The following is a 56,537-nucleotide window of genomic DNA, read 5'->3' as shown; positions in this document are numbered from 1 at the left end:
CACGATCGCCACCGCGATGCGCTTTGCCCAGATGATCGGCAAAGTGCCGGTTCTGGCGGGGAATTGTCCCGGCTTCATCGGCAATCGCATCCTGCGCGTCTATCGCGCCGAGTGCGACCGAATGCTGGAAGAAGGCGCTACGCCTTGGCAGATCGACGCAGCCCTGAAGGCTTTCGGCTTTCCGATGGGGATTTACCTGATGCTGGATCTGGGAGGACTGGATGTGGTGTTTCAGTCGCGCCAGGGCATGATCCGCTCTGGCATGGTCGACCCGACCTCGCCAGACTACACGCCACTGCTTGATCGCCTCTTCGAGGCCGGGCGCTTTGGCCAGAAGGTCGGCAAGGGCTACTATACCTACGTCGGCCGAGAGGGCGCGCCTGATCCGGCCATCGATCAGCTGCTGGGCGAGATTGCCAAGGCCAAGGCGATTGCCAGACGCCCCTTCAGCGACGCGGAAATCATCGACCGGGTGGTTCTCGCGATCGTCAACGAGGCTTGCTGGATCATCGAACAGGGCTTTGCCCAGCGCCCATCGGATATCGATGTCGTCTATGTGGCCGGATATGGGTTTCCCGCTTATCGTGGTGGACCAATGTTCTGGGCGGCCCAACAAGGGTGGGACCCGATTTTGGCCCGCATCGAGGCGTTTCACGCAGAGCTGGGCAAACGCTGGCGGCCAGCACCCTTTCTTGAGCATCAGGCGAGGGAGGCCACTCGCCCTGAATCCTCACAGAACTGAAAAAGCTAAATCCCTGTATCATATATCTGGATTAGTCGGAACGCGCCGCCGCCGCGCACGGCCATTGGCATATCAAAGGAGTGGGAACTGTGAACTTATCGGCTTTGACGATGCTTGATCGCGATCCGGTCTTCGACTTTGACTATATGGAAGACGCGGCTTTTGCCCAAGATGTCCATGAGGGATACCGCAAGATCAAGGAGAGCGCCCCACCGGTGTTCTGGACCCCTTTGAACAGTGGCCATTGGGTGGCCAACAGTCGCGAAGCGGTCAACAAGGTGCTACGCACCCCATCGGTTTTTTCCAGTCGCTATGTCACGTTTCCCCGCAGCGATTTCTCGCCCAGGATGATCCCGCTGACGCTCGATCCTCCGGAACATCTGCCCTATCGCAAACTGCTCCAACCCTTTTTCGACGATCAAGCCGTGCGCGCCATGGCGCCCAAAGTGCTGAAATGGGCGCATCGCCTGATTGATCGAGTTATCGAGGACAAACACTGCGAATTCGTCGATGCCATGGCCTCACGCTTGCCCATATCGGTGTTCATGCAACTGATGGGCATGCCGCTCGACGAGTTCGAGCGATTTCGGGCGATTGCGGTCACCTATTTCGGCTCGCTGACCGACATCGCCGCCAGAACCCGGCTGGCCGAGGAGATCCACGAGATCAATCGCGATTTGTTCGCCCAACGCCGTGCCGCGCCGCAGGATGACCTGCTCTCGCGGTTGCTCGAACTCGAACTCGACGGGCGCAAGCTTGACGACGAGGAACTCAAGTCGATCACCTTCGTAATGTTTGTCGGCGGGCTCGATACGGTGGTCAACGCCATGAGCTTTGGCATGCGACACCTAGCCCTCGATCGCCCGTTGCAAGAAGCGATCATCGCTGATCCTGCGCGGATCCCCGCTCTGGTCGAGGAATTGTTGCGACGCTATTCCTTTGTACAGACGCGGCGCCTGATTTTGCAGGATATTGAACTGGAGGGCGCGCAATTGCGGGCGGGCGACGCCATCTTCGTGCCGCTGATGATGGTCGGCTGGGACGAGGAACGGGTGACCTGTCCCTTCGACGTCTCGCTCGATCGGAAAAACGCGGTGCACGCCGCTTTCGGGGGCAGCAATCACACCTGCCTTGGCATGCATTTGGCCAAACTTGAACTGGCCACGCTGTATCGCGTCTGGTTTGAACGTATCGGCCATTTCCGGCTGGCAGTGCCGCAGGACGCGATCAGGGTGCGTGCCGGGCTCGTGATGGCCATCGAGGCTTTGCCGCTCGCCTGGGATTGATCCGGGAACCCTGATCGTTCAGGCAAATATCTCCGTAAAAATCTGGCGCAGCGGGGCAATTGCCGCTGGCCGAGCGATGCACACGATGCGTGTGCTAGGCGGCGTTTGGGCGTCTGGCCAGGCAGGCAAGACGGTTGGTGCGTGGATCAATTGCTGCACGCCATGGATCACCACCGGCCCTGGCTGTCCGGCCACAAATACCAGCCCCTTTACGCGCAGCAGATCTTCGCTCGCCAGCAGATTGAGCCGTGACAGCAGTGTGGCGAATGCCGTCCACGGCAGCGCCTCGGCGTGCCGATAGACGAATGTTTCAATGCCGTGCAGATGATCGGCATGGTCATGCTGCTCCGCATCAGGAGCAAGGCTTGGCGGCATCAGGCCGGACCCAACAGTGGACTGGAAACGGTCAGACAGCAGGGCCTCGATCGTGTCATCGTCTCGCGCCTCGGCTACCTGCGCCAAGGGGTTCATCCGGATCAGTGTGCCACGTAACGCTGCCACGGCCTGCGGATCGGCCAGATCCGTCTTGGTCAGCAGCAGCAGGTCTGCCCGCGCGACTTGTCGGACAGCCTGGGGATGGGCGGCCAGCGTGGTTGCCGCGTTCACCGAATCGATGGTCGTCGCGACCAGACAGATGGCATAGCGCCCCGCGACCTTGGGCTCGGTTGCCAGCAGGCGCAGGATCGGGCCGGGATCCGCAAGGCCGGTGGTTTCAAGCACGACCCTGTCGAACATCGGGATCGTACCTGCCCGGCGGCTTTCAAACAACTCGTCCAGTGTGACCGCCAGACTGTCGCGCACGCTGCAACAGACACAGCCGGAATTCAGCACCATCGTGTTGCCGTCGCGCCGCTCGATCAACGCGTCATCGATGGAAATCTCGCCGAATTCATTGATAATCACCGCCGTGGCGCTGGCCACCGGGTGCTTGAGCAACCGGTTAAGCAGGGTCGTCTTGCCGCTTCCCAGAAAGCCGGTCAGCAGCAGGAGAGGCAGGCGAATGGGCCCGGTGGTCATGCGCGCGTCGTTCCTTGTCAATCGTCAAGCCATCCGAGCTGGCTACAGTTGCCCATCCTGTACACCATCCAAAAAGGATCACTCGTATCATTTTTATTGACGATCGGATAAGTCCTCACCTACAGAAGTCAACCATGGATAAGAGGCTGGCGGTGCGCGTTCATCTGGCTGGCTGGTTGACCGGAGCGACGCGGCTGTGCCCTTGAACAATCCCAGCGACATCTACACGGGTTTTGCCCGAGCGGTTCGACGCAGCGGGGAGCGCGAGGCGCTGTATTTTCAGGGCCGTAGCTGGACTTATGCGCAGCTCGATGAATCCGTGCGCATTGCCGCCGCATGGATCGGGGAAGCGGCGCTCGCGCCGGGGTCCCGTGTCGCGTTTCTTGCTCGCAACAGCGCCAGCTATGTGATCGGCTGGCTGGCGACGCAGGCATTGGGGCTGGTCCATGTGCCGGTCAATTTCATGCTCGGTGCGCGCGAGATCGCTTACATACTGGAACATTCCGGGGCGTCGTTGCTGTATATCGATGATGCGTTTCAATCGGTCGCCGAAGAAGCCATGCGCGGGCTTAATGGATTGGTGCTGCGACACATTCACGAGCTTGCTCACAGCGCCGGCGTGGATGAAGCGGCGCGGGCTTTGTCTTGCGCCGCTGATGCTGCAGCCCCGCCACGCCAGTCTTCGCCGATGATTGCGCAATTGGCCTATACCAGCGGCACCGAGGCGGCCCCAAAGGGGGCGCTCATGTCCGACTCGGCGCTGGTTCATGAGTATATGAGCTGCATCGAGGCAGGCGACTATGCGGCGAGTGATGTCGTGGTGCATGCTCTGCCGCTGTTTCATTGCGCACAGATTCACTGTTTCTTGACACCCCAACTGTTCCTTGGCGGCCACAACGTAATTTTGGACCACGCCGACCCGGCAGCGATCATAGCAGCGATCCACCGCTTCGGTGCCACCTCCTTTTTCGCTCCACCCACGGTCTGGATCGGCATTTTGGGCCACGAAAGCTTTCGGCCAGAGCTGCTACGCACGCTGGAAAAGGGATATTATGGCGCCTCGATCATGCCTGAGGAGGTCTTGCGTGGCATCCGCTCGGCGTTGCCGTGGGTGCGGTTGTGGAACTATTATGGCCAGACCGAGATTGGCCCGCTAGCCGCCGTTCTGCGGCCGGAAGAACATGATGCGCGTCCGCGCTCGGCCGGGCGGCCGGTGTTGTTTGTTGAAAGCCGGGTGGTCGATGAGGCCATGCGCGATGTGCCGCGCGGATGCGTTGGAGAGCTGGTTCATCGCTCTCCCCAGCTGCTGGATGGTTATTACCGTGACGAGGCGCGCACCGCCGCCGCGTTCGAGGGTGGCTGGTTTCATAGCGGTGACCTCGCGGTCATGGATGAGCAGGGCTACCTCGAAATTGTTGATCGCAAGAAAGACATGATCAAGACCGGCGGCGAGAATGTCGCCTCGCGCGAAGTCGAAGAATTTCTTTATGCGCATCCGGCCATCCAGGAGGTGGCCGTAATCGGCCTGCCGGATCCCAAATGGGTCGAACGGGTGTGCGCCGTCGTGGTGGTTCAAAAGGGGATGGCGGTCTCCGAGGAAGATATCATCACCTGGAGCGCCAAAGATCTTGCCGCGTTCAAGCGTCCGAAGCAGATTTTCTTTGTTGATGCGCTGCCGAAGAATCCTTCCGGCAAGATTTTGAAAAAGGAATTGCGTCAGCAACTGGCGCGATAGGCCGATTATCACCCGTTTGGGAGTTGATTAAATGAATGATCTCAGAGTGTTGCCTTTTCGCCGGGATCCACTGGCTTTTGCGGCAGCGGGCGAAGGGGCTGGCAGCAGATTCCAGTATTTCGATGTCGATACGGTATCGCGCTGGTTCGACACGCTGGCCATCGGGGAATTGCCTGCCCATGGCAGCGATGACGTTCGCCAGTTCCCGGCCGCAGACGGCAAGGGTAGCGCCGAGACCTGGTATTTCATCACCAGCGGCACGGCAGAATTCGTGCAGCCCGATGGCCGGGTGGACCTTGTATCGCCCTATGACGGCATTTATCTGGGCGCCGGCACCGGAGGACAATTGCGCGCGGGCAGCCAGGGTCTGCAATGGCTGGTACTGGGCAGCGATGGCGGCCAGCCCAGCCTGTTCAGCGCCGCTCAAGGTCGCGGCCGCTCCACGCTGAACCCCGCGGGTGCCGCCCAGCCTGCGGAAGTGTTCCGCCGCGCCCTGCTGGCGCCACGGCAATGGCCAAGCAACACCGTCGGAGCGTCAGCAAAGCCTTACTGGTTTTACACCGTCGATGATCATTCGAAATGGTTTCACTCGGCCTGCATCAGCTGCATCGCGCCGGGTGGCGCGACGGCACTGCATTCACATATCGAGGCCTATGAAGGGCCCTATGAATCTTGGTATGTCGTATTGAGCGGAACCGGTCTGCTGCGCAATGAATACGAGGATTTCCTGTTCGAGGGCGGCCCCGGCGGGGCGTTTGTCCCTGCCAACACCTCGCACCAGTTGATCAATAACGGCACGGATTTCCTGTGGTATCTGACGATTTCATCGCGTGGTACCGAGCCTTTGCGGGTTGACACTTACAGCATGCCAGCAGGTGCGGAACGCCCTGGCTATCTGGAGGAATATAACCGCATTCTCGCGGCGCGTGCCGATCGCGGTTTGCCCGTACCATGACGGAGGCGGACCCGAACTGACACAAAACTCGATAACCGCAACACATCTCACGACATGATGTTGCCTCGTTTGAATATTGGAGAGTGCCATGAGCGAACGGATAAAGACCAATCGGGTGGCGTCTGAAATGGCGACGACCAATTCCCCATTGCTGTACAATCATTGGTACATGGCGGGATGGAACAGCGAATTCGGCGAAGGTTTGCATGAACGCACGTTCCTTAGCCGCTCGCTGGTGATTTTCCGCAAGCAGGATGGGGAACTGGTCGCTTTGCAAAACCGCTGCGCGCATCGGTCATTCCCGCTGGCCTCCGGGATTTTGGAGGGCGACGCGGTTCGCTGCGGCTATCACGGTGTCAAATTCAATGCCAATGGCTTGATGGTCGAAGCACCGCCGGGACAGGACCAGTGCCCCCGCCTGTCGATCCGCAAGTATCCCATGCGCACCAAGGGCCCGATCGCCTGGATCTGGATGGGTGAGCCTGAACGTGCCGCAACCACGCCGCTGCCGTCTCTGCCCTGGCTGGAAGATACAAGCTGGACCACTATCAGCGGATTGTTGCCGGTGGCCGGAAACTGGCTGCTGCTGGCCGAAAACCTGATGGACTTGACGCATATACCCTATGTGCATGGCGCTACCTTCAACTATTCGAAGGAATATGCCGCAACGCCGATGCAGGTCATGCAGGAGGGCGAGACGATCTATCATGAGCGCCACAACGCCCCGGGCTATCATCGCAATGTCTATGTCCCGACGCCCATTGGTGACAGAATGGAAGCGGCAGGCGTCAATACCGTCAGTCGTATCCGCTTTGTGTCGCCTGCCTTGACAATCGGTTCGGGCGAACTGAACGTCGTGCGGACTGAAATGATGGATCAGGGCTATTATAGTTGGCAGATATGCAATTTAATGACTCCCATTGATGAAAAAAATACAAATTACTGGTGGGCTATTTCGCGCAACTATGAGCATGATAATGAAGAACTGACCATTAAGATGCGCGATCTCAACTTAATAGGGTTGGCGGAAGACAAGGTTGCGGCTGAGCTTGTTCAGAAACTGGTCGATAGTGACCGCACGCCGTTTGAGGAGGTCCACTTCAAGACCGACAAGGCCGGCGTACTGATGCGCCGTATCGTTCAGAAACTGGTGCAGAGGGAAGAAATGGCCTGTTGAGATGCAGCTTATGGCGGTTCTCCAACACCGCCACTGCATTTTTCCTCGGTATGCAGCAAGGCCTAACTTGAACAGTGCTTTTGAAAAGGCATGTTTATTCAATGATATGCCCGCACGGGTGCAATTGTCACCACTACATTTTGGGGTCGGGTTGAGCCTGCAGAGGCTCAGGTTTGCGGTGGCAGCTCGCTGATATTGGCCGGCAGCGCGATGCCGGTTGCTTTGAAGACATTCCCCACCTGGCCCGAGACGTGGGTGCGGGTGGTAATGACCTTGCCGTCCTTTTCGATGGTGGCTACCTGAAGGCGATCGAGATCGTTGAGGAGCGGCTGCCATTCGGGCTGTAAGCCCTTTTCCTGACACAAGCGGGTGAGTTCCTTGGCCAGCGTCAGAGCGAGGAACGAGACAAAGACATGGCCGCAGATGGCGGCATCGGACTGATGGAAGATGGGACGGGTATCGACGCTCGCCTTGGCGACGCGGAACAGGGCCTCGACCTGAAGCAGGTCACGGCAGCGGATGACGGCCTGCAACAGTGTGATCCGGGCATTGGTGCGTAGCACGCTGATACCATCGTAGCGGGCCTCGTCGGCAAGCTTGCCCATGTCGATCTCGAAAGTCTTGCCGCTGGCCTTGAGATAGCGGCGATAGGCTGAGTTACCGACCAGGGCCTTCGCCCTTCTTCAGCTGGGTCTGGAGGCCATCGATGATCGCTTGCCGGTCGGCCTTGTCCCTCTTTGCCTCCGCTTCGTTGAGCGTGACGACGTAGCGCTGGGCATCGGCGCCTTTGCCGACGCGCACTTCCTTGACCCACAGCTGAGTCCTCACTGCCATCAATGGCGTAGCTCTCCATCCAGTCCATGCAGGCTCGGTCCGAGCCGGAGACGAACAGGCGAGTGCAGTGTGGCGACGAATACGGCGCGCTCCACGGCAAAGCCGAACTGGCGGCCTTCCAGCACCTCTTCCAGTACCGCATCGACACCAAGCTGCTGCCACAGGCGCCCGAACAGCAACGGGTCGCCAATCCTGCGAGGTGCGATCCGGCCTGCATCGATATCGGACAGAATGACGCTGCGTTCGGCGTGCGGGGCAATCGAGGCGGCCAGCCTGTCGAGTTCACCACTGGCGGCCAGCACACCCTTGCGGCCCAGCGCTTTGATCGTGCGCTGGCGGACGGTTTTGCCCTCGCGCACGCTCTCGACCAGGTAAAGATAGCGGTGCCGGCGCGCGACTCGTTCGACGACATACATGGAAAGGTTGTTACTGCCTGTACCCGTAAAGATAAACCAAACCGCCAGTCATAGATAAAATGTTGCTAACACACACGGTTTTGCCGCCAAATCCACCCATAGTAAAATCAGATATTTACGATCCTGTGCTCACTCCTTGTTCCGCCAGCGCTGTTCAACTTGGGCATGGCCGATCATCTCGGGCATAGGCCCATAGCTGGCCAGTCTTCGTTCTGCCGCGCCCTGGGTCAAGCACCGGCGCAGTTGTCTCGTCAGCGAACACCCGCTCCGAGCGCCGCAGCTCTTCCAAGCGTGGGGTCGCGCAATGGTCGCAGATACCAGGCTGCTTGGCCCTCTTCCTTGGTGGACACATCCTTCACACCGCGTCACTAACCGAACAGGTGCGCGGAATTTCGCGCTTAAGCTTCCTCGGGCTGGCTGAGCCAATGCCTCTCCACTTTTCCGAAGCAAGTCCATTTCGCGCCTGTGCGCAAAATCAATTGGGATTGCGCCCGTTGTGCAAATGATCACGGCTCATTATGACAGCGAAGTGGGCGCATCCGCGCCAAGCGACCAGCACGGAAAGTACCGCTGCTCCGCCGCCCACGATCGAAAGTGCGCGACCGATTCCGCCTGGATTACCAGCAAAAAACAAATCCCCGACCCCACCGACTAACGCCGTGCCGCCAGCCAGGCCGCCAATGGTCAACAACATCAACAAAAGTGCCGAATTGGACCCTCGAAGCTCGTTAGGGGTCATCATTTGCATGGCTGCGACATTGCTGCCGAAATGGCCGCTGAAGCCAAACATAGCAACAAACCACATCACTACTGCAGCTTGCCAACTGGGCATGAGCGGCGCGGTCATCCCCACCACAACAATACAGGAGATTACCATGATCGTGCGTAAGTGGGCGTCCGAGCGTCCTTTGCGGATGAAATATCCAGTCAACGCGGCACCGGCGAGGGTTCCCGCAATACTGCCAATCAGCTGAATGGCCCCCAGCCATGCGCCAACCTGAGCCACATTCAGGCCAAACTGGCGGATCAGATGGGTCGGAAACCACGCCAGGGCGCCATAGTTGGCAACCCCCAACAGCATCACAGTGAGGTAGAATGGCGCGTAATCGCGACGACGATACCACAGATAATTTAGCGTCTGGAAAATGCTTTTGGCAGCAACGCGCTCGCCCCGGCGCGGTGGTTCGGGGAGCAGCAACAGGATCGGCACTAGCAAGAGGCTGGGAATGCTGACGACGATAAAGGCCAATTGCCACGGCTCAAGTTCACCGATGGCCAGTGGGGGCGGGTTCGAACTGAGGAAATTGATCAGATATCCGCCGACGAAGAATGCGATGCCGCCTCCCAAAAGGCCACCCATGACAAAGATACCGGTTGCCCTGACCAGCTTTCGCTCATTGAAACTATCAGCCAGCAATGAAAATCCTGCCGGGGCCAGGGCCGCTTCGCCGATACCCAAACCCATGCGCGCCGCGAAAAGCATCGTGAAACTGCTGGCGAAGCCGCAAGCGATCGTCATGAGACTCCACAGCAACATCCCAGCCGCGATAATCCAGGTGCGGCGCAACCGGTCAGCCAGCCAACCAAGGGGCAGTCCTGCAAACGCGAAGAACAGCGCGAAGGCAAAGCCCTGCAGCAAGCTTATTTGGAAATCGGAAATATGGAGTGCGTTGCGTACCGGCCCGACCATCATGGCTAGTATCTGCCGGTCGAGATAGGAACAGATATAGGCCATCAACAGCACGGCCAATAACAAGTTTGCGCGAGCGCGCGAAGGAAATGCTTCTGGATCCTTGATCATGAAGTAATGTCTCACCTTTGCGCGGAAAATAGATCATGCGCCATGCTTCGCGAGATTCAAGGCTGTTTAATGCGATCCCCGGGCACTGTGGAAGTTGTGCTCAGCGGGAAGCAGAAAATTAGGTATAATATGTGGTTACCGTAAAAAGGCATCCGCGAAGTATCGTCTCGGATTCTCAACCAGGATGTGATCAACTTCGTCTTTCCTCATTCCCATTTTCTTGAGTTCTGGTAGGATATTTTCAAATAAATGGGTCATCTTCCAATTTGGCAGCGCATTGTGCAACTCGATTGGATCAGCCCCGCGGATCCAGCCAAGCCAACAGCTCACGGCATCGTGCGACACGACCACGCGGTCTTTATGGCCTATATCGACCATTGCCTTCAGGTTGTGCATCCGCACGGCATCGGGCACTTCCGTTTCGATGCCAAAGCGGTCGAAACCAACGAAGGCGCCTCGGTCAGCGAGTGATTTCTGATAGTCGAGGTCGCGCGTTCCGCAACTGTGCCCGACGATCAAGCTGGACGCGCGAACACCTTGGCCGGTCACGATATCGATCTGATCATGCCCGCAGGTACAGTTCTGTGTGTGCGAGATCAATGGCACGCCAACGGCCTTGGCTGCCATGGCCGCAGCGGTCAGCATCTTTCGTTCATAATCCGTCACCTTGCCATCGCCGGTCGCTATCTTGATGACGCCGCAACGGATGCCCGTTTCGGCAACACCGATTTCGATTTCTTTGATGAAACATTCTGCGACCATTTCGACCGATAGAGCGTTCAAAGTGTAGGGAATGCCCATGGATTCAACGTAGGCACCCGTCGCACAGACCAAGTTGATGCCGCTTTTTTGTGAGACCTCTGCATAGAATTCTACATCGCGGCCAAGATCCATCGGGCATGGGTCGATTACGGTGCGGACGTCATAGCTATGTAGTTGCTGGAACGCATCAACAACGCGTTCGATCGCTTCCTTGCGCTTGAACGCAGGCGCGCAGGCATTCATAAACCATCCCGGCATCCCTATGAGCACATGTTCGTGGACCAGGGTCCGACCCAATTGCGAAGCAGGGATCGGACCAGTCACTGTGTTTACAATGGCATCCATTATTGTTCTCCGTTAATTTTGGCTCGCTGCGCAGATTGGACTCAGGATCGATCTTCGTCTGAAATGATCGCCAAAAGACAAGGCGGGCAATGCCCAGCGAGTGGCACACTGTAGCGGACTTAATGCACAGGCAACCCAGAAATGACCTCGCAATAGACCGTCAAGAGGAGTCTCTGCCGTAGACAGGTGCGGAATATTGCCATGCAGGGCCTTGCCTCGCTCCATACTCCTAATAGCCGCCAGTTAAAAAGTAGTCCGCGCTATATTTTGAAAATTGGGAGCGTCGTCAAGATGGAATTTTTTTGGTCGTGATTCCCGCGCTCCTGTCTCGCTGAGCGGTCACCGGGACGCCGTCACTCCACCCGTCATGAGGTCTACATTGCCCCCTATTTGCGGATAGCGTCCAAGGGTTTTGGCGGGCGGCTGGAATAACTGCATAATAGTAAGACGGCGGCTTCAATTCAGTCCTCATCGGGGAGAAATGTCCGAGGGCTTGCCCTCGCCAACTGGCCCCTGCCAGCTATAGGGCGGGTGATGGCGAGCGCCAGGCCCGGCCCCAGTTGGGGCTGTCGCGTCAATCGATACAATTAGCCTCTTGCCAGCCTCCTCAAATATAATATACGTGCTACATTGTTTTCCTACAGATCAATGAGGCCGCACCCGGAGCACACGGGTGGTTTACCTTGGAGGGGTTTAATGAAAATCACTGTTAAGTCGCCTGTCCGTTCCAGAATGGTGCCATCACTGCTGCTTAGTGCAGGCGTGCTGTTTTTGATCGAACCTGCTTGCGCACAAACCGCCGCGACTACCGGTCAGGCACCCTCTGCGGGTGGAGATGCTTCGTCGGCAGGAAGCGGCAACGAGGGCGATATCATCGTGACCGCTCGCAAGCGCGAAGAGTCGCTCATTCAGACACCAGTGGCGGTGTCGGCGCTGAATGCAGAAGGCCTCGCCCGCTATGCCGCAACGGACTTGAATCGCATCGCGGACAATATGCCTTCATTACAGATCACCCGGGCAGCTACGGGCACTGGCGCCTTGCTTGCCATTCGCGGGGTTTATACGCAGCAAGCCAATCCTGGCTTCGAATCCTCCGTTAGTGTCGCCATCGACGGCGTCCAGCTCAGCCGTGGCTATCTCGTCCAGACCGCGTTCTTTGACCAGCAACAGGTTGAAGTTCTCAAGGGGCCGCAGGCTCTCTTTTTCGGCAAGAACAGCCCGGCAGGTGTAATTTCGCTAAAGAGCAAAGGCCCTACCAGTACATGGGAAGGGTCTGCCAAGCTGGGGTATGAGTTCAACGCCAAAGAGCGCTATCTGGAAGCCGCGGTGGGTGGCCCCATTACGCCAGAACTCGGCATCCGCGTAGCGTTGCGAGCTTCTCAAATGGATGGCTGGCTGCAAAATACCTCCATTCCAATGGCCATTAACCCCATTGATGCCGCGAACTCTCCGTTGCCCGGTGCGACTAATAACGCGACCACCCCGGCCGCTAGGGCAATCGCTGGGCGCGTGACGTTGCAGTACGAGCCGAGCAGCGATTTCACCGCGACGCTAAAGGTTATGTATAGTAACTATCATGACAACGAAATCAGCGGTCTAAATCAGGCTGTCAGTTGCAATGGTCGCGACCATCCGACCAGTTCTGGCTTTCAGGACCCGAACGCGGATTGCATCCCCGACAATAGGCGCTCTTCCGGCACTTACAACTCTGCCATTTTGCAAAACTTTCCGATCGTAGATGAAAAACGATTCTACATGCAGAATAACAATCTGCTTGCTTCATTAAATTTGAATTGGAAAATAGGGGATAATTTAAATCTTTCCGCTACAAGCGGCGGATATAACTTGGATATGTCCGGGTTTGGAACTTATGATGCCACTACATACAACATATTTGGATCCGCAAATTTTGAAAAAACCAACATTTTTTCTCAAGAACTGCGCCTGACCTCCAGTTTTGATGCGCCGGTGAACTTGATGTTTGGCGCTTACTATGAACACATGAAGATGGAAACCGGAACCATCTCGCGTGGTGGCTTCGGCTTCCCGGTTCCGGTCGACCCCTCATTCGGCAATGCGTCCGTCGCCTCCGTGGCCGACAATTTTACCCGTGGCCAAACGGTTTCCGCTTTTGGCCAAGTGCTTTGGGACATCACCCATGACCTCCAATTTTCCGGCGGCGTTCGCTACACAAAGGAAAATAGAGATGCCGACCTGGGATTCACTTACATCAACACTTTGATGGCAGGCACTGCTTCTTTGCTCCCGGTCGGCCAGCGTCTCAAGTTCCCGTTCCGCGATTCCAACTTCTCTCCCGAAGCGACGCTGACCTGGCACCCAACGCCTGAACAGACTCTCTATGTCTCGTACAAGACGGGCTATAAATCGGGCGGTTTCTCGACAACATCGGTCATTCTCCAGTCCGATACACAATCCACACTCGGGTTCGGATCGGAATCGGCCAAGGGTGGAGAAATTGGCTATAAAGCACAGTTGTTCGATCGCCGTTTAACTTTCACGAGCGCGTTGTATAATTACAAGTTCAGCAACTTACAGCGCTCTTCGTTCGATGTGATAAATAATAAGTTCTTGGTGCGAAATGCTGCGGCATCTCGGTCAAGAGGTGCCGAATTCGAGGCTTCTTTCCGTGCCACCGATTCTCTCACGCTTCGTGGGTCCGCTGCATTCAACAAGTCATATTACCTCAACTATGCCACGGCCACCTGCTATGCTGGCCAAACCTTGGCAGAGGGTTGCTTTGTCGTTCCTGGTTCCACTGCAAAAGCGCAGGATCTGACCGGACGGGTGATAGCACTTGCGCCTCGGTTTAACGGCACGGCTGGCTTCTTATATGACATGCCGCTAACGTCTGGTCTTGGTTTGGCCATTACGGGCGACATGCGGTACGTATCTTCGTATCGCACCCAAGACGACGGTGTGCCTGGCTCGCAGCAGGCCGGTTATGCCAAATTCAACGCGAGCATTCGTCTTCATGAAGCCGATGACAAATGGAGCTTCTCGGTAATTGGCCTCAACCTCGCCAACAAGTATGCGATCCTTTACACCACATCGAAGCCTGGTGGAGACGCGGGTGATCTGTATGGGCCTGTCGAACGTGGTCGCGAAGTACGCATTGAGGCATCATATAGGTTCTAATGCGTATTCGATTTGATTGGATCAGCTTTAGCGCCCTAAGCTATTGGTCGGGCGCATTTTCCGAGTTGTCAGGTGTCTCCGTCTGACCGGAAAATGCGCCAGCGGCCCGTCGATCCCGCGTGCCAAGTCTGGCGGGAGGGATCGACGGGCGCTCTTGCGGCATGCCTTACGTTACTGACTTTCGATGCGGTGCTGGACGAATCGTCAGCACCTGCTACCTTAGGCAAAATCGGGGTTGCTGATCAGCATCTCGTTCGGCGAGGCAGTTTGGCAGGTGAGTAAAATTTTGGAAGCTCAAGAAAACTCTTTGGACGCTCACCCGGACAAACCAAGGGTTTACGCCAGTCCTTCAATACTCGAACGCCGGCGGCGGATACTTAAGGAGACGCGATTGATGGTCGCGGAGGACGGATACGAATTTTTCAGCGTCCGCAAACTCTGCCAACGTGCCGAAGTGGCGCAGCGTACGCTGTATAATTCCTTTCAGAACAAGGACCGATTGATCGCGATTGCGCTGCGCGAAGCTATCAAGGACTTGCATCGTAAAGAAAAATATAACACCGAGCGCAATTCAGTAGCCGGCATCCTTGATCGGGCCATAACTGCACACCGTCACAATTTCCGTGTCCCCAATTACGCGAAGGCGGTTACTTCCATCTATTTCGGCTCAAATACGCCCACTGACGTGCGGGATTCCCTCCGCGATATCTCGATCCAACGAACCCGAGAGTGGCTGGCTCACATGAATGCGAACGGACATGTTGAGCCTTGGGTTGATGAAGCCAAGTTTGCCGATATCGTCGCTGATGCGCAATATGCCGTCATCAATGATTGGGCGCAGGGGCGCGTGAGCAATGAAGGCTATATTTTTTGCCTGGTCGAAACGATGGTGCTGCTCATCAGCGGCGCGACTCGCGGACCCGTGCGAGAAGAAGCGGCGCAAATCATGACAGAAATGCGTGCAACCGGGATGTTGCCGAAATTCAGCTGAGGCGAGCCGCAGTCGTTCGCTAGAGCAGAGACCGATCCGATTGCATCGGTTCGGCTGCTCCAGGCTTTGCGCAACGCTCGTCATAAGCCTGGAGCACAACCCGCCGAAAAATGCGATCGCGATCGACTCTGGAGACAAGCCGTTCCGTTCGCACGCGTTCCTGCTCGATGAGAAATGGCATGATGGCTCCCTCAGACGGGACCGCCAGATCACCGACACGCGGTAGCAGCGGCCTCTGATCCTCATGACGTGAGGTGGTGGAAGACCTCCGCACCAGCGTAGCTGTGCGATGATGTTGTCGTTGTAGGTCCATGTGTGGACGACCTCCGCGGCGCAAGAGCTTTTCGGCAGTGACGACTTTGGTGGGGTGCATCCATGTGTTCGGCCTGTTCGCGCAGCACCACATGGTTGCTGGCCCTGATGAAGCCTGCAGGCTGGCTCCTAATCACGTCATCGCGCTCGAAGCGCTGTGACCCGCTGGGTTTCACCAACCCCCGGTCTGACCGGTTCGTCATCACTACTAAGCTGCTCCAACGCATCCCATCACGCGCGATTATCGAGCGATCGGGACCTATTTATGCGGCAACGGCGTAGACCTCCTTCCGCGTCATCACGGCCCAGGCAATTCGAGCTGTTTTGTTGGCGAGCGCCACTGTCGCGATCTTCGTAAGCGGTAAAAATCCCCCACATTTTCAGATGCTCCGAGGTTGGTAGTTTCGCCGCAATAAATGGCGAGGTTACCAGTGAGAGATGAAACTGATTTCGAAACATGTTTCGAAACGAACGCCCCGGGTCAGGTGCAGCGGCTTGACGTGATCGAAAGCCCGCGGGGCAAGCGGCACTGGACGCCCGAGGCGCGGGCGCAGATCATCGCGGAAAGTCTGGAGCCGGGCGCCAATGTGTCAGCGGTGGCGCGCCGCCACGGGATGTTTCCGCAGCAGTTGTACACATGGCGACGCGGATTGCGGGAGCGCGCAGAGGCGATGACCTTTGTGCCTGCGATGGTCGAGCGCGGAAAGGTTGACGAGTTGTCCAGCGCGGCAGTGCCACCAGTGAGCGGCCAGATCATCGTCGAGGCAAGCGGGCTGTTGATCCGCATTCCGCCCGACGTGAGCGCGGATCACATCGAGCGGGTGTTGTTGGCCGCGCGGGTGAGCGCGTGATCATCCCGCCTGGCCCCCTGAAGGTGCTGGTCGCAACGCAGCCCGTGGACTTCAGGAAAGGGATGGTGGGCCTTGCCTCGCTGGTCGAGCGTGAGCTCAGACTCGATCCCTTCTCAGGCATGCTGTTTATCTTCCGGGCGCGCAGGGCGGACCGGATCAAACTTCTGGTTTGGGACGGCACCGGGCTGGTGCTGGTGACCAAACGCCTGCACGATGGGAAGTTCCGTTGGCCACGCCCGGGCGACGGGGTGATGAAGCTGTCGGCGGCGCAAGCCTCGGCGCTGATCGAGGGGTTGGACTGGTCGCGCGTGCACGTGCCGCGCGTGCCCAAACCGCTTCATGCGCAGTAGGCCGCAAGCCTGATTCTGCTTGGCGCAAGGCTGTTCCTCGCGAGGCAAAATCCGCTAGAATGCAGGCGTGGCGGCGCATCCAGAACTCACTGCAGCGACCGGGCCTGAAGCCGGATACGACGAGCTTCCCGACGACGTCGAGCAGCTCAAGGCGATGCTGCTGGCCGAGCGCGCCCGCGCAGCGCGGCTCGAGCATATCCTCAAGCTGATCAACCGCACGACCTTCGGCAAGCGTTCGGAGAAGCTTCCTGCCGATCAGCTCGCACTGGCGCTGGAAGACCAGGCCGTGGCCCTTGGCGAAGCCCAGGGCCTGCAGGCTAAGACAAACGAAGAAACCGAGCGTCATGGCCTCGTGCCTCGCAAACGCCGGCCCGCCGATACACAGCGCGCATCGCTGCCGGCGCATCTGCCGCGCTTCGAGGTGGTGATCGAACCCGACAGCCTGGAATGCGCCTGTGGCGGCGCGCTGCACAAGATCGGCGAGGACCGTGCGGAACGGCTCGACATCATCCCGGCGCAGCACCGCGTCATGGTCACGATCCGGCCGCGCTATGCATGCCGGTGCTGTACCGATGGCGTACACCAGGCCCCAGCACCGGCGCGCGTAGTGCCGGGCGGCTTGCCGACCGAAGCGCTGATCGCCGATGTTCTCATCAACAAATACTGCGACCACCTTCCACTTTACCGCCAGTCGAAGATCTTCGCGCGGCAAGGCATCGAGGTCAGCCGCGCCACGCTGGCCAACTGGGTTGGCCGGGGCATTGCGGCGCTGCTGCCGATCGTCGACCGGATGCGCGTGGATGCACTTGCACGATCACGGCTGTCCGTAGACGAAACCACCGTCAAGGTGCTCGCACCGGGGACCGGCAAGACCAAAACCGGCTACATGTGGGTCATCGTCTGTGACGACCGGCCCCATGGCGGTGCCGATCCGCCGCTGGCGCTCTACACCTATATGCCCGGCCGCGGGGCCATGTGGGCCAGACAGCTGTTGGGAGCCTACCAGGGCATCCTGCAGGTCGATGCCTGGCAAGCCTACGACCAGTTCGGCAAGGATGACCGCGCCAATGCTGGCGTCTGGAAATCCTACTGCTGGGCGCACCTGCGACGTAAGTTTGTCGACGCGGGCAGTGATGCTCCGATCGCGCAGGATGCGTTGCAGCGCATCGCCAGGATCTACGGCATCGAAAAGGACATCCGTGGTCGCCCGCCCGAGGAACGCCTCGCTGTACGGCAGGAACGGAGCCGTCCGCTGGTCGAGCAGCTCCACGCCTGGTTCACCGCCATCAGCCCCCGCGTCATGGCTGGCTCGGCGACAAGCGACGCGATGAAATATGCGCTGAAACGTTGGGCCGGCTTCAGTCGGTTCCTCGACGACGGGCGGATCGAGCTCGACAACAACTCCGCCGAACGTGCCATCAGGCCAGTGACTCTTCAGAGGAAAAATGCGCTCTTCGCTGGCCACCAGCTCGGAGCCGAAAACTGGGCTGCGATCGCCTCGTTGGTCGAAACCTGCAAGATGCTGGACCTCGAGCCCTACGCCTACCTCTCCGATGTGCTCGCCCGGATCATCAGCCGCTCCGACACCGATCCAATCGACGACCTGCTCCCATACAACTGGGTCAATACAAACGCCGGGCAAACCATGTTCGAAATGAGCAACATCGCCACCGCTGCTTGATCACCGAAATTACATCGCCAAACCTGCCGTGGCGGCTCCACCGCCACGTGGGGGATTTTTACCGCTTACCGATCTTCGTGGGCTTGCGCTCGAGCAGGCCCGCCATCCAAGGTTGGCGAGCCGGATTCTTGCGCGTCCTACGCATGACAGCGGTCGAACCGACGACCACCCGCATCGGTTTGCCCGCGATCTCGACGTCCTCGTGGCTCCAGTCGAACTGGTAAGCCTCGCTTGGCCTGTACATCAACGGGATGAACACCTTCCCCATATCGCCGGCGTCGGCGCGACGCTCACGCTTCCAGCGCGCGGCATAGCGCCGCACAGCGTCATAGGAGCCGCCGAACCCTTCGCGCTGAAGCAGATCATGGATCCGCGTCATGCGAAGGCGGTCACGCCGGGGCAGCCCTTCATTCTGCTCGAGCAATTCTTCGAGACGAGCACTGAAAGGTCCGGTCTGCGGCCGGTGCTGCTCCTTACGCTCGTAACTGGCGTCCGCGTCCGGTGCCCGGACCGCCTTGCGCACCGTGTTGCGCGACAGCCGCAAATCCCGGGCTATCGCCTTGATAGGCTTCCCGTCCCGGTGCTCGCGACGGATCCTCGTAATCGTCTCCACAACCAACATCCCTGTACCCGCCGTCCGGAACCCAAACGGCGGCGCTTCTCATGATGAGATGAAGGGGGTCAATTTTAGACGCCGATCACCCCGCTAAGGGGGTCAATTTTGCACGCCGCTCCACAACACAGTGGAAGCTGGGGATGTGGAGCGCTGGTTCGCAGCGATCACCGCCACAAACCCGGTCCTGCGAAGGGAGGTGAGGGCCGCCGGCGTCCCGATCGCGACCAGGCCATACTCGCTTGCAGCCGCTATACGCTTGGCCGCCTGACCTCCCTGCTCGAGCAGCTAAACGTGCCGCTTCTTTATCCGACGATCTGTTCGAGCGCGGCGAGATCCGGGACCTGCTGTCGTTGGTCGCCCTCGACGCCGAGTTCGGCGGGCTTGGTCTGGTCCGGGTGGGCCAGTTTCCGGCGCATGGCGCGACGGAGCAGGACGATTTCAAGGTAAAAGTTGGGCCCGCGAGCCGAAACTGCCGGTGATAACCGCTCTCACGCGTCGCCGAAATTGAAGGTTTTTCAGACGTAGGTTGCTCCGGCCTCGCCCGGCTCGCCGGCGAGCCAGCCTTCGTTGGCGCCATGACGACGCTTTGGAGTGCATCGCATCGACGCCGAGCGCGACTACGTGCGGCTTCATGTGGGCGCGCAGAGCTACCTGCTGCTCCAGACCATCACGATGCTGACGGGGTGGCTAGGCGTTTCTCCAAGGCCGCTCATCGCCGGTGAAGCTTTGCGGCTAGTGGATTGATCGGGACAAAGGAGTCCGACTGAAGGATTCCAAGGGGACCGCGCACCTGTCAGATTGGGGCATGCGAACCGGTATCGAGATCAAGGTCACTTCAGAGGACACCCAGCGGCTTGAAGCGATTGTTGCTGCGCGTGGTTCACCGCAAAAGCATGTGTGGCGAGCCCGGATCATTCTGCTGACCGCTCAGTGCGAAGGCACTCAGGCGATCATGGCCGCGACAGGCAAATCCAAGACCTGTGTGTGGCGCTGGCAGGAGCGGTTCATGAAGGAAGGTGTGGACGGCTTGCTGCACGACAAGACCCGCCCGCCCGGCATTGCGCCTCTGGAGCCCACGCTGGTAGAGAAGGTCGTGGCGCTGACGCTTGAGCCACCGGCGCACGAGGCCACGCACTGGACGGTGCGCGCGATGGCCAAGGCGGTGGGCATTGCGGCCTCCTCGGTGGTGAAGATCTGGCACGAACACGGCCTGGCTCCGCACAGATGGCGCAGTTTCAAGCTGTCCAATGACAAGGCCTTTGCCGAGAAGCTGCATGAAGTCGTTGGGCTTTATGTCTCGCCGCCCGCCCATGCGATCGTGCTGTCGGTCGACGAGAAGAGCCAGATCCAGGCACTTGACCGCACCCAACCGGGCTTGCCGCTTAAGCGCGGGCGCGGCGTCACCATGACGCACGACTATAAACGTAATGGCACAACCACGTTGTTCGCCGCGCTCAATGTGTTGGATGGATCGGTGATAGGGCGCAACATGCAGCGCCACCGGCATCAGGAATTCATCCGTTTCCTCAACACCATCGAGGCCCAGATGCCCGCCGACAAGGCAATCCATGTCATCCTCGACACAAGCAGCCCAAGGTCCGCGCCTGGCTGGCCAAGCACCCGCGCTGGACCTTCCATTTCGTGCCCACGTCCTGCTCATGGCTCAATGCCGTCGAAGGTTTCTTTGCAAGACTCACCCGGCGGCGCCTGCAAAACGGCGTGTTCCACTCCGTCGTCGATCTGCAGGCTGCCATCAACCGTTTCATCAAAGAGCATAATCAGGAACCGCGTCCCTTCATCTGGAAGGCAGATCCCGACGAAATTATCGCCGCCGTCAGGCGCGGGCACCAAACCTTGGAAACAATCCACTAGTGGTTGCCCGGCTATGTAATGCCGCTCCGCTGCGGACTCTTTCTAGGACCGCAAACGGGTTTAGGTATATCGCCATGTTCCACTTGCTTGGCCGGTTCCTGCAATGCATTAACGGCTTTGTGGATGTTGCGCATGAAGGCCTTGAGGCGCAGAAGCCCGAAAAAATCGAGCATGAGCGGTAGTGCTCCTTGAAGCATCGTCGCAGCGTTCTCTTCATTGATCCGCCCGGCGCTTGCTTTGAGAAAGACCTCCGCTTCGCGCGCGGCCACCTCTTCCGCCGCCTGGAGATAGAAGGCGATGTTCTCCGGAGGGAACCCGGCTTCCTCCACGAACCCCAGTTCCCGGATCTGCGACCAGATCTCGACGAGCCTCGCGTCCGTCAAGCTAAGGCGGGGCTCGTCCTCGCTTTCGACGAGGTCGACCATTCCCATTCGCTCGAAAGTCCTGGCATCGCTCGCGGCCATCGCGTTGCGTCGGGCTATGACGGACAGGCCCACCAGGCGCGGTTCGTTCAGGCCGAAGCGGATTGCGAGCAGCTCTTCAAGATGTTGGTAAGTAACCGCCCCGGCGCCGCCATCGACGCTTCGCCCGTCGAGCAGTTCCTTGATCTGATCGAGCGTGAGGCGGCTGCCCTTCTGAAGTTCGCGGACTACCGTGATCGCCCGAACGTGCGATTCGTCATATTGGGCTTGGTTGCGCGCGAGGCGGTTGGGCTCGGGCAGCAGGCCCTTGCGCAGCAAGATGCGAATGACCTCGCGGTCGACGCCAGTCTTTTCCTCGAGTTCGCGCATTCGCATGGCGACGCAATAATCCCATCCATCCCGTTTCGACAACCCGATCGGCGGCCGCGCATAAAGTTTCCCGCCGACCTTCGCACGCTCTTGCCGGGCGAACATAACGCGTGTATCTGACACGCATAACGCGTGCTCTTAACACGCATAGATGATAATCCATACCACTGCAGGAGAGAAAAGCGTGGCCACCGACCTGGAAGAATCGCTCCGTGCCAAGGCGGTGCGCCCGGCGCACGTCCCTGCCGAGCGCGTGTACGACATCGACATGTACGCGCTCGACGGCATCGAGGAGGGCTATCACGAAGCGTGGAAGAAGGTGCAGCGACCCGGCATGCCGGATCTGGTCTGGACCCCGTTCACCGGCGGCCACTGGATCGCCACGAACGGCGAGACGGTGCGGGAAATCTACAGCGATCCCACGCGCTTTTCGAGCGAGGTGATCTTCCTGCCCAAGGAAGCGGGCAAGAAGTACCAGATGGTCCCGACCCGTATGGACCCGCCCGAGCACACTCCGTACCGAAAAACCCTCGACAAGGGCCTTAACCTGGGCCGTATCCGCAAAGTCGAGGCCAAAGTGCGCGAGGTCGCCGCCGATCTGATCGACGCCTTCGCCACCAAAGGTGCGTGCGACTTCGCGGCCGACTATGCCGGGATCTTTCCGGTTCACGTGTTCATGGCGCTGGCCGACCTGCCACTGGAGGATGTGCCGCTGCTCAGCGTGTTCGCGCGGCAGATGACGCGGCCGCAAGGCAATACTCCCGAGGAAATGGCCGCCGATCTCGAAGCCGGCAACAAAGGGTTCTACGCCTATGTCGATCCGATCATCCGCGCGCGCATGGGCGGCAACGGCGAGGACCTGATTACGCAGATGGTCAATACCGAGATCAACGGCAGGCCGATCGATCACGAGAAGGCGCAGGGACTTATCTCGCTGCTACTGCTGGGTGGCCTCGACACGGTCGTGAATTTCCTCAGCTTCTTCATGATCCACTTGGCCAGGCATCCCGAATTGGTCGCGCAACTGCGTAGCGATCCACTGGTGCTGATGCGCGGCGTGGAGGAGATGTTCCGGCGTTTCCCGGTCGTCTCCGAGGCGCGAATGGTCGCCAGGGATCTCGAATACGGTGGCGTCATGCTGAAGCGAGGCGACATGATCCTGCTGCCGACCGCGCTACACGGCCTGGACGAAACGCTAAATCCCGAGCCGTGGAAGCTGGACCTGGGCCGGCGCGGGATTTCGCACAGCACCTTCGGCGGCGGCCCGCACCGGTGCGCCGGCATGCATCTGGCACGCATGGAGGTCATCGTCACGCTGGAGGAATGGCTCAAGCGAATCCCGGAATTTAGCCTCAAGCCCGGCGCCCGGCCGTCATACTTCTCGGGGATCGTCGCGGCGGTGGAGAATGTCCCGCTCGTCTGGCCGGCAAGCCACTGACCGTTTCCCACTCTCCTTCAATTCATGAGGTCTATTCTTGACGACAATCACTGTAATTTCGCGGACGGGTGAGCGGTCCCAGATCGAAGCCGTCGCCGGCGCCAGCGTCATGGAGGCGCTGAGGGATTCGGGCGTCGACGAATTGCTGGCGTTGTGTGGGGGCTGCTGTTCGTGCGCGACCTGCCACGTGCACATCAACCCGGCGTTCCTCGACAAGCTTCCCGTCATGTCGGAGGATGAGAACGATCTGCTCGACAGTTCGGAGCATCGCACGCCGCAATCGCGCCTGTCCTGCCAAATACCCGTGACCGAAGACTTGGCCGGTCTCGTCGTCGAGATCGCACCAGAAGATTGAAGCGAAAACAAAAACGAGAGGATTTGAAGATGTTGGGACGCGCATCCGTTCTGGTCAAGCCGAACCAGCTGGAAACCTGGGACGTGAAGATCGCCGATCCCGAACCGGGTGGTGCGCTCGTCGCGATCGTTCTGGGGGGTGTGTGCGGCAGCGACGTCCACCTGCTTACCGGCGAGGCCGGCGAAATGCCCTTTCCCATCATACTGGGCCACGAGGGCATCGGCCGCATAGAAAAACTCGGTCCCGGCGTGGCGACGGACTACGCCGGCGAGGAGATCAGGGCGGGGGACCTCGTCTACTGGTCGCCGATCGCCCTGTGTCATCGCTGCTATTCGTGCAACGTCCTCGACGAAACGCCCTGCGACAGCACCCAGTTCTTCGAGGATGCCTCGAAACCGAACTGGGGCAGCTATGCCGACTTCGCATGGTTACCAAACGGGATGCCGTTCTACCGGTTGCCTTATCACGCCCAGCCCGAAGCGGTGGCCGCGCTCGGTTGCGCGCTGCCGACGGCGCTGCGCGGTTTCGACCGCTGCGGGCCCGTGCGGCTCGGCGAAACGGTGGTGGTACAGGGCGCGGGGCCGGTCGGCCTGTCCGCCGTCCTGATCGCGGCACAGGCGGGAGCGCGCGAAATCGTCATGATCGACGGTTCGCCGGGACGCCTGGAAGCGGCCCGGTCGCTCGGCGCGACGGCCACGATCGGGCTGGACGTGGCGGCGGACGAGCGCCGCCGCATGATCTACGACCGGGTGGGGCGTAACGGCCCCAGCGTAGTCGTCGAGGCGGCTGGCGTGCTGCCGGCGTTTCCCGAAGGCGTCGATCTCACCGGCAATCACGGACGCTATATCGTGCTGGGGCTGTGGGGCGCGATCGGCACGCAGCCGATCAGCCCGCGCGATCTGACGATCAAGAACATCAATATCGGCGGGGCGACGTTCCCCAAGCCCAAGCATTACTACCAAGCCCTGCACCTTGCCGTATCGCTCCAGGAGCGCGTGCCGCTCGGCGCACTCGTCAGCCATCGTTTCGGCGTGTCCCAGGCGGCCGAGGCCCTGAGCCTCACCAAGAGCGGTGGCACCATCAAGGCGGTGATCGACCCGACGATCTCCTGACCGGCATTCGCGGTTGAAGGCAAGACCTCCGCTGCCCGGCAGCGGGGGTCTTGTGCTGTCAGCCTCTTGCTATCAGACGGACGCGAGCGGCTTGCTGGCGGGCTCCGCATCGCTCACGAGCGGTACGCGGCTGACCACCGAGAGACCGAAACCCTCCAGGGCGGCCAGCTTGCCCTCGCTGGAGGACAGCAGGATCATCTCCTGCACCCCGAGATCGCGCAGGATCTGGGCACCGATCCCGTAATCGCGATAGCCCTGCGTATCGGCGTAGATCTTGCGGTTCCCCTTGACCCGTTCGGACGTCGACGCCGGGTTCGGATCGCGAACGAAGACGGCGACGGCGGGGCCGTCGTGCGCGGCCAGCATTCGCAGCGCTGCGGGCACGTAATCGCGATGCGCCGCGCGCCAGCCCAGCACGTCGGCCGTGAGGTCGAGTTGATGCACGCGCACGAGAGTGGGAACGCCCTTCCCGGGATTGCCTCGCACCAGTGCGACGTGCTCGCTCGCGTCGAGGACGTTGCGGTATACGCAGATGCGAAAATCGCCATGCCAGCTTTCGAACGGCGCTTCCACGACGCGCTCCACCAGGGTTTCGGAGCGGCGGCGATATTCGATGAGGTCGGCGATCGTGCCGATCTTCATGCCATGCTCGCGCGCGAATTCGATCAATTCGGGCAGCCGCGCCATCGAGCCGTCCGCGTTCATCACCTCGCAGATCACGCCTGCCGGCGTCAGCCCCGCCAGGCGCGAGATGTCGACGGCTGCCTCCGTGTGGCCGGCCCGTACCAGCACGCCGCCGTCCTTCGCGACGAGGGGGAAGACGTGACCGGGCGATACGACGTCATGCCGGCCCTTCGAAGGATCGACCGCAACCGCGATCGTATGGGCACGGTCATAAGCGGAAATGCCGGTGGTGACGCCCTCGCGCGCCTCGATCGAGATAGTGAACGCGGTGCCATGCCCCGATTCGTTACGCTTCGCCATAGGTGCGAGTTCGAGCCTGCCGGCGCGCTCGGCGGTCATTGCCAGGCAGATCAGGCCGCGGGCGTGAGTGGCCATGAAATTGATCGCCAGCGGCGTCGCGAACTGGGCCGGAATGATGACGTCGCCCTCGTTTTCGCGATCCGGCGCATCGACGAGGATGTAGGGGCGGCCGTTGCGAGCATCCTCAATGATCGCTTCGATCGGGGAAATATTAGTCATGACCCGGGATTCTTCAGGCGTCGGGCGACGTGCGGCGGAGGCGTTTCCTCCTCCACACCATCGGTGAAATCGCGGACATAGCCGAGCGAGCCCATGCCGCCGAGCCGCCGATCATGGGAATACGCCCAGCACATGCCGGCCATGCCCGCCGCGTTGGCCAGGGGCATGGGCGGTGCCCGGTCCACGACATGCTGCCGGCCACGGGCGACGAACAGCCCGCGCTGGAGCATCGTGGCCGCAAGCAGCGCGTCGCCCTGAAAAGCATCGCTCGCCCAGCGCATGAAGCCGGACATCAAGGGCCTTCCCGCAAACCGCGCTGGCGCGGTTATGCGACAGGCGGCCACGTGCCAGCGATGGACTATCGTGCCGTCGCGCGTGATCGATATCCATACCGGAGCCTCCGCCTGGTCCGGGATTTCCACATCCCACACGGCCGACCTGTCGATTTGCGCCATCGACCACAGCGCAAGATCGGCAAGATGCGTGCAATTCGCCGTCTGCGGAAGCCTTGCCATCAGAGCGGCCGCGCCCGTGTCCAGCGAATTGCCGACGAGGGACTGGAGGCCTGCCACCGAGCCTGGGCACATGTCGGTCGGAGCGCGATTGAAGCCGGCCTCTATAGCGGCGATGCGGGCGCGGTCGTGCTCGATCACCAGCCAGTAGGAATGATGGGTATCGTCGACTTGCGCCGTGACCGACCGCGCGTCTGCGACGAAGCGCAGTCGGCGGCGATATGTGCCGCGCCCGTAGGCGGGGTCAATTTCGAAGTGCGCCAGCTGGGGGATCATGTCGCCGTCGCTCCGGGTCTGCGCAGCGGTGCCGCACCGAACATCAACTTACTCGTTGACGAAACGCGTCGGCGATCTGCATGACGATGGCGCGAATGCATTTGCACAATGGCACCTGAGGGAAGTTTTGGATGAGCAAGGTCAGCAACTATTCTCGCCGCCGCGAGTCGGCGCAGAGCGAGGGCGGTGCCGATTATGCAGCCAAGCGGGAGGAGCTTATCCGGATCGCCGCGCGGCTCTTCAAGCAGCAGGGCTACCAGGCGACCAAGCTGGCCGACATTGCGCGCGAGGCCGGCATGGATCGCGCGACGGTGTATTACTACGTCGGCAGCAAAGAAGAGTTCTTCCGGGCGACGGTGGAAGGCGTACTCGACGCGAACATGGCCGAAGCGCAGAAGCTGCTCGACGACGATAGCCTCAGCTGGCTGGAGCGGCTCCATGCCATCTACATCCGCCTGATGGTTTCCTACGAAGAAAACTACCCCGCGACCTTCGTGTATATCCAGGAGCAGATGCACCAGGTGGGCGCCGACGAAACGCCCTGGGCGCAGGAAATCATGAAGAAGACGCGGGCCTTCGACAAGACGCTCCTCAGCTTCATCCGCGAATCGATCGCCTCGGGCGACTTGCGCGCGACCATCCCGCCGCGCCTCGTCGAGAATGCGTTGTTTGGTATGTTGAACTGGACACACCGCTGGTTCACGCCGGGCGGGCCGATGACCGGGCTCGAAGTGGCGGAGGCGTTCTGGTCGATCTTTATCGACGGGATGCGCGCGCCGCGAGAGGCGTGAAGAGGTCACAACCGCGCGCGCAAGGCGCGCTTGTCGATCTTGGTCGCCGACATCGGCCACTCGGTGGCGGTCAGGAAGTGGATCGCGCGCGGGACCTTGTAGCTCGCGATACGCCCGCGGCAGTGCGCGATCAGCGCCTCTTCCCCAAGCTCGTGGCCCTCGTAAAGTTCGACGAAGGCGACGGGCACTTCATCGAGCCGGGGGTCGGGCCGGCCAACGACTTCGGCCGTCTTGACTGCCGGATGCGTACATAAGAACGCTTCGACTTCGATCGCCGCCACGTTCTCCCCGCCGACTTTAAGCATGTCCTTGCAGCGGCCGCCGAACACAAGGCTGCCGCTTTCGAGGCGTGTGTAGAGGTCCCCGGTCCGCAGCCAGCCGTCGGGGTCCAGGGCCTCGCGCGTCTTTTCCGGCGCATCCCAATAGCGATCCATGACGTTGTAGCCGCGGACCAGAATCTCGCCCATGGTCCCGTCGGCCAGATCGACTCCGGTTTCGGGGTCGACGATGCGGACCTCGACGCCTGGGCTCGCCTTGCCCTGCGTCGTCGCGCGCGACTGGCGCGTTTCGTCCGCGTCACAGAGCGCGAACACGCCCGCCGTCTCGGTCATGCCGCAGGCCTGGATGATCTCGGCACCGGGAAACAGGTCCTGCACCCGCGCGACTAGCGTCGGCGGCGCGATGAGGAAAAGGTAGCCAAGGCTTGCGAATTTCGCGGGATCGAAGTCCGGATGGTCGATGATTCCCTGCACGATCGCCGGAAACCAAGGCCATGCCAAGGTGACGCCATATTCGGCCATCAGCGCGATCGCACGTCCGGGTTCGAACCAGCTGTCGGCCAGGAAAGTGCCGGCTGCACCGATCGACCCGATGAACGGCGCGAGACTGCCGATGTGGAACAAAGGCCCGCCCGCCCAGGTGACATCGAGCCCGCCGGAGGAAACCCGGTAGCGCGCCCGTTCGACAGGGCCCCGCGTCACGGCTTCATGCGGAAGCACGCACCCCTTCGGATTGGCGGTCGTGCCGGAGGTGTAGATTATCAACGCCGGATCGCGAACCCGAACGCATTGGCGCACACGATCGACGGTTGGCGTATCAATTTCGTCAGCGAAGGCGAGAAAAGCCTCGCGGCCAAGGATGTCGCCCACGCCTTGTCCTCGTATCAACACCACGTGACGGAGATCTGGGGCGCTTTGCGGGGTGGGCAGCGCCTCCGCGACGATTTGCAAGAAATCGACAGGATCGCTGTCGTGGCGGCTTGTGAGCAGCACCGAGGCCCGCGCGTTCGCGATGATGTACCCTATTTCCGCCGCGCGATGGCGGGCGTTCAACGGAACCGCAACGCAGCCCGCCAGCATGGTCCCGAAGAAGGCTTCGGCGAACTCGATGCTGTTGGGGATGAGCAGGGCCACGTGTTCGCCGCGTCGCACGCCCAGCCCGTGGAGCGCCCGGGCGACGCGAATGGCGCCATCCCGAAGCTGCGCATACGATGCCTTCGCATTGGGCAGGGCCAGCGCGACGCGTTCTGGATGCGCGTCCGCGGCGTGCAAGAGGAGGTCGCCTACGGTCGCGACCTCGGTTGTCAGAAGTGCCGGCATCGTCCTCTCCATCGCGTCCGTTGATCGGCGTCGATGCTCTTATGGAAAAAACAATGGCCATCCGTCAACACAGGAGTTGACAGCGCGGCTTTTTGTGGTCGATATCGCAGTCAACACCTGTATTGACAACGATCCGCTCCGACTCCCTCCATGGGCGAGCAATGCGGACAAAAAGGCTGGAGTGGGATGAAATATCACCTGATGCAAACTGGCGTCGTAGGGCGCCGGAAAGAAATCGAACAAGGGATGGCCGGGCAGCGGCCAGAGTTGTACCAGCGCTTCCTTGAAGAAGTGCGCGGCTACGTCCAGCTAGCCGACGAACTGGGGTTCTACGGCTATTGCCAGCCCGAGCACCATCTGCAGATCGAAGGGTTCGAGGCGAACAACCATCCCGGCATGTTCAGCCTGTTCGTCGGCCAGAACAGCAAGCGGCTGAAGGCAGGCATCATGGGCTACACCATGACCACGCACAATCCCGTGCGCGTCGCCGAGGAGATAGCGACGCTCGACCACATGCTGCAGGGTCGGCTCTACTGCGGCTTCACGCGCGGCTACCACGCCCGTTGGGTCGACGCCTACGGCATCAAGGAAGGCGTGAGCGCGACCACGCCGGACAACGTCAAGGCGCGCGACAGCCAGGACGCGCGCAATCGTTCGCTGTTCGAGGAAGGCGTCCGTGTGGTCAAGAAGGCCTGGACCAACGACGTCTTCAGCCACAAGGGCGAAAACTGGCAGTTCCCGCCCGAAGGAGGCTCGTCCGGACATCCCGCCTACGCCAAATACGGCAAGGGCCAGGACGAGCACGGTATCGTACGCGAAATCGGGATCGCCCCGCGCTGCTACCAGGATCCGCACCCCCCGATCTACGGCGGTTTCGCGGCATCGGGCCGCACCATCGACTTCTGGGCGGAAGAAGGTGGCAAGCTGATAGTGCTGTCGGACAACCTCGACTTCTGCGAGAACCTCAACAACCGCTACATCGCCACCGCCGCCAAGAATGGCCGTGAAGTCACCAAGACCGATGCGTCCGCCTGGGGCGGGTTCCTGATGCTGACCGACGACAAGGATCATGCGGCGAAGCTCATGGAAGAACATATGTGGTTCTGGGACGAATGGTTCATCCCGATGGGCCAGCGGCCGCCGAACGTCCTGATCGGATCGGCCGACGAAATCGCGGACCGGATCGGCCGTGCCCACGATCGGCTCGGTTTCGACGAACTCTTCCTCATGTTCGGCCAGGGCCATCTGGAGCCGGAAGCGAACAAGGAGGAACTTGAGAAGTTCATCAGCAAGGTTGCGCCGCGCTTCTCCACTAAGGCGGACGACGGCACGTTCGTCTGAGCACATCAGAGAACACTATTCGAGGAGAGGTTATCATGGCAATGCAGTGCGGGATCTTCATGACCCCCTACAATCCGCCCCATCGCACGCCCCGGCAAGTCTTCGACTGGGCGCTCGACATCGCCCGGATCGCGGACGAGGCGGGCTACGTCGACTTCATGATCGGTGAACACTACACCCTGGGCTGGGAAAACATCCCGATGCCCGAAGCGATCATCGCAGCCTGTGCGCAGACCACCAAGAGCATCCATTTTGCACCGATGGCGCACCTTTTGCCGTATCACGATCCGGCGACGCTCGCGATCCGCATCGGGTGGCTCAGCCAAGTCATGGAGGGTCGCTATTTCCTGGGCGTGGCGCCCGGTGGGCATCATACCGACGCCATTCTCCACGGCTTCGAAAACCTTTCCGAACTGCCCCCACGGCAACTGGAAGCGCTGCATCTGATGGAGCGGGTCTGGGAAGGAAAACCGTTCCTCGAAAAGGGCAAGTTCTACCAGGCCGGTTTCCCTGGGCCCGAAACGATGCCGGAATATGACGTCATCATCGCCGACAACGGACCCTACGGCGGGCGAGACAAGCTCGAGATCGCCGTGACTGGCCTGTCGCAGAACTCGTCCTCGATGCGGTTCGCGGGCGAGCGCGACTATTCACCGATCTCGTTCTTCGGCGGCACGCCGCAGATGAAGGCGCACTGGGATACCTGGGCTGCGGCAATGGAAGCCAAGGGTCGCAAAGCTGACCGCAAGCGCTACCGAGTATGCCGCGACGTCTTCATCGCCGATACCGATGCCGAGGCCAAGCGGCTGTTCCTCAAGAGCGGCTTGGCCGAAACCTGGTCGAAGTACCTCAAGGAAATCTACGTCAAGTTCGGTCTGTTCAACGGGATCATCGCCGATTCCGGTAAGGACGTGACGCCCGATACCATCGACGAGGATTTCCTCGCCGAGCACGTCGTGCTGTGTGGCTCGCCGGAGACGGCGATCGAGAAGCTCGAGACCCTCGCCGACAAGGTCGGGGGCTGGGGGCAACTCGTCTACAACCAGCACGACAGCATCGACGATCCCAAGCCCTGGGAGGAATCGCTGCGTCGCCTCGCGACCGAAGTCTGCCCCAAGGTTCGTAATCCGGTGTGAATCCACCCGATCGGCTCCGCGCGATCGAAGGGCGCCGATCGATAACCTCGGGACGGGGTGGCCACATGGCCATCCCGTTTTTTAGGAGTTACCGCAAATGGGTAATCGTCTCGACGGCAAGGTATGCGTTGTCACCGGAGCGGGCAGTGGCATGGGCCGGGCCTGCGCGCAGGAGATGGCCACGCAAGGCGGCCGGGTCGTCGTGACCGACGTCAACGAGGACGCCGGTCGCGCCACGACCGCTACCATAATCGAAGCCGGCCATGACGCCGCGTTCTTCCACTGTAACCTTCGCGATGCGCAACAGATACGCGAACTGATGGACTTCGCTGCAAGCCGATACGGCGGTATCGACGTTCTCCACAATAATGCCGCCGTACACGAGACCGATCTTACGGCGAACACGTCAATCGAGGAACTGCCGGACGAGGTCTGGGACACCGTCTACGAGATCAATCTCAAGGCGCTGTGGCTCGCCATCAAGTATGCTGTGCCCTATCTGAAGCATTCGACCTGCGGCGCTGCGATCGTCAACGTCGCATCCACCGGTTCATTCGTCTCTTACCCCCAAGCCGGTGCGTATTGTGCCACCAAGGGCGGCGTTCTGATGCTCACCAAGGCGGCTGCCGTCGACCTGGCAAAGTACAACATCCGCTGCAATTGCTATTGCCCCGGAGCCATCGATACGCCGATGGTCCAGAAATACTATGAAGCCGCTCCCGACAAGGACGCGATCATGTCGGTGCTCACGGGAGCGCACCTGATTCCTCGTCTGGGTCGACCGGACGAGATCGCCAAGCTGGCATGCTTCCTGGCTTCGGAGGACAGCAGTTTCATCAACGGGTCCGCTTACGTGATTGACGGTGGAACGCTGGCCTGGCGCGGCGTCAACGCCTAGTTCTGTGGAACCGGTCGCGACCGCCCGACGTTCGACGAAGGCTACGAAGCCCGAACGGGGTGGTCCGGCCGGACTTCACTCGCCGATTGGGATGGGCTGGTAGCACTATCTGCCACAATCAGGCTGTGCCGCTGTGCGGGGGAGCATCTGATGCGATCGCCATGACCTGTTCGAGGGCGATCCGGCCTGCCCCCAACGCTACGGCATTCGCCAGATGCAGGCGAAAACCGGGAAGAAAGCGATGCGTCGGCGTGGCATCGCAGGCCATCGCGGTCAGTTCCTTTATCTTCGCGCGAACCTGCCCGCTTTTCCACGGCACTGCGCAATAGGCGAAGAAGGCCTTGAACTGCTCGGTTGAAAGCAGGAGCATCGATCTCAGAAAGCCGGGCAATTCGCGCTCGAAACCGATCCAGAAGGGGTCGTTTCCGACATACTTGTCCCACAACTGCTGCTGCTCGCCCGTCAGCGTATCGTCGAGCGCGAATCCTGCGGCTCGCGCCTGCACGAGCACCGGTGCAGATGCGACCATGAGAGTGTGCACACCCAAGCCGGACACGAGCGAGAGGATTTCCTGGACCTGCGCGGGGGTTGCTCCGGCCTCGAACGCCCGCCCGATAGCCGTTTCGACAGCCGCTCGATCCAGGGACGTGACTGAAACGCGTACGCCGAGCGTAATGAGTTGAAGGTCGGCGGTACTCAAGCTTTCGCCGGGTTCGCGTGCTGCTGCCTCAGCCAACGCACGAAGGTCACTCACAGACACCATTTGCCTCTCCTACACCTTGACCCAAACGCATGAGATAAATTTTCCAGTTCTGTCAACTTTACCGTTGACTGACGAAATTGATCCGGTCAACATTAGTGTTGAAGGCGGACAAGGAAGCCGCTTCGTAAATCGATTGGGGATGAAGATGCGACTTCTGAAAATTTCGCTGCGTGCCGTATTGATGGGCGGCACTGCCTCGGCACTTGCATGCGGCGCGCCCGCCCAGGCACAAACCACCGCGGCTGAGTCGCCAAATGCCGCAGACGGCAGCGCTGCAGAACCGTCTGCCGCGGCCGGAAGAACATATGCGGCTTCGGCGAACGAGATCGTCGTGACCGCCCAGAAGCGCGAACAGAAGCTCAACGACGTCGGTCTGACGATCAGCGCCGTGAGCGGGCAGGCGCTGCAGGAACGCAACATCACCACCTTGTCCGACATCGCGCAAGTAGTGCCCGGGCTGGTCTTCTCAACCAGCGCTTCGAACACGCCGGTCTACACTCTGCGCGGTGTCGGCTTCAACGATACGACCCTTGGTTCCTATCCCGACGTCAGCGTCTACCTCGACGAAGCTCCGCTGCCCTTCCCGGTAATGACCAAGCTGACCGGCTTCGATCTGGAGCGCGTCGAGGTTCTGAAGGGACCGCAAGGCACCCTGTTCGGCAACAACGCTACGGGCGGTGCGATCAACTACATCGCCGCGAAGCCGACCAAGGCTTTCGAAGCTGGCGCGACGCTGGGTTACAGCCGCTTCAACACGATCGACGGCGAGGCCTACATCAGCGGCCCGGTGTCCGATACGCTTTCGGCGCGCCTTTCCGGCAAGATCACGCACGGCGACGGCTGGCAGCGCAGCTACACGACCGGCGAGAAGACCGGCAAGACGCGTAACTACGCCGGGCGTTTCCAGGTCCTGTGGGAACCGACCGATCGCCTCCGGGTGGCGCTGAACGCCAACGGATGGCTCGAAAAGGGCGAACCGCCGGCCGTCCAACTCATCGCCGTGCGCAACCCGGGACCTGCCAACCCGGTTTCGAACGCCCCAATCGCCCCCGATAATGCGCGCGCGGCCGACTTCAGCTCGAACATCAACCCTTATCTCGACAACCGCCTGTGGCAAGGCATCGGCCGCATCGACTACGACGTCACCGACGACCTCACTGTCACTTCGCTGACCTCTTACAGCGACTACAAGCAGAAGATGGCCTTCGATGGCGACGGCACCGTCCAGAACAACGCAGACTTCCGGTTCTTCGGCGGCGGTATCAAGAGCTTCTCGCAGGAGCTGCGCCTGGCCAACGGCGGTAGCGGGCCGTTCCGCTTCATTGTCGGCCTGAACTATTCGTCGGACAAGGCAAGCGACGTCTCGGAACTGGATTATCGCGATTCGACGATCAACACCGGCACTGCGCCGTTCCTTGGCGGTATTTTCCGGTCTGCGTTCCGCGCTAACCAGAACATGAAGAACTACGCTGCGTTCGGTAACGTCGAATACGACGTCGGCGATTTCACCTTCAAGGGCGGCGTGCGTTACACGGAATCCAAGCGCAAGGCAGATAGCTGCTTCTTCGGCGTCGCCGCCGAAAATTCGAACGTACCGTTCGCCCCGCTTTACACCTACTTCGCCAATCTTTTGCGCGGTCAGAACGGGCTACCGCCCATCTCGGTTACGGCTCAGGATGCGCTCGGCTGCCTCACCATCGATACCACCGGACTGCTCGGTGAAGCGCCAACGTATCTGCCGGGTGAATTTGTTGGCCGCCTTAATGAAAACAACGTTTCCTGGCGTGCTGGCATCGATTACAAACCGCGCCCCGGCATGCTGCTCTACGCCAACGTCGCGAAGGGCTACAAGGCCGGCAGCTTCCCCTCGGTCGCGGCCTCCACCACCGAGCAGAGCCAGCCGGTCACGCAGGAATCGCTGATGTCCTACGAGGCGGGCATGAAGGCCTCGCTGATCGACCGGACGCTGCAGGCAAACGTCGCGGCATTCTACTACGACTATCAGGACCGTCAAATCCGCTCGAAGATCGCCGATCCCAATTTTGGCCTGCTTGACGCGCTGGTCAACGTGCCGAAATCTACGGTGAAGGGCTTCGAAGTCGAATTGACGGCAACGCCGGCCCGGGGTTTCAGCGCGTACACGAACTTCACTTACATCGACGCGACGGTGAAGAGCTATACCGGCATCAACCCGGAGACCGGAGCTGTCGGTCAGAACTTCGACGGAGCCAAGCTGCCTTACACGCCCAAGTACCAGGTTTCGACGGGACTGAGCTACGAGTTCCCGATTGGCAACTCGCTAACCGGCTTCGGTGGCGCCGACCTTACCTTCCGCAGCGACACGTCGGCCTTCATCGGCGCTTCGGAAACGTACAAGATCAGGGACTACACCCTGCTCGACCTGCGAGCTGGCGTCCGGGCTGCCGACGAATTCTTGGTCGCTCCAGGTCTGGGGTAAGAACGTTACCAACCAGTATTACTGGGACAACGTCGCCTTCTTCTTCGACACCGTCACCCGGTGGCCCGCGCGTCCCGCGACCTACGGAGCGACGTTCAGCTACAAGTTGCGCTGATACCAACTCTCCCACCGGCGCCGCACTCGGCATCGAGGCGGCGCCACCTTTTTCCTCGTTTTCGCATTGATCGAAAGATGGATTATGACCGAAGCCAAACTTGTTGAAATGCGCGCCATCGAACGGATGATGTTCGATTACTCCTATCATCTCGACATGAACCACCCGGACGAACTGGCCGCGCTGTTCGTGGAGGACTGCGAGGTCAGCTACGCGCCCAACTTCGGCGCGAGCGGCATGGAGGCGTACAAGAAGACGCTTGAAGGGATCGGCACCTTCTTTCGCGGCACCTCGCATCACAATTCGAACATCTGCATCGACTTCATCAGCGAGACGGAAGCTGAGGTCCGGTCGATCGTCCTGGCGATCCATCGCTACACCAAGGAGCGCCCGGACGGCATCCTCTACGGCCAGTATTTCGATACCGTCGTGAAGGTCGACGGCCAGTGGAAGTTCAAGCGCCGCGAACTGCGCACCACGCTGACGACCGACTACCACGTGCGTGCCGGCAACCCGATCGGCCGGGCGGAATGACGCAGGAATCGGCGATCCCTGAAATTCTGGTCGAGCATTCGGGCCCGATCAGCTGGATCGTGTTCAACCGGCCGGCGCAGGCCAATGCATTGTCCGGCAGCATGCTGGACAGCTTCTCGGCGGCGCTGGACGAACTCAAGACGAGCGGCGGTCCCGTCGTCGGTATCCGTGCCAACGGCAAGGGCTTTTGTGCGGGAATGGACCTTGGCCAATACGGCGGGGCCGCGGCGATGGATCCCGTCGCCGATGCCAACCGCCTCAACGCCAACGTCGCGCGATGGCTGGCGATGTGGGACCATCCCAAACCGGTCATCGCCGCTGTCCATGGCTATTGCGCCGGGGTTGGCGCGCAGATGTGCGTCTTCGCCGACCTGACGATCGTGGCCGACGACGTGCGCATCAGCGAGCCTGGCGTGCCGATCGGCGGCGGCTTCATCGCGCCGACGTGGGTCGCTCAGGTGGGCGCGAAGCGAGCCAAGGAATTCGCGTTCCTTCCTGGCAACAGCATTGATGGACCGGCCGCCGTCGAATGGGGCTGGGCCAACCATTGCGTCCCCGCTGAACGGCTGATCACCGCGACGGAGGCGCTGGCGGCACGAATTGCGCTGGTCCCGCCGAACGTTCTCCAGGTCAAGAAACTCTCGATTAACCGCGCCGCGGAGGCTGCGGGCTTCCGAACGGCCACTTCGGGTATAGCCGAGATGGATTCGCTGCTTCATCTCGCGCCATCCGTCCTCGCGATCCGCGAGCGCATGGCCAACGAAGGGCTCAAGGCGGTGCTCGACGCCTACCGTGGCCCCTCGTCAACCGCACTCATCAACAGCTTCAAGGAGTAGGCCCGTGGCCGACGTCGAATTCACCGTGGAGGGCCACGTCGCCCATGTCCGGCTCAACCGCCCGCAGGGCCTCAACGCCATCACGCCGGAGATGGACGATCTGCTGCTGGCAGCGTGGACCGAGATCAACGCGAACCCCGAAATCTGGGCCGTCACCCTGTCGGCCGAAGGCGAAAAGGGCTTCTGCATCGGCGCCGACGTCTCGGGCGGTGCCGAGCGGAAGTCGCGCATGGCGCTGGGAGGCGGGTTGACCGGCATCGGCGGACCTCTCGTCACCTGCAAAAAGCCGATGGTCGCCGCCGTCCAGGGCTTCTGCGTCGGCGGCGGCTTCGAACTGGCCATGTGCGCCGACATCATCGTCGCCGCCGATACCGCTCAGTTCGGGCTGCCGGAAACGAAAGTCGGCATCATCGGCGAATGCGGCGTCGTCCATCGCGCGATGCGGCAGCTACCCTACCATATCGCCATGCAACTGATCCTCACCGGCGAGCGGATCAAGGCGGCCGAGGCCCGTCACTACGGCCTGGTCAACGAGGTGGTGCCTTACGACCAGCTAGCGGATGCGGCGGCGGCCTGGGTGGCCAAGCTCAATGCCGCGTCGCCGCTTGCCGTGCAGGCCGCCAAGGCGGCTGCGCTGGGGCGCCTCGGTCACCCGCTCGAAGTCGCCTTGGCGACCCGCTTCGAACCGATCGAGGAATACGCCGCGACCGAGGACAAGAAGGAAGGCGAACGCGCCGCCGGCGAGCGCCGCAAGCCGGTGTGGGCCGGCCGGTGACGCCGCTGAAGCTGGACCCGGCGATCGATGGCGCGGTCTATCGTCACGTCCTCGGGCATTACCCCACAGGCGTATGCGTGGTGACGGCCACGCTGCCCGGCGGCCAGCGCGCCGGGATGGTGGTCGGCTCATTCACGTCGGTGTCGCTTTCGCCACCGCTGGTCGGATTCTTCCCCGACGTCGCGTCGACGAGCTGGCCGCAGATCGAAAGCGCCGGCAAATTCTGCGTCAACATCCTCGCCAGCGATCAGAAGGATCTGTGTCGGCGCTTCTCCGCCAAAGGCGAGGACAAGTTTGCGGGCCTGACACACCAGGTGTCGGCGAACGGCTCGCCGGTTCTAGACGGCGTCGTCGCCTGGATCGACTGCACGTTGGACAAGATCCACGAAGCGGGCGATCACTACATCGTCCTGGGACTCGTGCAGGAGCTGGACGTCATACGCCCCGAGCAACCGCTACTGTTCTTCCGTGGCGGGTATGGCAGTTTCGCCCCCCTGCTCGATACGATCGAAGTCCGGTGACAGACCGGCAGCACGCGAGGAAATGAAGATGGACCTGGAAGAGCGCATCAAACGGCTCGAAGATCGGGCAGCGCTGAACGACCTTGTGGTCGGGTACTTCCTGGCCGCCGATGGCGACGATCTCGAAGGAGTGAGGAGCAGCTTCACCGACACCGCCACCTTCAGCGCCTCGGGCGTGTTGGCGGGCGCGGGGCGCGACGCGATCGTCGCTTTTATCAAGGCGTCGCGCGAGCAGATGGGGCTGACGATTCATACGCCGCATTACGCCCAACTCGCTTTCGACGGCCCGGACCAAGCACGGGGGCTGGTCGGCGCACACCTGGAACTCGTGCTGGGCGGCACAGCTGTCTGCGGCGCCGTCCGGTATGTCGACGAGTATCACCGGGTGGGCGAAGACTGGCGCATCCACAGCCGCGACATGCGCACCATCTATATCGCCCCCTGGCAGCAGGTCGGCGACGCGTTCGCTTCCGACACTCCGGTCCGTTGGCCGGGCGCTCCCGGCGCAGCTTCGGACTATCCCCGGCGATAACCCATTCAATTGGAAGGCAACGTTATGCCATCCCACGCCGTCTGCAATGCCGACGTCGGCTTGGCGCACGGATTGTTCGTCGGAACCTAGGCATCTCCCCGGATATAAGTCTCTTCGCGGCGGCTTACGAGAAGCTCGGCCGTTCTTAAGGCGAAGCACAAACTGCCGGACTTGGTCGCCAGTTGCCACCCATGTTGCGGGTCGCCGCGCGGTGGGCGAAACGTCACCATCGCGCTCCGGTTCGACGATATCATGGAATTCGCGCTTGGGTTGTTGTCGGTGACGCCGAAGGAGTTGGAGGAATTGGGCTGGAGCTTCGTCGATCGCAAGCGGCTGCTCGATCATTTCCTCGGGTCGGGCAAGGCAGCGCAAGGCGTTGCGCCGGAGGTGCTCGGCCAGACCTTAATCAAGCTCCGTTTCCCGCCGCGCGATGTTGCAAGGCTCCAGCGCTTCGCCCGGCGTGCTTTGTCCAAGGCTGCCTCCAATGCTGCCATGCTCGACGGGGTGCTTCGCGTGCTGGACTCAGTGGTTTAGCCCACGCAGGTCAGCGGTGGATGAAGGGTGATGCTGCCAAGCCGTCGAAGATGAACTGGATGGCCAATCCGGCAAGAAGCATGCCCGAGATTCGGCCGACCACATCGGCACCGGTACGGCCGAGCACGAGAACGAGGCGGTCGGCAGCCAGCGTCGCGATCCAGGTCAGCAGGGCGCAGATGAGGATCATTCCCATGATGCAGACGGCCTCGATCCATCCCTGAGCGCGCCCCATGACGAGCACAGCGGCCTACAAGCTGCCCGGCCCTGCGATCAGCGGGAAGGCGAGCGGAAAAACCGCGATGTCGCCAGGTTCCTGGGCTTCACGCCGCTCGCCCTCGCTGATCGAGGAAAGGCCTGGACTTGAGAAAGCGAGGGTTAGCGCTTGCAGGAAGAGAAGCACGCCGCCTGCCACGCGGAATGCGGGCAGCGAAATATGCAACAGCGAAAGCACTATGCCGCCTGCCAAGGCGAAGAGCAGAAGTACAAAGAGTGCCCCTCCCGGCGTTCGGTGAGCCATCGGGCGAGGCTTTCGTTGCCCTGCATTCGCACAAGGATGACCGCATCGTTGTCCGCCGTATCCACTGCATCGATATCAGCGCCGGCGCTCAGGAGGAGTTCGATGACCTCGCGCTGATCGAACAGGGCGCTCATCATGATCGCGGTCTGTCCTGCGGCGTTACGCTGGTTTGGGTCCGCACCGGCGGCGAGCAGCCGCCTGGCGATGACTAGATGTCCCTTGAAGGCGACCCCCCATCAGCGGGCTAGCACTCGCTGCCGCACAGTTCGGGTCGGCGCCGCGATCCAGCAGCAGCGCGGCGGTTTCCTCTAAACCATGATAGGCGGCAAGGACCAGAGCGGAGTGCCCCTTCGTATCAATGCCCTCGATATCCGCCCCGGCATCCAGCAGAATAGGAATCATGTTGTCTCGCCCCGACCTGGCAGCTTCGAACAGCAGTTCCTGCACCCGCTCGTGCGAAGGGAGCGGCGGCAATTGGCGCGAGGTCGATGGCACTTGGCTTTCCGGCTTGTTCAGTGGGCGAATGAGCCTAGTTCCTTGTATAGGGCTCCCAAAACCGACACGGGCACCTCCTAGCCGGCGGTAATTTCGTCGAATACGCGGTTCACTATAGCGGCGCGGGCATCGTCGTTTACGTCCACCGAAACGGATATCGGATCGGAAAGCTGTGCGTCCATGCGCTCCGACTCCAGATGGGTCGCAGTGTCGCCGCCGCTGAGCGTCTCGCCTGCGCTGTTTTCATCGCCTGCCGGTGTTACGAACACGTCGGTTCGCTCGAAGCCATATTCCTGGACCAGTCGCTCGACAGCCAGCTCGGCGTCGCAGCGACTTTCGAATGTGCGCTCTATCGTGGTGTTCATGTCTCCGTCCTTTGGTTCGCGATGCCTCAGATCGGCATCATTCTATCGAGGTCCGCCATCGTCACTGGGAGCCGAGCCGGGCTGCGCCATCTTGCGATGCTGCTCGGCCAGGATCCCCGCAGGGGTGACGTGCGCCACGGCTGCCTGGATCTTGTTTTTCCAGCCCGAAACGATGTGGGCATCGCCGTTCATCATCGCAGTCCACCCGTCGCGGGCGACGTCGGCGGGATCGCTCTTGCTCTTGGACGCGCCGACGCTCGTGTCGAGCATGTCGGCGCGGTCGAAGAACTCGGTCTCGACCGGGCCGGGCATGAGCGTGGTGACCGTCACGCCCTTCGCCTCCTTGATCTCGTTGCGCAGCGCATCCGCAAAGCTGTCCACGAAGGCCTTCGTGCCGTTGTAGACCGCCTGGAAGCTGCCCGGAATGAACCCGGCGATGGACCCGGTGATCAGCACCTTGCCATCGTCGCGCGCTACCATTCCCTTGAGCACCTGCTGCAGCAGATAGAGCGTGCCGGTGATGTTGGTATCCACCACCCGGCGCCAGTCGGCGACACTCTGGTCGAGGAAACCGTGTCCTAGGCCACGGCCCGCATTGGCGCAGAGCACATCGATGCGGCGGCCGGAAGTGGCGGCCAGCAGGATATCGACGCCTTCCGTCGTAGACAGATCCGCCTGAAGCGCATCTACCGAAACGCCGTGCAGCCGAAAGTCCCGCGCGGCCGCCTCGATCAGTCCTTCGTCCGCGACGACCAGCAGGTCGTAACCGTTTTCGGCGGCGAGGCTCGCCAGTTCGAAGCCGATGCCGGTGGAGGCGCCGGTCACGATCGCAAATTTGTCCGCCATGATGCTTTTCCTATTCTGCCGCGACGGCGGTTTGGGTGAAGCCGGGCTTGAGCACGACCTTGGTGACTTCGTTCTGGTTGTCGTGGAACATCTTGTATCCCTTGGGCGCGTCCTCCAGGCTCATGCGGTGCGAGATCAGGAAGGTCGTGTCGATCTTCCCCTCGACGATCGCGTTGAGCAGCCCCGGCATGTAGTGCTGCACGCTGGTCTGGCCGGTCTTGAGCGTCAGCCCTTTTTCCATGAAGGCGCCGAGCGGGAACTTGTCGACGATGCCGCCGTAGACGGCAGGCATCGAGACGCGGCCGCCCTTGCGGCAGGCCACGATCGCCTGGCGGATCGAGTGAATGCGATCGGTGCCCAGGAACATCGAAGCCTTGATCTGGTCCACCACGTTGTCGACGAAGAAGCCGTGGGCTTCCAGGCCCACCGCGTCGATGACGGCGTCGGGCCCGATGCCACCGGTCATCTCCATCAGCGCCTCGTAGGTCTTCGATTCCTCGAAGTTTATGGTCTCTGCCCCGAACTTGCGCGCCAGTTCCAACCGGTGGGGGAAGTGATCGATGGCGATCACGCGAGCCGCGCCCATCAGGAAGGCGGACTGCACGGCGAACAGGCCGACCGGGCCGCAGCCCCACACCGCGACGGTGTCGCCTGGCTCGATGTCGGCGTTCTCGGCCGCCTGCCAGCCCGTGGGCAGGATGTCGGACAGGAACAGTACCTCGTCGTCGTCGAGCCCGTCAGGCACGACGATCGGGCCGACGTCGGAGAACGGCACGCGCACGTATTCCGCCTGGCCGCCGGCATAGCCGCCGGTCAGGTGGCTATAGCCGAACAGCCCCGACATCGGCTGGCCGTACAGTTCCATGCCGATGTCCTGGTTGTCGGCGGGATTACCGTTGTCGCAGGCGGAGTACTGGTGCTTGCCGCAGTGGTAGCAGCTGCCGCAGGCAATGGTGAAGGGAACGACGACGCGCTGGCCCTTGACCAGCGTGGATCCCGGGCCGGTCTCGACCACTTCACCCATGAACTCGTGGCCGAGGATGTCCCCTGCCTTCATCGTGGGGATATACCCGTCGTAGAGGTGAAGGTCCGATCCGCAGATCGCGGTCGAAGTGATCTTGATGATCGCGTCGCGCGGGTTGAGGATCTCGGGATCGTCGACGGTGTCGACGCGGACGTCATGCTTGCCGTGCCAGGTGAGCGCGCGCATCAGGCTTTCTCCTCTTGAAGCTGTGCGCGGGTGCTCGACGAAGTGGCGACTTCGCCGGTTTCCATCAGCTGCTTGAACCGCCGCAAGTCGCGCCGCGCCTGGATGGCAGGTTCGCGCTGAAACATCTTGGCGATGAGCTTGCCAACCACGCCTGCGGGTGGGTCGTAGACGATCGTCGCGGTGACGATGGTACCGCGATCCCCGGCGTCGCGGAATTCGATGCGGCCACTGTTGGGAACGTCTGCATCTTCGGTCGAGGCCCAGGCGATGAGTTCGCCTTCCGTTTCCCCGGTTACGGTCGCGTCCCATTCGACGGTCCTGCCGCCGGGGGCCTTGACCACCCAGTGCGAGCGTGTCGGCGACAGCACGTCGACCCGCTCGACGTTGTCCATGAACGTTGGCAACTGCGCGAAGTCGCGCCAGTAGGCGTAGAGTTCCGCGCGGGGCCGGTTGATCGTCACGGTCCGCCCGATCAGGGTGTCGCCCCGAGTTTCCGCAAGCGCCTGTATCGCAGCATCGTGGGTCTCGCGGGATTTCGACGTAGTGGATGGCGCGTCGTCGTTCACCGTTGCCATTCCTGCTCTCCATGTTTTCGGATGTGCTGCCGATCCGGTAGGATGTGGCCGCTTTTGCAAATGAAACGATCGCCGCGCGTATAAAGACCCAGCACGGCCGAAAGATAATCCCACCGCAGGCACGGCCGGACGCGGCCGCCCGTCAGCTTCCGAACCCGTGGAGCAAGCTTTCAACGTGCGCGAAACGATCGGCCTCGCTCGATATTACCTCGGCAAGGATCCAACGACCCTTGCTTTCAACCAGGCTCGTGCCCGCGAAATCGATCGAGCAATCGCGGCGCAAAGTGAATGCGATCGCGGCCGGGCCCGCGTCTATGCGCGCGATCTGCAAAGCCCGCGCTGCCAGGCGGATGAGGGCATGGGCTAACAGCATGGCCGCCTCGGCAGGGAACGGTCCGAAGCGATCCAGCAGTTCGTCCTCGAAGGCATCGAGAGCATCGTCGGTCTCGATCCGTGCCAGTCGGACGTAGAGCGACAACCGCAGGTCCGCCTCCGGGATCCAGCTTTCGGGCAGGGCGCCGGTCGTGCCGAAGTTGAGGTCGGGGCTCCATCGCTCGGCGTTCTCGCCACGCGCGGCCTGGAGCGCGATGCGAAGCAGATGCTGGTAGAGATCGACGCCGATCAGCTTCATGTGGTCGGCCTGGTCCTCGCCGAGTAGGTCGCCCGCGCCGCGCATGTCGACGTCCTGGCCGCTGATCGCAAAGCCCGCGCGCATCCGGTCGAAGGTGGCGAGCGTGCGCAGCCGCTTGAGCGTGCGCGCGCCGATCGCGTCCTCGCTTTCGATCAGCAGGATGGCCTACCCGCACCGGTTGTCGCGCCCGACGCGGCGGCGGAGCTGGTGCAGCTGCGCCAGGCCGAAGCGATCGGCGCGCCAGACGATCATGGTATTGGCGCGGGGCACATCAAGGCCGGGTTCGATGATGTTGGTCGCCAGCAGGATGTCCTCCCGGTAAGCGCCGAAGCAGACTATGACCTCGTCGATTTCGCCGGGCGACATCTTGCTGTGCGCCCGGACCAGGGTCAGATCGGGAGGACCTCGACGGGATGCACGAGGTAGGGCTCGCCCGTGTATTTGCGCCGTTGTCTGACCTCAGCATGGGCGGTCCTTGCAAACTCCAGCGCTGCCTCGACGTCCGTGCATGTGGTTTCCATTGGGTGACGATAGCACTCTCGGCCCCGAGCGGGCACATGGAAATGTCCCGCCGTTAAGAGACCCGCATGGACCGCAAAGTGCATGAAAGGGGAGAGGGCAGGAAGCAGTCAGGCTCGCTTGCAGGGAGCGATTATCATGGTTCTTCCCGCAACCATAACCAGTCAGGTCGACCCCGCCGCCATCACGAAGGTCACGCGCCTCTTCAACAATACGATCGGCGATGTCCTCGCCGAGCTTGTCCAGAACGCCCGTCGAGCCGGTGCCGGCAGAGTCGACATCGATGTGGTCGAACATTCCGGTTCCTCGCATGTGCGCGTCCGCAACGATGGTGCTGGTATCGCCGACACTGCGGTCCTTCTCGCCCTTGGCAGATCAGGATGGAGCACCAAGCTCGGGCAGCGTGAAGATCCGGCGGGCATGGGGGTCAGTTCGAAGCCATTGTCTCCAACGAGGGAATCGATGTCACTGTTTCGGCGAGCCACCCGGAGCGATATTGGAACGCCCAACAGTCGATCCGACAGAATTGAGATTCAATGTATCGCTTGCGAAAGCTCGACATGCTATGCAGTCGGCTACAGCATGAATGGAGATTGTTGTGACCGCTTATAGAGGCCGGGTCGTTTCCGGGGGCAGGCTGCAGATCCCCGCCGACGTGCGCAAGGAACTTGGTTTGACCGATGGCACGGATGTGCGGCTTGAAGTCGTCGATGGCGAACTTCGGGTGCGTACCTTTGCCTCAGCGCTCCAACGGGTGCGCGCGATCGCACGGGCTCATCTGACGCCCGGTGTAAGTATGGCTGACGAACTGATCGCTGATCGCCGGGCTGAGGCCGCCCGTGACTGAATTTGTTCTTGATGCCTCGGCCGTACTTGCCGCGATACAGGAAGAAGCAGGGGCGGAGGCGGTCGAGGTCCATCTTCGTACGGCCCCGATAAGCTCCGTCAATCTTGCGGAGGTCGTCACCAAGCTTTCTGATCGCGGTTTCAGCGATGCCGCGATCGACGAGGTACTTCTGCTGCTTGATCTAGAGGTCCATGCGTTTGACGCCGCGATGGCGATCGAGGCCGGGCGGCTGCGGACGGCAACTCGACATGCAGGTCTTTCGTTAGGGGACCGGGCATGTCTTGCATTTGCGAAAGCCCAAGGTGCGACGGCGCTGACAACGGATCGTGCCTGGGCCGAACTCGACATCGGAGTTGGCATCACGCTTTCGCGGTAAGACGACCATTTCTCGCCTTTGATCTAGCCTATTTGCTCTCGCTGCCTTGACGCCAGCCGGGCGGTGTGGGCGCGGACCATCATCATCCTTGCATGCTCTTGCAGATGCAATGCGGCCTCGTCCGCATTTAGATGCCGAACCGTATCGTACAGGGCGCGTGTATAAGGATCGCCGCGGCCCAGGAGGTTTCGCAGAGCCGCACGGGCATCACTCGTTTCGCTCATGATCCCCGCGTCGCACTCGGCCAACAGAGCCGCGATCGCACCCGCAAGGGCCTCGGCATCGTAATATCCGCTATCGAGCCCTAATGATCGATACTTCGAGAACCGGGGCGCTATCGAAAACCGCGGCAGTCTGCGGCAAGAAGACGATTTCCGGCAGCCTTAAGCTTGTAACATCACATTCAAAAAGGATTTTAACTTCCTGGAAGCTGTTGGCGCTTTCTGAAAGGGGGAAGAAGGCATGGGGCTCAAGCGCGCTTCCTTTACGAATAGAGCCGCGGGAACAGCACATCGAGAGTGCTGGCTGGAAACCGCAGCGAAACCGGACCCTTGGGCGTTTCCGAAGCGAGCAGGCCGGCGTCGGTCAATTGCCTGAGCACGCGGCGGGCGCTGCGTTCGGGAAGGCGGGTGATCCGCTCGGCCTCGCCCCGGTCGAACTCGCCGCGCAGCAGGGCTTCCTGCAAGAGCCAGTTGCTTTCAGGGGCAGGCCTTCCTCGAGCGCGACATGGCGTTCGATGCGCTTCGATAAGGCCGCAAGGTCGAGCAGTTCGGACATGTACGTGACCTGGTCGAGGCAGACCGACAGGAACCACGTCGCGAAGGTTTCCAGCCCCTCGAGCGAGAGGTTGCCCCGGCCGTCGCGGTCGCCCTGCCGCGGGGCGTCGGCGTGGGCCATGAGCCGCTTGTACTGGGCGCGGCCGTCGGCATCGCCCGAGATCCCGCGTGCGAGACCGCGCGAGACCGACCACAGGCCATGCGCGCCGATCCCTGCGGCCTGCGCCATGGCATGGCTCATCAGGCGGCTGACGCGGCCATTGCCGTCGGGGAAGGGGTGGATCCAGTTGAAGCGGTGGTGCGAGGTCGCCATCGCCAGGATGCGCTTGCCGCGCCCTGGCCCCACCGCCGTCAGGCGCATGCCCGCCGGCGGCTCGAAGGCGAAGCGGGAATGGAAGTATGCCATGAAATCGGGCACCCGGTCGGACGAGGGCGGCAGGTGCCGGCCGACCTGCACGTCCTGCCGGCTGCCGGTGCGCCATTCGCCCGGGGTCATGACGAAGCGGTGGCCGCTCCCTTCGATCGTCAGCATCGCCTCGGACGCATCGGCGTAGAAATCGCGGTGCAGCGCGCGGATGAACTCGGGGTCGGCCGGATCGGGGAGAGTGCCCGCTTGCGCGGCGTGGTCGATCGCCTCCTGCACGCGGTAGTGGGCGACGGCTTCGGTCAGGAGGTCGCGCCTGTCTTCGTCCTTCTGGCCCGCCAGTGCCCGCTCGATGTCGCGGGGGCGGTTGTTGTGGCCCTCGATCAGGTTGCTGTAGTAGGTGTTCATGATCCGCACGAGGTCGGCCAGGTTCGCCGCCGTGCGCGGATGCAGTGCCTTGCCGAGCACTTCGGCCCTGGCGGAAAGCTCGGCGACGATATCTGGCAGGTCGCCGGTCAACGCCTCGATGCGTGCCGGTTCGATCTGGGTGGGGGATTCGGGGTTCTGCGCCATGCTTCTGGCCGGTCATAGGAGTAGCGCTAGGCGGCAAGCCTTATCCCAGTAAGCTAAGCAATTCCAGCGTTAGAATGCGGATACGGCGTAAATATGCCGATCCGTTGGCCGATGTCATGGCCGATCTTCTGGCCGATCTCGGTGTGTGCCCTGGGTACTGCCGAGGCAGCTCAAGCGGGAGCCTCGCCCGCATGCACGGCGCGACCGAATCTGTAGCCCGTCAAGCACATCCCCGTCGCGCTACGACAAGGGAATTACGCATGCCTGCGACGAATCGACCACACGCCCAAGAGCCCGATGGCCTGATCGACCCCGCCGACCTCGACGTCGCGTGCCTGTGCGGCCTGCTCGACGAGGCCGGGATCGACCATGAAGGCGGCGGCGAGGAAGGCGCGATCTACGTCACCGGCCTTGCCTTTCCGTTCTGGCTCACGCTGGGCGGTACGGACGAGGGCGTGCATCTGTTCAGCCACTGGATGCTGCAGGGCCGGGTGGACGAGATCGACGCCTTGCGTTTTGCCAACGCTGCGAGAAGCTGATGGTGCAGTTCTCGCCGCTCGAACCGGGGCGCGCCATCTGGGGGCATCACTGGCTGTCGAGCCGCCATGGCCTCGTCATCGCGCCGTTCCTGCGCAGCCTGCACCGCTTCGCAGGCTGTTTCGCCGAGGCGGTGGCGCAGGGCAGGGCGCTCGACCTGTTGCGCGGGCCGGCCGCGGCGGCGGCGCGCGAAGTGCTGCACTGAGGGGAGATACGGGGTGTGGGTTCTGATGGAGCTGATATTCCTGCTGCTGGCCGGCTTTGTGATGCTGGCGCTTTGCATTGCGATCGCGTGGGCCTTGATGGTCGTTCTGCGGATCGTCGCGATGCTGGGGCTGGCGGCGATTTTGGCGCTCGCGGTCGGGCTGGGCTTCGCGGCTGCCGGGGCGGACGCGGGTCCGGCGACGCTGATGGGCGTCGTGGCCTTCCCCCTCGCGGTCTGGATGTTGCGGCGTCGGTCTGCCGGCAGGTCGCGGCCCTTCGCTCCAGCGGTGCAGGATAACGGGCTCAGGGTCTCCTACGCCGGCCCGGTCGAGAGCGAGGCCGACGCCCCGCTGGGCGCGGCGTGGGAGCGGCTTGCGGCGATGGTGCCGCTGGAGAACACGGCGCCCCTGTTCGAAGCGCGCGCTGCCTGCGTCCAACTCCTGCGCGTGGCCGAGCACACCGCCATCGACCTGGAGATCGTCGCCTGCGCGGTGTTCCTGCGGCGCAACCTGCCCGAACCTGCGGGGCGCAACGCCCGGCTGTGGGCGCGTGCCGATGCGGCCGGGCGCGCCGTTCTGTCGCGGGGCATCGTCGAGGATACCGTGCGACTGGGCGTCTACGCGATGCGCGAGATGGCACGGGAAGCGGAGCACGACCGCCGCGCCGATGGCGACGACCTCACGGCCCTGCGCAACCACATCGCCGCGCGTACCGGGTAGCGACGGCGATCGGTCTCAGTCCTTCGTGGCCGCCCGCCCCGCCCTGATCGTGTGCTTCAGCGTCTTCGAGACCGTGCTGCCCAGCGTATGCGCCACGCCGCCCACGACATCACCCACCGCGCCGCCCACGCTGGCCGCCTTGCCCGCGAGTGTCCCGGCGACGCTTCCCGCCGTGCCGACGGCGGTGCTGGCGATGTCGGAGAGGGTCTCGGTAGCGGCGCTGCCCGCCTTGGCAAGGGTCAGGCGACTTTCGGCTTCCAGTACGCGTTCGATCGCTTCGAGGGCCAGTTCCTCGCGTTCGTCGAGGGTGCCGTCGGCGGCGACCAGTTCGTGCAGGAACGTCATCAGTTCGGCCTGCATGGCAGGCGCATTGCAGTCCGGGTTGGCGGCGGCGAAGCGGGCGAGGTCCTGCGCGATCGCCTTGACGCGGGTCGCCTGTGCTAACGGTGTGAGCACGTCGAGGGCGCGGGCGACGTAGTCGGGATCGAGGCCCCAGTCGCGCACGAAGTGATCGACGATGCAGTCCCGTTCGCGCGGGTCGATGGCGCCGTCGATCGCCGCGACGCGCAGCGCCAGGCTGCCCAGCAGGTCGAGCAGGGCGGCGCCCAGCACGTCGATCGGGGTGTTGATGTACTTGGGGATCGTCTCGACGAAGCTGTCGCCCTTGCCGGAGAACCAGCGCGAGGCGCCGTACCATCCGCCCCCTGCCACCACCGCGGCGGCGACCACCCAGCCCACCGGCGTCGCCGCCGTGGCGAGGCCGAGCGTGGCGGCCAGCCCGGTCGGCGCGAAGAAGGTGCCGGCGACGAGCGAGGAACTGGCGACACCGGCGCCCGTCGCCGCCGCGCCAGCGGTGTCCCACAGGCCCAGCAGGCGCTTCTTGGTGCGCAGCAGGACGAAGGCATCCTCCCCGATGCGCAGGCGGCTCTTGAAGCGCAGCGGGTCGGCGACGACGCGCTCGAGCCCGGTGTGGTCGAATACGGGCCGTTCGGGCGCTGCCCCGTCAGCCATGGGCGGCGTCCGTGATGGCGGTGCCGAACCGGACGAGAGGCTCCCTCAGGGCGCCGTTGCGCAGGTCCTCGAGCGCGCCCAGCGTCAGCCCGAAGGCCAGCAGCAGCGGCGCCAGCAGGGCGGCCAGCGCGCCGCCGACCAGCGGCGTCGAGGCGATCAGGCTCGACACCGTGACCGCGATCAGGGCGCCAAAGGCGATGCCGCGGAACCGCTTCACCATGTCGAAGGCGAAAGCGAGGACCTGCCGCCCGATCGCCAGCACCCGCGTGCCCACCGTGACCGTCGTGTCGAGCAGCCGTTCGAGGATCACCTTGGCATCGGCCGGCAGCGCGATGCGATCGAGCTGGGCGACGATGTCGCGCCGTGCGGGAATGCTGAGCCAGTTGTGCTGCGTGTCGTCCATCATTTGGTTACTCGTGATGCAATAGTGTGCGGATACCTAGCGGGAACGGAAGAAATCGGACGTAGCGAACACGATCGCCGTCAGGAGATAGGACGAGACGGCCTTGCCCTGCTCGTCGAGAGCGGGGTCATAGCGGGCGTTCTTCATCACGAAATTGCACGCCTTGACGTCGAATTCGGGAACCCCGTCGGTGGGAAACGTCTTGCATCCGGTCGGCGCGCCCGTCTCGTCGATCATCACGCGCAGGCCGACCCGCGCGAGGCCGCCCAGCGCCTTCACGGCGGCCGGAGGATCGCCTGCCACGATCATTGCATTGACCGCGCTCGCGTTCACGGGTCGCGGCGGGCGGGACAATTTCGCCTGAACCGCCGGATCGAGCCCCCAACCCGCGACCAGCTTGTCCGTGCATTGACGCAAGGCCTGCATGACCGGGGCCATCGATCCCGTGTCGAGCAGAACCTTGTGGTCGGCGGCGTCGATGGTGAAGCGATCGATGCCGCTTTCCAGCGCCGGATCGGGATAGGCGGGCACTGTCTTGTCGTCGAGCGCGGGAGGCTGGAGCGACATGTCCCTGTTGAAGACCATAGCAGGGCCATGCGCGCCTGAGGAGCCGGAAGCCAGGACGCCAAATCGCAGAGGGTTCCCCGATCCGAAGGTTATCGTCGGGGCCTTGGCCGATGTGATTTGCGGAATTGGGGAGCCGGCAAGGGTAAAGTCGAAATTGTATCCCGGCGCATAAGTCCGCATGCGCAGAAACAGCGAGGCGGCGCCACTTTCGAAATTGCGGGAAAGAACACAGCTATCGCCCCCGGGAGACAGTTCCCAGGGCGAGGACGACTTGAAGTGTGATACCGTGGGTTCCGCCGCCCTGGCAACGCCATGGACCAGCGCCACACTGCCGATCAGAACCGCCGCCGCATGGCCCAGCTTCATAGTCGCCCCCTTTGATGGAAAATGTACCCTGCCGTTGGTCCATCGCAAATCCGGCACGGGCAAGTCAATCGCAGGTTCGCCCGAGCGCATTCATCGGCGATCCGGGAGGGGCGAAACGCGAATCCTGCCGCCTTTCCGCGAGGATACCGCCGACCAGCACGGCGAGATCGCCGGCGGCGCGGCTCATCGTGCCGGTCAGCGCGACCCGCCCCAGCGCGATCATCTCGCGCCCGCCATGCACCCCGAACCGCCGCACCTCGCCGCTGCCCGCGCCCGGCGCGGCGGGATAGAGCAGCATCAGCCGTTCGCATTCGTATAGCCGTGCGTAGGCCATCATCTGGTACACGTCGGCCTGGCTGACGCCGTGCTTGCGGTCGAGCGGGTCGGCACAGAGGCGCTTCCACTTGGTGTCGATCACCGCGATGACCTTGCCGCGCCGCCGCAGCAGAAGGTCGGGGCGGGTCTGGAACACGGCGCCTTGGCAAAGGCCGTCCTCGTGCCAGTCGCCCAGGCAGTGGCGCAGGCCGCCCTGTGCGACCACCTCGATGTCGCTGTTCGCCAGGGAGCGGCGAAGCAGGGCGGCGACGGCGTCCTCGAACAGGCGCTCCATCGGGAACAGCAGGCTGGTGCCGGCATGACCCGCGGCATCGTGGCCGGTCGCCTGCCACTCGCGACCCATCAGCAGGCGGGCGAGGCGGAAGAGGCTTTGCCAGCTGTGGTTGGTGCGGTCGATCCGCACCGCGCTCCAGGGCAGGGCGGAGGGCGGCAGCAGCGTCACGTCGGCCAGCACGAAGCGCAGTTCGTCCAGCAGGCGGCGAGTGGCGGGCACGCGGGTGCGTTTCCCCAGGGAAACGACCGTTGCGGCCATGATCCGCATCAGCGCGATGTCGTGGCTGAGCACGTCGAAGCGGCAGGCGAGCCGATCGGGCCGCACCGCATTGACGGTAAACTGGCGGGTCACATCGAGGCGCCCGCGCAGTGCGGGCAGGTCGTCCTCGCAGGCCAGGTATTGGCGCGGCAGGCCCCGGCGGGTCTGGGCGAGCAGGCGCTCGGCGAAGAGGCGGATAAGGACTTCGAGCAGGCTGTCCGCGCCGTGCGCCATCGCCGCCGCGCCGCCATCGCCGATGTCGAGCCCGAGTGCGAGGTCGATCAGCGAGACGAGACGGCGGCGGACCGTGGGCGCGTCCTCGTCGGGCGCCTCTGGGTCTACCTTGGGCAGGATTTCGAGGCTGCAGCCGGGCGCGGCGAGGACGCCGACCATCTGTTTCGCACGCAGATGGTGGCGGTGATCGGAGAGGATCGCACCGCCGTCCGCGCCGCCCAGCGGATGGGTGCTGGCGGCGGCCATCAGCGCCCGGGCCTGCGCTTCGGTGAAGCCGCCGGGCCGACCCACCGCAACCTTGCCCCATTCGCAGACGGCGCGGTGCGTCACTCGGGCTCGTCCGCCGCGTCGTTTCCGGCACTCTCGGCCGTCACTTCGACGCCGTTGACGAGGCTGGCGTAGGCATCGGCGGGGAATATCCGGCGGACGGACCAGGTCGGCCGGTCGCTCTGGTCCTTCATGCCCGGCGGTGGCTTGAGGTTGCCCTTGGCGATGAAGCCGGGCCCGACGACGGCGGCGATCCGGCTCCAGTCCTCGAAGAAGTATTCCTGCAGCAGCGGGATCACCTTGTCGCGCATGACGGCGTCGACATCCGCGCGGCTGCGGCAGGGGATGAAGAAGGCGTGGCCGATGCGGTGCTCGCGATCGACGAGGTATTCGATGCGATCGTTGATGGCGGTGAGCAGGGCGGGGAGGGGGATGCCCTCGACGGTCTTGAGCAGCGAGGGATCGGGCGCCATCTCGCGGAAGGTGAAGCGCCGGCGCAGCGCGGTGTCGAGCAGCGCGATCGATCGGTCGGCGGTGTTCATCGTGCCGATGATGTGGAGGTTGGCGGGGACGCCGAACTCGGTCTTGGAGTAGGGCAGCCGCACCGTCAGCGCATTGGGCATGCCCAGGCGCTTGTCGGGTTCGAGCAGCGTGATGAGTTCGCCGAAGACCTTGGAGATGTTGGCGCGGTTGATCTCGTCGATGATGAGGACGTGGGGTTCGGGTTCGCCGCTCGTGGCGACGGCATCGCCGCCGCTGGCGACGGTCTGTTCCAGCCCCTCCCAGTTCAGGTCGCGCGTGTTCATGCGATAGGCAGAAACCTGGCTCAGTTCCTTGGCGTAGATGCGCTCGCGCGGGAGACTTTCGCCATGCCAGAGCCAGCGCACCGCGCGCCGGTGGTTGTATTCGCCGTTGTGGCCGGAGGCAAACTGGTAAGGCCCGGTGACGACCCCGATCGCCCGGAACTTGCGGTTTCCGTCTGAGACCACGATCAGAGATCCGATCTCCATGGCGATGCGGAAGGTGTACATCTGCGACATGTTCGGATCGTTGCCGCTGGCATCGGGATGGTCCTGTCGCCAGCGTTCCTTGATGCCTTCCCACGTGTCATAGCGCGGGTCGGACCAGTCGATCTCGCCGCCCCAGCCCAGCGTGACATAGCCCTCGCGAATTGCGTCCTGGTAGATCGCGTCGTCTTCGGAAGCGCGGCTGCGCCCCAGCGACATCTTGAAGACTTTCTGGCTGCGGTCGATAGCGGGGGGCGTAGTTACGGCCCGCCCTCGATTGCTGACGGCGACCTCGGCCATCTGCTTGAAGATGCCGTCCTGTGGCTCCAGTGAAAAGCCCGTGGGGGTTTCGCTTTCGCTGCCATCGTTGACCGGGCGCAGGCCTTCGACGAAGTCCTCGTAGGCAAAATTCTGGTGGAAGGTAACGAAGCCGATCCGGCCCTTGTGCTGCAGTGAGCGGTACAGCGCCATCAGTTCGTCCCGGTTGTCGGGCACAACTTCACCGCACAGGCGTACCGCTTCCTGAGCGGTGGTGTAGGTCTTGCCGGTGCCGGGCGGGCCGTAAAGAATGAGGTTGGTGGGGGAGGGCATGGGATTTTTGTTCCGGGGTTCGGGGGCGGCACGGTGGCGGCGATCGAGCGGTATCGGCAGCTCATCGCCCGGCATCGTGTCAAGTTCGTCAAGGTCGTCGAATTCGTATTTCAACGCGATCCAGAGGAATCCCTGGACGTCGAACCAGTCTCTTGGTTGCCAATTCCAGTCGTCGCGCATGGTTGCAAAAATGTGTTCGAATAATTCTGCAAAGCGCCAATAGGATTCCGCCTCGAAGGCACCGTCGATTATGTCTGTCAGGAGCAGAATATTCGAGGCCCGGTTCATGACCTTGATCTTGAACGGCGCGGATTCCTGCGGGCGAGCCATGGACAAGGCGGAGAACAGTATATTGGCCTGTTCGCCGATGGTCAGCGGAGTGATACCGGCCTGTTTCATCTCAGCGAACTGGGTGAACGCTTCGCCTAGCGCGTCGCCGGCATAGTTGGTGCTGGCGACCAGTCGGCCGATGACTTCATAGAAGTCGTCGAGGGCCTGGGGATAGTGGGCGGCGATCGCGTCTTGCGTCTGCCAGCGGACCAGCGGTCCGGTCGGCGTCGCACTCTTGAGGATCTCGAACGTCTCTCGGCCTAGCGAGACGGGGTCGTGGATACGACCGATCGCGTCGCGCACTTTGTCGGATGCCGCTTCCTTGTAAGCCCGTTCCGCGACCACGGAACCTTCCCCGGGTTCGGTGAAGCTCTCGAAACCGGGGTTGTGGACCAAGAAGCGATCGCGCAATTCGGTGAGAACATTCCAGCCAGTACCGGAACGAAACTGATGGTAGTTACCGACGGCGGCGCGAATATTCGCGAGCTTGCCGGCAGGGTTGCTGGTCTCCCCACCCAGTGCCGCCGGGATGGGATGGCCGGCAACGGCAGCGTTGCGCAATGCTCTGAACTCCTCGAAGACCCGGGCCATGCCGTCGCGATCGAAAGCCCGATCAAGATCGGTGAACGGCAGGTGCAATTCGCGCATGGCGCGTTCGAACCGGCGGACGAGGTTTACCCGTTGGCCGACGGTCTTGAGGGGCTGGCCTTCGAACCGTCTGGCTTCCAACCACGCCCTGAACTGGTCTTCCCGCACTTACTTCCCCTCGCCCGCAATCCATGCCAGCGTATTCACTAGCCGCAGATGCTCAACCGATTTTGCATCCAGTTCCAACAACTTCGGGTTTGCCAGCACCACCGCCAGCGTCCGCGCGCGGCTGATTGCCACGTTCAGGCGGTTCTTCGAGTAGAAAAAATCGACGTGGCGCGGCAAGTCGTCGGGGCTGGAGGTGGCGAGGCTGACGATCACGACTTCCGCCTCCTGGCCCTGGAACTTGTCCACCGTGCCCACCCGCGCCGCGGCGGGAAGTGCTTCGGCCAAGGCTATCACCTGCATATTGTACGGGGCGACGATCAGGATGTTGTTCCAGCTCAGCTTGTCCGTCTGCCCGGCGCGGTCAGTGAAGGGGGTGCCGATCAGCTGGCCGCACAAGTCGACCACGCGGGCGACTTCCTCATCGCTGCGCTGGCCGCGCCCGGCGTGGTCCATCGGCACGAAGCGGATGCCATGGTTTGCCAGCGCCGGGTCGTGGATTTCGGGCAGGTGGAGGGTCTGGCGGGCGCAGTCGGGATGGGCCTGCAGCCGTCCGTCGTAGACCGCGTCCGAGATGAAGCCACAAATGTCGGGGTGCATGCGCCAGCTGGTGTCGAGCAGGATGCCGCGATCGGGGGCGACGGTCGCCTCGCCCTGCAGCAGGTAGTCGAGCGCGGAGAGGCCGCTTTCGCCGGGGTGCGAGCCCTGGATGGGCTGGGCGAGCTGCATCTGGTCGCCCACCAGCACGATGTTGCGCGCCGCCGCGCCCATCGCCAGCAGGTGCCCGAGCGAGACCTGTCCCGCCTCGTCGACGAACAGGTAGTCGAGCGACTGGTCGGCGGTCTCGTCAGCGAACAGCCAGGCGGTGCCGCCGATGAGGTCGGGGTGGTAATCCCAGGCGTCGCCGTTGCTCTCGACGTCGGTGATGATCACTCCGCCCAGGTAGCTGCCGGGATCGGTCTTGCTGGCCTTCTTGACGCCGACGAAGCTGACGCCCTGTTCGATGGCGATTTCCTCGACCTTCGTGAGCAGGTTATTCACCGCCTTGTGGCTGTTGGACGAGACGCCGACCTTCTTGCCCGCCGCCATTAGCGCCACGATCACGTGCGCGCTGGTGAAGGTCTTGCCGGTGCCGGGCGGGCCCTGGATGAACAGCGCGCTGTCG

General features: G+C 62.2%; 53 protein-coding genes and 7 pseudogenes (2 of these 60 cut by a window edge). 32 read left to right on the top strand and 28 right to left on the bottom strand.

The features are described from left to right. Both ACFFDA_RS08180 and ACFFDA_RS08175 read left to right on the top strand, forming a co-directional pair. A protein-coding gene (locus ACFFDA_RS08180; protein WP_404478633.1) for a 3-hydroxyacyl-CoA dehydrogenase NAD-binding domain-containing protein crosses the window boundary here: on the top strand, positions 1-742 show its end. 1,379 nt of this gene lie to the left of the window's left edge; 742 of the gene's 2,121 nt are visible here — the last part of the coding sequence; the start codon falls outside the window, past its left edge; the stop codon is at positions 740-742. 89 nt (positions 743-831) lie between these two features. Then, on the top strand, positions 832-2,028 hold the full coding sequence (locus tag ACFFDA_RS08175; RefSeq protein ID WP_404478632.1) for a cytochrome P450: 1,197 nt from the start codon (positions 832-834) through the stop codon (positions 2,026-2,028). Positions 2,029-2,046: 18 nt separating this feature from the next. Here the strand turns inward: ACFFDA_RS08175 and ACFFDA_RS08170 are convergent, their stop codons facing one another. Continuing rightward, complete coding sequence (locus ACFFDA_RS08170; RefSeq protein WP_404478631.1) at positions 2,047-3,045, bottom strand: CobW family GTP-binding protein; 999 nt, start codon at positions 3,043-3,045, stop codon at positions 2,047-2,049. Positions 3,046-3,247: 202 nt separating this feature from the next. On the opposite strand from ACFFDA_RS08170, the gene ACFFDA_RS08165 reads away from it, so the two are divergent. The 3 genes from ACFFDA_RS08165 (at position 3,248) to ACFFDA_RS08155 (ending at position 6,912) form a co-directional block, all read left to right on the top strand. Continuing rightward, positions 3,248-4,780, top strand: a complete 1,533-nt coding sequence (locus tag ACFFDA_RS08165; protein ID WP_404478630.1) for a fatty acyl-CoA synthetase — start codon at positions 3,248-3,250, stop codon at positions 4,778-4,780. Between the two features lie 31 nt (positions 4,781-4,811). Then, positions 4,812-5,735, top strand: coding sequence for a cupin domain-containing protein (locus tag ACFFDA_RS08160; protein WP_404478629.1), 924 nt, complete (start codon positions 4,812-4,814; stop codon positions 5,733-5,735). 88 nt (positions 5,736-5,823) lie between these two features. Then, positions 5,824-6,912, top strand: a complete 1,089-nt coding sequence (locus ACFFDA_RS08155) for a Rieske 2Fe-2S domain-containing protein (RefSeq protein WP_404478628.1) — start codon at positions 5,824-5,826, stop codon at positions 6,910-6,912. A 167-nt stretch (positions 6,913-7,079) separates the two neighbouring features. On the opposite strand, the pseudogene ACFFDA_RS08150 reads toward ACFFDA_RS08155, so the two are convergent. From ACFFDA_RS08150 to ACFFDA_RS08135, 4 genes and pseudogenes are all read right to left on the bottom strand, one after another. Beyond that, a pseudogene (locus ACFFDA_RS08150) lies at positions 7,080-8,162 on the bottom strand (hypothetical protein). Between the two features lie 166 nt (positions 8,163-8,328). After that, positions 8,329-8,494, bottom strand: a pseudogene (locus ACFFDA_RS08145) (transposase); the annotation flags it as partial. 143 nt (positions 8,495-8,637) lie between these two features. Further along, positions 8,638-9,963: an MFS transporter gene (locus ACFFDA_RS08140; RefSeq protein ID WP_404478627.1), complete on the bottom strand. Its 1,326-nt coding sequence runs from the start codon at positions 9,961-9,963 to the stop codon at positions 8,638-8,640. A 135-nt stretch (positions 9,964-10,098) separates the two neighbouring features. Then, complete coding sequence (locus ACFFDA_RS08135; RefSeq protein WP_404478626.1) at positions 10,099-11,070, bottom strand: phosphotriesterase; 972 nt, start codon at positions 11,068-11,070, stop codon at positions 10,099-10,101. A 696-nt stretch (positions 11,071-11,766) separates the two neighbouring features. Here ACFFDA_RS08135 and ACFFDA_RS08130 point away from each other — a divergent pair. After that, positions 11,767-14,226 (top strand): TonB-dependent receptor, encoded by a 2,460-nt coding sequence (locus ACFFDA_RS08130; RefSeq protein WP_404478625.1) that lies wholly within the window; start codon positions 11,767-11,769, stop codon positions 14,224-14,226. Between the two features lie 235 nt (positions 14,227-14,461). After that, positions 14,462-15,217, top strand: a complete 756-nt coding sequence (locus ACFFDA_RS08125) for a TetR/AcrR family transcriptional regulator (protein WP_404478624.1) — start codon at positions 14,462-14,464, stop codon at positions 15,215-15,217. A 575-nt stretch (positions 15,218-15,792) separates the two neighbouring features. Here ACFFDA_RS08125 and ACFFDA_RS08120 read toward each other — a convergent pair. Then, a pseudogene (locus tag ACFFDA_RS08120) lies at positions 15,793-15,882 on the bottom strand (hypothetical protein); the annotation flags it as partial. A 147-nt stretch (positions 15,883-16,029) separates the two neighbouring features. Here ACFFDA_RS08120 and tnpA point away from each other — a divergent pair. The 3 genes from tnpA (at position 16,030) to tnpC (ending at position 18,411) form a co-directional block, all read left to right on the top strand. After that, positions 16,030-16,380, top strand: a complete 351-nt coding sequence (tnpA, locus tag ACFFDA_RS08115; protein ID WP_404477676.1) for an IS66-like element accessory protein TnpA — start codon at positions 16,030-16,032, stop codon at positions 16,378-16,380. Continuing rightward, on the top strand, positions 16,377-16,730 hold the full coding sequence (gene tnpB, locus ACFFDA_RS08110) for an IS66 family insertion sequence element accessory protein TnpB (protein ID WP_011608149.1): 354 nt from the start codon (positions 16,377-16,379) through the stop codon (positions 16,728-16,730). The genes tnpA and tnpB overlap by 4 nt, the downstream gene beginning before the upstream one ends. Positions 16,731-16,884: 154 nt before the next feature. Beyond that, positions 16,885-18,411: an IS66 family transposase gene (tnpC, locus tag ACFFDA_RS08105; RefSeq protein WP_404478319.1), complete on the top strand. Its 1,527-nt coding sequence runs from the start codon at positions 16,885-16,887 to the stop codon at positions 18,409-18,411. Positions 18,412-18,571: 160 nt separating this feature from the next. Here tnpC and ACFFDA_RS08100 read toward each other — a convergent pair. Then, positions 18,572-19,033: pseudogene (locus ACFFDA_RS08100) on the bottom strand (IS21 family transposase); the annotation flags it as partial. Positions 19,034-19,618: 585 nt separating this feature from the next. On the opposite strand from ACFFDA_RS08100, the pseudogene ACFFDA_RS08095 reads away from it, so the two are divergent. Continuing rightward, a pseudogene (locus ACFFDA_RS08095) lies at positions 19,619-19,705 on the top strand (DNA-binding response regulator); the annotation flags it as partial. 127 nt (positions 19,706-19,832) lie between these two features. Then, positions 19,833-20,899, top strand: a pseudogene (locus tag ACFFDA_RS08090) (IS630 family transposase). 11 nt (positions 20,900-20,910) lie between these two features. Here the strand turns inward: ACFFDA_RS08090 and ACFFDA_RS08085 are convergent. Beyond that, positions 20,911-21,795: a MerR family transcriptional regulator gene (locus ACFFDA_RS08085; RefSeq protein ID WP_404478623.1), complete on the bottom strand. Its 885-nt coding sequence runs from the start codon at positions 21,793-21,795 to the stop codon at positions 20,911-20,913. A 163-nt stretch (positions 21,796-21,958) separates the two neighbouring features. On the opposite strand from ACFFDA_RS08085, the gene ACFFDA_RS08080 reads away from it, so the two are divergent. Genes ACFFDA_RS08080 through ACFFDA_RS08070 form a run of 3 tightly spaced genes read left to right on the top strand, consistent with a single transcriptional unit; the run spans position 21,959 to position 24,595 of the window. Then, the gene (locus ACFFDA_RS08080; RefSeq protein ID WP_404478761.1) at positions 21,959-23,128 is read left to right on the top strand and encodes a cytochrome P450; all 1,170 of its coding nucleotides are present in this window, start codon (positions 21,959-21,961) and stop codon (positions 23,126-23,128) included. A gap of 37 nt (positions 23,129-23,165) precedes the next feature. Then, positions 23,166-23,483 carry a 2Fe-2S iron-sulfur cluster-binding protein gene (locus tag ACFFDA_RS08075; protein WP_404478622.1) on the top strand — a complete coding sequence of 106 codons (318 nt, stop codon included), beginning with the start codon at positions 23,166-23,168 and terminating at the stop codon, positions 23,481-23,483. Positions 23,484-23,512: 29 nt separating this feature from the next. Beyond that, positions 23,513-24,595, top strand: coding sequence for a zinc-binding dehydrogenase (locus ACFFDA_RS08070; RefSeq protein WP_404478621.1), 1,083 nt, complete (start codon positions 23,513-23,515; stop codon positions 24,593-24,595). 72 nt (positions 24,596-24,667) lie between these two features. Here ACFFDA_RS08070 and ribB read toward each other — a convergent pair whose 3' ends face one another. Next, positions 24,668-25,798, bottom strand: a complete 1,131-nt coding sequence (gene ribB / locus ACFFDA_RS08065; RefSeq protein WP_404478620.1) for a 3,4-dihydroxy-2-butanone-4-phosphate synthase — start codon at positions 25,796-25,798, stop codon at positions 24,668-24,670. Next, on the bottom strand, positions 25,795-26,586 hold the full coding sequence (locus tag ACFFDA_RS08060) for a DUF2889 domain-containing protein (protein WP_404478619.1): 792 nt from the start codon (positions 26,584-26,586) through the stop codon (positions 25,795-25,797). The genes ribB and ACFFDA_RS08060 overlap by 4 nt, the downstream gene beginning before the upstream one ends. A gap of 131 nt (positions 26,587-26,717) precedes the next feature. Between ACFFDA_RS08060 and ACFFDA_RS08055 the strand changes: the two genes are divergently transcribed. Then, positions 26,718-27,377, top strand: a complete 660-nt coding sequence (locus ACFFDA_RS08055; protein ID WP_404478618.1) for a TetR/AcrR family transcriptional regulator — start codon at positions 26,718-26,720, stop codon at positions 27,375-27,377. 5 nt (positions 27,378-27,382) lie between these two features. On the opposite strand, the gene ACFFDA_RS08050 is transcribed toward ACFFDA_RS08055, so the two are convergent. After that, positions 27,383-28,975 (bottom strand): class I adenylate-forming enzyme family protein, encoded by a 1,593-nt coding sequence (locus tag ACFFDA_RS08050; protein ID WP_404478617.1) that lies wholly within the window; start codon positions 28,973-28,975, stop codon positions 27,383-27,385. Positions 28,976-29,161: 186 nt separating this feature from the next. Between ACFFDA_RS08050 and ACFFDA_RS08045 the strand changes: the two genes are divergently transcribed. From ACFFDA_RS08045 to ACFFDA_RS08035, 3 genes are all read left to right on the top strand, one after another. Continuing rightward, positions 29,162-30,316, top strand: a complete 1,155-nt coding sequence (locus tag ACFFDA_RS08045; RefSeq protein ID WP_404478616.1) for an LLM class flavin-dependent oxidoreductase — start codon at positions 29,162-29,164, stop codon at positions 30,314-30,316. 41 nt (positions 30,317-30,357) lie between these two features. Continuing rightward, positions 30,358-31,452 (top strand): LLM class flavin-dependent oxidoreductase, encoded by a 1,095-nt coding sequence (locus tag ACFFDA_RS08040; protein WP_404478760.1) that lies wholly within the window; start codon positions 30,358-30,360, stop codon positions 31,450-31,452. A 97-nt stretch (positions 31,453-31,549) separates the two neighbouring features. After that, positions 31,550-32,350, top strand: a complete 801-nt coding sequence (locus ACFFDA_RS08035) for an SDR family NAD(P)-dependent oxidoreductase (protein WP_404478615.1) — start codon at positions 31,550-31,552, stop codon at positions 32,348-32,350. Between the two features lie 118 nt (positions 32,351-32,468). Here the strand turns inward: ACFFDA_RS08035 and ACFFDA_RS08030 are convergent, their stop codons facing one another. After that, positions 32,469-33,113 carry a carboxymuconolactone decarboxylase family protein gene (locus ACFFDA_RS08030; RefSeq protein WP_404478614.1) on the bottom strand — a complete coding sequence of 215 codons (645 nt, stop codon included), beginning with the start codon at positions 33,111-33,113 and terminating at the stop codon, positions 32,469-32,471. A gap of 331 nt (positions 33,114-33,444) precedes the next feature. On the opposite strand from ACFFDA_RS08030, the gene ACFFDA_RS08025 reads away from it, so the two are divergent. From ACFFDA_RS08025 to ACFFDA_RS07995, 7 genes are all read left to right on the top strand, one after another. Further along, positions 33,445-35,571 (top strand): TonB-dependent receptor, encoded by a 2,127-nt coding sequence (locus ACFFDA_RS08025; RefSeq protein WP_404478613.1) that lies wholly within the window; start codon positions 33,445-33,447, stop codon positions 35,569-35,571. A gap of 199 nt (positions 35,572-35,770) precedes the next feature. Further along, complete coding sequence (locus tag ACFFDA_RS08020; RefSeq protein ID WP_404478612.1) at positions 35,771-36,220, top strand: nuclear transport factor 2 family protein; 450 nt, start codon at positions 35,771-35,773, stop codon at positions 36,218-36,220. Further along, positions 36,217-37,056: an enoyl-CoA hydratase/isomerase family protein gene (locus tag ACFFDA_RS08015; protein WP_404478611.1), complete on the top strand. Its 840-nt coding sequence runs from the start codon at positions 36,217-36,219 to the stop codon at positions 37,054-37,056. Before ACFFDA_RS08020 ends, ACFFDA_RS08015 begins: the two co-directional genes overlap by 4 nt. A gap of 4 nt (positions 37,057-37,060) precedes the next feature. Then, the gene (locus tag ACFFDA_RS08010) at positions 37,061-37,831 is read left to right on the top strand and encodes an enoyl-CoA hydratase/isomerase family protein (RefSeq protein WP_404478610.1); all 771 of its coding nucleotides are present in this window, start codon (positions 37,061-37,063) and stop codon (positions 37,829-37,831) included. Between the two features lie 5 nt (positions 37,832-37,836). Then, positions 37,837-38,352: a flavin reductase family protein gene (locus tag ACFFDA_RS08005; RefSeq protein WP_404478759.1), complete on the top strand. Its 516-nt coding sequence runs from the start codon at positions 37,837-37,839 to the stop codon at positions 38,350-38,352. A gap of 28 nt (positions 38,353-38,380) precedes the next feature. Next, on the top strand, positions 38,381-38,884 hold the full coding sequence (locus tag ACFFDA_RS08000) for a nuclear transport factor 2 family protein (RefSeq protein ID WP_404478609.1): 504 nt from the start codon (positions 38,381-38,383) through the stop codon (positions 38,882-38,884). Between the two features lie 252 nt (positions 38,885-39,136). Further along, positions 39,137-39,418: a hypothetical protein gene (locus tag ACFFDA_RS07995; protein ID WP_404478608.1), complete on the top strand. Its 282-nt coding sequence runs from the start codon at positions 39,137-39,139 to the stop codon at positions 39,416-39,418. Positions 39,419-39,428: 10 nt separating this feature from the next. On the opposite strand, the pseudogene ACFFDA_RS07990 reads toward ACFFDA_RS07995, so the two are convergent. The 9 genes and pseudogenes from ACFFDA_RS07990 to ACFFDA_RS07950 all read right to left on the bottom strand — a co-directional run bounded on the left by ACFFDA_RS07990 (position 39,429) and on the right by ACFFDA_RS07950 (position 44,426). Continuing rightward, positions 39,429-39,872, bottom strand: a pseudogene (locus ACFFDA_RS07990) (MarC family protein). Continuing rightward, positions 39,872-40,144, bottom strand: coding sequence for an ankyrin repeat domain-containing protein (locus ACFFDA_RS07985; protein ID WP_404478758.1), 273 nt, complete (start codon positions 40,142-40,144; stop codon positions 39,872-39,874). The pseudogene ACFFDA_RS07990 and the gene ACFFDA_RS07985 overlap by 1 nt, the downstream one beginning before the upstream one ends. Next, a complete protein-coding gene (locus ACFFDA_RS07980) occupies positions 40,098-40,340 on the bottom strand; it encodes a hypothetical protein (protein ID WP_404478757.1) in 243 nt (80 codons plus the stop codon). Before ACFFDA_RS07980 ends, ACFFDA_RS07985 begins: the two co-directional genes overlap by 47 nt. Positions 40,341-40,510: 170 nt before the next feature. Next, positions 40,511-40,798 (bottom strand): hypothetical protein, encoded by a 288-nt coding sequence (locus ACFFDA_RS07975; RefSeq protein WP_404478607.1) that lies wholly within the window; start codon positions 40,796-40,798, stop codon positions 40,511-40,513. A 42-nt stretch (positions 40,799-40,840) separates the two neighbouring features. Continuing rightward, on the bottom strand, positions 40,841-41,644 hold the full coding sequence (locus ACFFDA_RS07970; RefSeq protein WP_404478606.1) for an SDR family NAD(P)-dependent oxidoreductase: 804 nt from the start codon (positions 41,642-41,644) through the stop codon (positions 40,841-40,843). A 10-nt stretch (positions 41,645-41,654) separates the two neighbouring features. Beyond that, positions 41,655-42,854 (bottom strand): zinc-dependent alcohol dehydrogenase, encoded by a 1,200-nt coding sequence (locus ACFFDA_RS07965; protein ID WP_404478605.1) that lies wholly within the window; start codon positions 42,852-42,854, stop codon positions 41,655-41,657. Beyond that, positions 42,854-43,429 carry an SRPBCC family protein gene (locus tag ACFFDA_RS07960; protein WP_404478604.1) on the bottom strand — a complete coding sequence of 192 codons (576 nt, stop codon included), beginning with the start codon at positions 43,427-43,429 and terminating at the stop codon, positions 42,854-42,856. The genes ACFFDA_RS07965 and ACFFDA_RS07960 overlap by 1 nt, the downstream gene beginning before the upstream one ends. 142 nt (positions 43,430-43,571) lie before the next feature. Next, positions 43,572-44,105: a TRCF domain-containing protein gene (locus ACFFDA_RS07955; protein WP_404478603.1), complete on the bottom strand. Its 534-nt coding sequence runs from the start codon at positions 44,103-44,105 to the stop codon at positions 43,572-43,574. Positions 44,106-44,225: 120 nt separating this feature from the next. Further along, positions 44,226-44,426, bottom strand: a complete 201-nt coding sequence (locus ACFFDA_RS07950) for a helicase-related protein (RefSeq protein ID WP_404478602.1) — start codon at positions 44,424-44,426, stop codon at positions 44,226-44,228. A gap of 291 nt (positions 44,427-44,717) precedes the next feature. On the opposite strand from ACFFDA_RS07950, the gene ACFFDA_RS07945 reads away from it, so the two are divergent. The 3 genes from ACFFDA_RS07945 to ACFFDA_RS07935 are packed head-to-tail and all read left to right on the top strand — an operon-like array spanning position 44,718 to position 45,802. Beyond that, positions 44,718-45,191 (top strand): hypothetical protein, encoded by a 474-nt coding sequence (locus ACFFDA_RS07945; RefSeq protein ID WP_404478601.1) that lies wholly within the window; start codon positions 44,718-44,720, stop codon positions 45,189-45,191. Further along, the gene (locus ACFFDA_RS07940) at positions 45,178-45,426 is read left to right on the top strand and encodes an AbrB/MazE/SpoVT family DNA-binding domain-containing protein (protein ID WP_404478600.1); all 249 of its coding nucleotides are present in this window, start codon (positions 45,178-45,180) and stop codon (positions 45,424-45,426) included. The genes ACFFDA_RS07945 and ACFFDA_RS07940 overlap by 14 nt, the downstream gene beginning before the upstream one ends. Continuing rightward, a complete protein-coding gene (locus ACFFDA_RS07935) occupies positions 45,419-45,802 on the top strand; it encodes a type II toxin-antitoxin system VapC family toxin (RefSeq protein WP_404478599.1) in 384 nt (127 codons plus the stop codon). The genes ACFFDA_RS07940 and ACFFDA_RS07935 overlap by 8 nt, the downstream gene beginning before the upstream one ends. Positions 45,803-46,387: 585 nt before the next feature. Here the strand turns inward: ACFFDA_RS07935 and ACFFDA_RS07930 are convergent. Then, positions 46,388-47,515, bottom strand: coding sequence for a Fic family protein (locus ACFFDA_RS07930; protein ID WP_404478598.1), 1,128 nt, complete (start codon positions 47,513-47,515; stop codon positions 46,388-46,390). Positions 47,516-47,775: 260 nt separating this feature from the next. Here ACFFDA_RS07930 and ACFFDA_RS07925 point away from each other — a divergent pair, with 260 nt between their 5' ends. The 3 genes from ACFFDA_RS07925 to ACFFDA_RS07915 are packed head-to-tail and all read left to right on the top strand — an operon-like array spanning position 47,776 to position 48,975. After that, complete coding sequence (locus tag ACFFDA_RS07925; RefSeq protein WP_404478597.1) at positions 47,776-48,054, top strand: hypothetical protein; 279 nt, start codon at positions 47,776-47,778, stop codon at positions 48,052-48,054. Next, entirely contained in the window at positions 48,054-48,257 is a 204-nt protein-coding gene (locus ACFFDA_RS07920; protein WP_404478596.1) for a hypothetical protein, read from the top strand. The genes ACFFDA_RS07925 and ACFFDA_RS07920 overlap by 1 nt, the downstream gene beginning before the upstream one ends. A 13-nt stretch (positions 48,258-48,270) precedes the next feature. Next, on the top strand, positions 48,271-48,975 hold the full coding sequence (locus tag ACFFDA_RS07915) for a hypothetical protein (protein ID WP_404478595.1): 705 nt from the start codon (positions 48,271-48,273) through the stop codon (positions 48,973-48,975). Between the two features lie 15 nt (positions 48,976-48,990). Here ACFFDA_RS07915 and ACFFDA_RS07910 read toward each other — a convergent pair whose 3' ends face one another. From ACFFDA_RS07910 to ACFFDA_RS07885, 6 genes are all read right to left on the bottom strand, one after another. After that, on the bottom strand, positions 48,991-49,986 hold the full coding sequence (locus ACFFDA_RS07910) for a TerB family tellurite resistance protein (protein ID WP_404478594.1): 996 nt from the start codon (positions 49,984-49,986) through the stop codon (positions 48,991-48,993). Next, the gene (locus ACFFDA_RS07905) at positions 49,979-50,392 is read right to left on the bottom strand and encodes a hypothetical protein (protein ID WP_404478592.1); all 414 of its coding nucleotides are present in this window, start codon (positions 50,390-50,392) and stop codon (positions 49,979-49,981) included. The genes ACFFDA_RS07910 and ACFFDA_RS07905 overlap by 8 nt, the downstream gene beginning before the upstream one ends. Positions 50,393-50,425: 33 nt before the next feature. Then, positions 50,426-51,322, bottom strand: a complete 897-nt coding sequence (locus ACFFDA_RS07900) for an energy transducer TonB (RefSeq protein ID WP_404478591.1) — start codon at positions 51,320-51,322, stop codon at positions 50,426-50,428. Between the two features lie 64 nt (positions 51,323-51,386). After that, positions 51,387-52,754 carry an McrC family protein gene (locus ACFFDA_RS07895; RefSeq protein WP_404478590.1) on the bottom strand — a complete coding sequence of 456 codons (1,368 nt, stop codon included), beginning with the start codon at positions 52,752-52,754 and terminating at the stop codon, positions 51,387-51,389. Beyond that, positions 52,751-55,375 (bottom strand): AAA family ATPase, encoded by a 2,625-nt coding sequence (locus ACFFDA_RS07890; protein WP_404478588.1) that lies wholly within the window; start codon positions 55,373-55,375, stop codon positions 52,751-52,753. The genes ACFFDA_RS07895 and ACFFDA_RS07890 overlap by 4 nt, the downstream gene beginning before the upstream one ends. Then, positions 55,376-56,537, bottom strand: partial view of a TM0106 family RecB-like putative nuclease gene (locus tag ACFFDA_RS07885; protein WP_404478587.1) — the 3' end only. Its footprint extends 2,228 nt past the window's final position; only the last 1,162 of its 3,390 coding nucleotides appear in the window; its start codon lies off the right edge, out of view; its stop codon occupies positions 55,376-55,378.

The sequence above is a fragment of the Novosphingobium sp. BL-52-GroH genome (assembly GCF_044813085.1).
Classification (GTDB): Bacteria; Pseudomonadota; Alphaproteobacteria; order Sphingomonadales; family Sphingomonadaceae; genus Novosphingobium.
Note: the sequence above shows the minus strand (reverse complement) of the source record. Positions and strands in the feature narration are given on the sequence as shown.

Coding starts and splice junctions, on each gene's coding strand:
- ACFFDA_RS08030 (WP_404478614.1), bottom strand. CDS start 33,113: ATGGTGTCTGTGAGTGACCTTCGTGCGTTGGCTGAGGCAGCAGCACGC.
- ACFFDA_RS08015 (WP_404478611.1), top strand. CDS start 36,217: ATGACGCAGGAATCGGCGATCCCTGAAATTCTGGTCGAGCATTCGGGC.
- ACFFDA_RS08045 (WP_404478616.1), top strand. CDS start 29,162: ATGAAATATCACCTGATGCAAACTGGCGTCGTAGGGCGCCGGAAAGAA.
- ACFFDA_RS07970 (WP_404478606.1), bottom strand. CDS start 41,644: ATGGCGGACAAATTTGCGATCGTGACCGGCGCCTCCACCGGCATCGGC.
- ACFFDA_RS08040 (WP_404478760.1), top strand. CDS start 30,358: ATGCAGTGCGGGATCTTCATGACCCCCTACAATCCGCCCCATCGCACG.
- ACFFDA_RS08035 (WP_404478615.1), top strand. CDS start 31,550: ATGGGTAATCGTCTCGACGGCAAGGTATGCGTTGTCACCGGAGCGGGC.
- ACFFDA_RS07905 (WP_404478592.1), bottom strand. CDS start 50,392: ATGATGGACGACACGCAGCACAACTGGCTCAGCATTCCCGCACGGCGC.
- ribB (WP_404478620.1), bottom strand. CDS start 25,798: ATGACTAATATTTCCCCGATCGAAGCGATCATTGAGGATGCTCGCAAC.
- ACFFDA_RS08135 (WP_404478626.1), bottom strand. CDS start 11,070: ATGGATGCCATTGTAAACACAGTGACTGGTCCGATCCCTGCTTCGCAA.
- ACFFDA_RS07925 (WP_404478597.1), top strand. CDS start 47,776: ATGCCTGCGACGAATCGACCACACGCCCAAGAGCCCGATGGCCTGATC.
- ACFFDA_RS08155 (WP_404478628.1), top strand. CDS start 5,824: ATGAGCGAACGGATAAAGACCAATCGGGTGGCGTCTGAAATGGCGACG.
- ACFFDA_RS08055 (WP_404478618.1), top strand. CDS start 26,718: ATGAGCAAGGTCAGCAACTATTCTCGCCGCCGCGAGTCGGCGCAGAGC.
- ACFFDA_RS07995 (WP_404478608.1), top strand. CDS start 39,137: ATGGAATTCGCGCTTGGGTTGTTGTCGGTGACGCCGAAGGAGTTGGAG.
- ACFFDA_RS07910 (WP_404478594.1), bottom strand. CDS start 49,986: ATGGCTGACGGGGCAGCGCCCGAACGGCCCGTATTCGACCACACCGGG.
- ACFFDA_RS08085 (WP_404478623.1), bottom strand. CDS start 21,795: ATGTTCGCCCGGCAAGAGCGTGCGAAGGTCGGCGGGAAACTTTATGCG.
- ACFFDA_RS07950 (WP_404478602.1), bottom strand. CDS start 44,426: ATGTCGCCCGGCGAAATCGACGAGGTCATAGTCTGCTTCGGCGCTTAC.
- ACFFDA_RS08140 (WP_404478627.1), bottom strand. CDS start 9,963: ATGATCAAGGATCCAGAAGCATTTCCTTCGCGCGCTCGCGCAAACTTG.
- ACFFDA_RS07980 (WP_404478757.1), bottom strand. CDS start 40,340: ATGATTCCTATTCTGCTGGATGCCGGGGCGGATATCGAGGGCATTGAT.
- ACFFDA_RS08050 (WP_404478617.1), bottom strand. CDS start 28,975: ATGCCGGCACTTCTGACAACCGAGGTCGCGACCGTAGGCGACCTCCTC.
- ACFFDA_RS08080 (WP_404478761.1), top strand. CDS start 21,959: ATGTACGCGCTCGACGGCATCGAGGAGGGCTATCACGAAGCGTGGAAG.
- tnpC (WP_404478319.1), top strand. CDS start 16,885: ATGCTGCTGGCCGAGCGCGCCCGCGCAGCGCGGCTCGAGCATATCCTC.
- ACFFDA_RS07920 (WP_404478596.1), top strand. CDS start 48,054: ATGGTGCAGTTCTCGCCGCTCGAACCGGGGCGCGCCATCTGGGGGCAT.
- ACFFDA_RS07955 (WP_404478603.1), bottom strand. CDS start 44,105: ATGCGCGGCGCGGGCGACCTACTCGGCGAGGACCAGGCCGACCACATG.
- ACFFDA_RS08070 (WP_404478621.1), top strand. CDS start 23,513: ATGTTGGGACGCGCATCCGTTCTGGTCAAGCCGAACCAGCTGGAAACC.
- ACFFDA_RS07930 (WP_404478598.1), bottom strand. CDS start 47,515: ATGGCGCAGAACCCCGAATCCCCCACCCAGATCGAACCGGCACGCATC.
- ACFFDA_RS08000 (WP_404478609.1), top strand. CDS start 38,381: ATGGACCTGGAAGAGCGCATCAAACGGCTCGAAGATCGGGCAGCGCTG.
- ACFFDA_RS07900 (WP_404478591.1), bottom strand. CDS start 51,322: ATGAAGCTGGGCCATGCGGCGGCGGTTCTGATCGGCAGTGTGGCGCTG.
- ACFFDA_RS08130 (WP_404478625.1), top strand. CDS start 11,767: ATGAAAATCACTGTTAAGTCGCCTGTCCGTTCCAGAATGGTGCCATCA.
- ACFFDA_RS08060 (WP_404478619.1), bottom strand. CDS start 26,586: ATGATCCCCCAGCTGGCGCACTTCGAAATTGACCCCGCCTACGGGCGC.
- ACFFDA_RS08020 (WP_404478612.1), top strand. CDS start 35,771: ATGACCGAAGCCAAACTTGTTGAAATGCGCGCCATCGAACGGATGATG.
- ACFFDA_RS08170 (WP_404478631.1), bottom strand. CDS start 3,045: ATGACCACCGGGCCCATTCGCCTGCCTCTCCTGCTGCTGACCGGCTTT.
- ACFFDA_RS07945 (WP_404478601.1), top strand. CDS start 44,718: ATGGTTCTTCCCGCAACCATAACCAGTCAGGTCGACCCCGCCGCCATC.
- ACFFDA_RS07960 (WP_404478604.1), bottom strand. CDS start 43,429: ATGGCAACGGTGAACGACGACGCGCCATCCACTACGTCGAAATCCCGC.
- ACFFDA_RS07975 (WP_404478607.1), bottom strand. CDS start 40,798: ATGAACACCACGATAGAGCGCACATTCGAAAGTCGCTGCGACGCCGAG.
- ACFFDA_RS08160 (WP_404478629.1), top strand. CDS start 4,812: ATGAATGATCTCAGAGTGTTGCCTTTTCGCCGGGATCCACTGGCTTTT.
- ACFFDA_RS07965 (WP_404478605.1), bottom strand. CDS start 42,854: ATGCGCGCGCTCACCTGGCACGGCAAGCATGACGTCCGCGTCGACACC.